The organism is Lactiplantibacillus nangangensis, assembly GCF_005405065.1.
Taxonomy (GTDB): domain Bacteria; phylum Bacillota; class Bacilli; order Lactobacillales; family Lactobacillaceae; genus Lactiplantibacillus; species Lactiplantibacillus nangangensis.
In genome coordinates this window covers 1-57671 of the sequence record NZ_BJDI01000016.1, presented here as the reverse complement: position 1 = coordinate 57671, position 57671 = coordinate 1, and the positions used below count along the sequence as shown (strand labels likewise).

Annotated in this window: 52 protein-coding genes, 7 tRNA genes and 1 riboswitch (1 of these 60 running past the window's edge); of the genes, 22 read left to right on the top strand and 37 right to left on the bottom strand. The window is 45.0% G+C overall.

Annotation, left to right across the window (positions count from 1 at the left end; genetic code table 11):
• From rpoC to FFM70_RS12010, 5 genes are all read right to left on the bottom strand, one after another.
• Window positions 1–1979: the 5' portion of a DNA-directed RNA polymerase subunit beta' gene (gene rpoC / locus FFM70_RS12030; RefSeq protein WP_137617097.1), read on the bottom strand. The gene continues 1663 nt to the left of window position 1, outside the view; the window shows 1979 of its 3642 coding nt (coding positions 1–1979); its start codon is at window positions 1977–1979; the stop codon falls past the left edge of the window.
• A gap of 17 nt (window positions 1980–1996) precedes the next feature.
• The gene (rpoB, locus tag FFM70_RS12025; protein WP_171002372.1) at window positions 1997–5611 is read right to left on the bottom strand and encodes a DNA-directed RNA polymerase subunit beta; all 3615 of its coding nucleotides are present in this window, start codon (window positions 5609–5611) and stop codon (window positions 1997–1999) included.
• A gap of 242 nt (window positions 5612–5853) precedes the next feature.
• The gene (locus FFM70_RS12020) at window positions 5854–6450 is read right to left on the bottom strand and encodes a TetR/AcrR family transcriptional regulator (RefSeq protein ID WP_137617095.1); all 597 of its coding nucleotides are present in this window, start codon (window positions 6448–6450) and stop codon (window positions 5854–5856) included.
• Window positions 6451–6645: 195 nt separating this feature from the next.
• Window positions 6646–9150, bottom strand: coding sequence for an ATP-dependent Clp protease ATP-binding subunit (locus FFM70_RS12015; RefSeq protein WP_137617094.1), 2505 nt, complete (start codon window positions 9148–9150; stop codon window positions 6646–6648).
• Window positions 9151–9168: 18 nt separating this feature from the next.
• The gene (locus FFM70_RS12010; protein WP_137617093.1) at window positions 9169–9636 is read right to left on the bottom strand and encodes a CtsR family transcriptional regulator; all 468 of its coding nucleotides are present in this window, start codon (window positions 9634–9636) and stop codon (window positions 9169–9171) included.
• A gap of 458 nt (window positions 9637–10094) precedes the next feature.
• Here FFM70_RS12010 and FFM70_RS12005 point away from each other — a divergent pair, with 458 nt between their 5' ends.
• Genes FFM70_RS12005 through phnW form a run of 6 tightly spaced genes read left to right on the top strand, consistent with a single transcriptional unit; the run spans window position 10095 to window position 15476 of the window.
• Complete coding sequence (locus tag FFM70_RS12005; protein ID WP_137617092.1) at window positions 10095–11129, top strand: phosphate/phosphite/phosphonate ABC transporter substrate-binding protein; 1035 nt, start codon at window positions 10095–10097, stop codon at window positions 11127–11129.
• Window positions 11130–11153: 24 nt separating this feature from the next.
• Window positions 11154–11921, top strand: a complete 768-nt coding sequence (gene phnC / locus FFM70_RS12000; protein WP_137617091.1) for a phosphonate ABC transporter ATP-binding protein — start codon at window positions 11154–11156, stop codon at window positions 11919–11921.
• Entirely contained in the window at window positions 11911–12711 is an 801-nt protein-coding gene (gene phnE / locus FFM70_RS11995) for a phosphonate ABC transporter, permease protein PhnE (protein ID WP_137617090.1), read from the top strand. The genes phnC and phnE overlap by 11 nt, the downstream gene beginning before the upstream one ends.
• Window positions 12708–13541 carry a PhnE/PtxC family ABC transporter permease gene (locus tag FFM70_RS11990; RefSeq protein ID WP_137617089.1) on the top strand — a complete coding sequence of 278 codons (834 nt, stop codon included), beginning with the start codon at window positions 12708–12710 and terminating at the stop codon, window positions 13539–13541. Before phnE ends, FFM70_RS11990 begins: the two co-directional genes overlap by 4 nt.
• A gap of 18 nt (window positions 13542–13559) precedes the next feature.
• Complete coding sequence (phnX, locus tag FFM70_RS13975) at window positions 13560–14357, top strand: phosphonoacetaldehyde hydrolase (RefSeq protein ID WP_223877495.1); 798 nt, start codon at window positions 13560–13562, stop codon at window positions 14355–14357.
• A gap of 12 nt (window positions 14358–14369) precedes the next feature.
• Window positions 14370–15476 carry a 2-aminoethylphosphonate--pyruvate transaminase gene (gene phnW, locus FFM70_RS13970; protein WP_223877494.1) on the top strand — a complete coding sequence of 369 codons (1107 nt, stop codon included), beginning with the start codon at window positions 14370–14372 and terminating at the stop codon, window positions 15474–15476.
• A gap of 57 nt (window positions 15477–15533) precedes the next feature.
• On the opposite strand, the gene FFM70_RS11980 is transcribed toward phnW, so the two are convergent.
• The 14 genes from FFM70_RS11980 to FFM70_RS11915 form a co-directional block, all read right to left on the bottom strand.
• A tRNA-Pro gene (locus FFM70_RS11980) sits at window positions 15534–15607 on the bottom strand.
• Between the two features lie 54 nt (window positions 15608–15661).
• Window positions 15662–15735 (bottom strand) — tRNA-Pro (locus tag FFM70_RS11975).
• Between the two features lie 8 nt (window positions 15736–15743).
• Window positions 15744–15817 (bottom strand) — tRNA-Arg (locus tag FFM70_RS11970).
• A 10-nt stretch (window positions 15818–15827) separates the two neighbouring features.
• Window positions 15828–15913, bottom strand: a tRNA-Leu gene (locus FFM70_RS11965).
• Between the two features lie 8 nt (window positions 15914–15921).
• Window positions 15922–15993 (bottom strand) — tRNA-Gly (locus tag FFM70_RS11960).
• A gap of 26 nt (window positions 15994–16019) precedes the next feature.
• Window positions 16020–16092: transfer RNA gene (locus FFM70_RS11955), tRNA-Thr, on the bottom strand.
• A 3-nt stretch (window positions 16093–16095) separates the two neighbouring features.
• Window positions 16096–16177: transfer RNA gene (locus tag FFM70_RS11950), tRNA-Leu, on the bottom strand.
• Between the two features lie 1108 nt (window positions 16178–17285).
• Entirely contained in the window at window positions 17286–18560 is a 1275-nt protein-coding gene (gene serS, locus FFM70_RS11945; protein ID WP_137617088.1) for a serine--tRNA ligase, read from the bottom strand.
• Window positions 18561–18821: 261 nt separating this feature from the next.
• Window positions 18822–19457, bottom strand: coding sequence for a deoxynucleoside kinase (locus FFM70_RS11940; protein WP_137617087.1), 636 nt, complete (start codon window positions 19455–19457; stop codon window positions 18822–18824).
• A gap of 103 nt (window positions 19458–19560) precedes the next feature.
• On the bottom strand, window positions 19561–20328 hold the full coding sequence (locus FFM70_RS11935) for a M15 family metallopeptidase (protein WP_223877493.1): 768 nt from the start codon (window positions 20326–20328) through the stop codon (window positions 19561–19563).
• A 181-nt stretch (window positions 20329–20509) separates the two neighbouring features.
• Window positions 20510–21958, bottom strand: a complete 1449-nt coding sequence (locus FFM70_RS11930) for an amino acid permease (protein WP_137617086.1) — start codon at window positions 21956–21958, stop codon at window positions 20510–20512.
• Between the two features lie 412 nt (window positions 21959–22370).
• Window positions 22371–22554, bottom strand: a riboswitch (Lysine riboswitch).
• A 58-nt stretch (window positions 22555–22612) separates the two neighbouring features.
• Window positions 22613–24295: an acetolactate synthase AlsS gene (gene alsS / locus FFM70_RS11925; RefSeq protein WP_137617085.1), complete on the bottom strand. Its 1683-nt coding sequence runs from the start codon at window positions 24293–24295 to the stop codon at window positions 22613–22615.
• 187 nt (window positions 24296–24482) lie between these two features.
• Entirely contained in the window at window positions 24483–25007 is a 525-nt protein-coding gene (locus FFM70_RS11920; RefSeq protein ID WP_137617084.1) for an Rrf2 family transcriptional regulator, read from the bottom strand.
• On the bottom strand, window positions 24994–25560 hold the full coding sequence (locus FFM70_RS11915; protein WP_137617083.1) for a GNAT family N-acetyltransferase: 567 nt from the start codon (window positions 25558–25560) through the stop codon (window positions 24994–24996). Before FFM70_RS11915 ends, FFM70_RS11920 begins: the two co-directional genes overlap by 14 nt.
• A 61-nt stretch (window positions 25561–25621) precedes the next feature.
• Between FFM70_RS11915 and FFM70_RS11910 the strand changes: the two genes are divergently transcribed.
• The gene (locus tag FFM70_RS11910; protein WP_137617082.1) at window positions 25622–26416 is read left to right on the top strand and encodes a lp_1002 family arylesterase; all 795 of its coding nucleotides are present in this window, start codon (window positions 25622–25624) and stop codon (window positions 26414–26416) included.
• Window positions 26417–26521: 105 nt separating this feature from the next.
• Here the strand turns inward: FFM70_RS11910 and FFM70_RS11905 are convergent, their stop codons facing one another.
• Window positions 26522–27184 carry a phosphatase PAP2 family protein gene (locus FFM70_RS11905; RefSeq protein ID WP_137617121.1) on the bottom strand — a complete coding sequence of 221 codons (663 nt, stop codon included), beginning with the start codon at window positions 27182–27184 and terminating at the stop codon, window positions 26522–26524.
• Window positions 27185–27453: 269 nt separating this feature from the next.
• Between FFM70_RS11905 and FFM70_RS11900 the strand changes: the two genes are divergently transcribed.
• Window positions 27454–28464, top strand: coding sequence for an LCP family glycopolymer transferase (locus FFM70_RS11900; RefSeq protein ID WP_137617081.1), 1011 nt, complete (start codon window positions 27454–27456; stop codon window positions 28462–28464).
• A gap of 66 nt (window positions 28465–28530) precedes the next feature.
• On the opposite strand, the gene FFM70_RS11895 is transcribed toward FFM70_RS11900, so the two are convergent.
• Window positions 28531–29511, bottom strand: coding sequence for a L,D-transpeptidase family protein (locus FFM70_RS11895; RefSeq protein WP_137617080.1), 981 nt, complete (start codon window positions 29509–29511; stop codon window positions 28531–28533).
• 146 nt (window positions 29512–29657) lie between these two features.
• On the opposite strand from FFM70_RS11895, the gene FFM70_RS11890 reads away from it, so the two are divergent.
• Both FFM70_RS11890 and FFM70_RS11885 read left to right on the top strand, forming a co-directional pair.
• Window positions 29658–29906: a hypothetical protein gene (locus FFM70_RS11890; protein WP_137617079.1), complete on the top strand. Its 249-nt coding sequence runs from the start codon at window positions 29658–29660 to the stop codon at window positions 29904–29906.
• A 104-nt stretch (window positions 29907–30010) separates the two neighbouring features.
• Window positions 30011–30715, top strand: coding sequence for a Tim44 domain-containing protein (locus FFM70_RS11885; protein WP_137617078.1), 705 nt, complete (start codon window positions 30011–30013; stop codon window positions 30713–30715).
• A 52-nt stretch (window positions 30716–30767) separates the two neighbouring features.
• Here the strand turns inward: FFM70_RS11885 and FFM70_RS11880 are convergent, their stop codons facing one another.
• The 5 genes from FFM70_RS11880 to FFM70_RS11860 all read right to left on the bottom strand — a co-directional run bounded on the left by FFM70_RS11880 (window position 30768) and on the right by FFM70_RS11860 (window position 34229).
• On the bottom strand, window positions 30768–31625 hold the full coding sequence (locus FFM70_RS11880) for an alpha/beta hydrolase (protein ID WP_137617077.1): 858 nt from the start codon (window positions 31623–31625) through the stop codon (window positions 30768–30770).
• A gap of 110 nt (window positions 31626–31735) precedes the next feature.
• Window positions 31736–32188: a threonine/serine exporter family protein gene (locus FFM70_RS11875; RefSeq protein ID WP_171002371.1), complete on the bottom strand. Its 453-nt coding sequence runs from the start codon at window positions 32186–32188 to the stop codon at window positions 31736–31738.
• Between the two features lie 13 nt (window positions 32189–32201).
• A complete protein-coding gene (locus FFM70_RS11870) occupies window positions 32202–32945 on the bottom strand; it encodes a threonine/serine exporter family protein (RefSeq protein WP_137617076.1) in 744 nt (247 codons plus the stop codon).
• A 179-nt stretch (window positions 32946–33124) separates the two neighbouring features.
• Complete coding sequence (locus FFM70_RS11865; protein ID WP_137617075.1) at window positions 33125–33325, bottom strand: cold-shock protein; 201 nt, start codon at window positions 33323–33325, stop codon at window positions 33125–33127.
• 256 nt (window positions 33326–33581) lie between these two features.
• Window positions 33582–34229 carry a metal-dependent transcriptional regulator gene (locus tag FFM70_RS11860; RefSeq protein WP_137617074.1) on the bottom strand — a complete coding sequence of 216 codons (648 nt, stop codon included), beginning with the start codon at window positions 34227–34229 and terminating at the stop codon, window positions 33582–33584.
• 234 nt (window positions 34230–34463) lie between these two features.
• Between FFM70_RS11860 and FFM70_RS11855 the strand changes: the two genes are divergently transcribed.
• Window positions 34464–34808 (top strand): hypothetical protein, encoded by a 345-nt coding sequence (locus FFM70_RS11855; RefSeq protein ID WP_137617073.1) that lies wholly within the window; start codon window positions 34464–34466, stop codon window positions 34806–34808.
• 49 nt (window positions 34809–34857) lie between these two features.
• Here the strand turns inward: FFM70_RS11855 and FFM70_RS11850 are convergent, their stop codons facing one another.
• Window positions 34858–35508 carry a Crp/Fnr family transcriptional regulator gene (locus FFM70_RS11850; protein ID WP_137617072.1) on the bottom strand — a complete coding sequence of 217 codons (651 nt, stop codon included), beginning with the start codon at window positions 35506–35508 and terminating at the stop codon, window positions 34858–34860.
• Between the two features lie 87 nt (window positions 35509–35595).
• On the opposite strand from FFM70_RS11850, the gene FFM70_RS11845 reads away from it, so the two are divergent.
• On the top strand, window positions 35596–36153 hold the full coding sequence (locus tag FFM70_RS11845; RefSeq protein WP_137617071.1) for a hypothetical protein: 558 nt from the start codon (window positions 35596–35598) through the stop codon (window positions 36151–36153).
• A 789-nt stretch (window positions 36154–36942) separates the two neighbouring features.
• Here the strand turns inward: FFM70_RS11845 and FFM70_RS11840 are convergent.
• A complete protein-coding gene (locus tag FFM70_RS11840) occupies window positions 36943–37395 on the bottom strand; it encodes a MerR family transcriptional regulator (RefSeq protein WP_137617070.1) in 453 nt (150 codons plus the stop codon).
• A gap of 130 nt (window positions 37396–37525) precedes the next feature.
• Between FFM70_RS11840 and FFM70_RS11835 the strand changes: the two genes are divergently transcribed.
• Together FFM70_RS11835 and FFM70_RS11830 are read left to right on the top strand one after the other, a co-directional pair.
• A complete protein-coding gene (locus tag FFM70_RS11835; protein ID WP_137617069.1) occupies window positions 37526–38998 on the top strand; it encodes an MDR family MFS transporter in 1473 nt (490 codons plus the stop codon).
• Window positions 38998–39717, top strand: a complete 720-nt coding sequence (locus FFM70_RS11830) for a DUF4811 domain-containing protein (RefSeq protein ID WP_137617068.1) — start codon at window positions 38998–39000, stop codon at window positions 39715–39717. Before FFM70_RS11835 ends, FFM70_RS11830 begins: the two co-directional genes overlap by 1 nt.
• Before the next feature lie 71 nt (window positions 39718–39788).
• Here FFM70_RS11830 and FFM70_RS11825 read toward each other — a convergent pair whose 3' ends face one another.
• Complete coding sequence (locus tag FFM70_RS11825) at window positions 39789–40505, bottom strand: MerR family transcriptional regulator (RefSeq protein ID WP_137617067.1); 717 nt, start codon at window positions 40503–40505, stop codon at window positions 39789–39791.
• A gap of 176 nt (window positions 40506–40681) precedes the next feature.
• A complete protein-coding gene (locus FFM70_RS11820) occupies window positions 40682–40900 on the bottom strand; it encodes a MerR family transcriptional regulator (protein WP_137617066.1) in 219 nt (72 codons plus the stop codon).
• 190 nt (window positions 40901–41090) lie between these two features.
• Here FFM70_RS11820 and FFM70_RS11815 point away from each other — a divergent pair, with 190 nt between their 5' ends.
• Both FFM70_RS11815 and FFM70_RS11810 read left to right on the top strand, forming a co-directional pair.
• Complete coding sequence (locus tag FFM70_RS11815; RefSeq protein WP_137617065.1) at window positions 41091–41795, top strand: AzlC family ABC transporter permease; 705 nt, start codon at window positions 41091–41093, stop codon at window positions 41793–41795.
• Window positions 41788–42114 carry an AzlD domain-containing protein gene (locus FFM70_RS11810; RefSeq protein WP_137617064.1) on the top strand — a complete coding sequence of 109 codons (327 nt, stop codon included), beginning with the start codon at window positions 41788–41790 and terminating at the stop codon, window positions 42112–42114. The genes FFM70_RS11815 and FFM70_RS11810 overlap by 8 nt, the downstream gene beginning before the upstream one ends.
• 44 nt (window positions 42115–42158) lie before the next feature.
• On the opposite strand, the gene FFM70_RS11805 is transcribed toward FFM70_RS11810, so the two are convergent.
• On the bottom strand, window positions 42159–43169 hold the full coding sequence (locus tag FFM70_RS11805) for an NAD-dependent epimerase/dehydratase family protein (protein WP_137617063.1): 1011 nt from the start codon (window positions 43167–43169) through the stop codon (window positions 42159–42161).
• A 104-nt stretch (window positions 43170–43273) separates the two neighbouring features.
• On the opposite strand from FFM70_RS11805, the gene FFM70_RS11800 reads away from it, so the two are divergent.
• Window positions 43274–43717 (top strand): MerR family transcriptional regulator, encoded by a 444-nt coding sequence (locus tag FFM70_RS11800; protein WP_137617062.1) that lies wholly within the window; start codon window positions 43274–43276, stop codon window positions 43715–43717.
• A gap of 73 nt (window positions 43718–43790) precedes the next feature.
• Here FFM70_RS11800 and apf read toward each other — a convergent pair whose 3' ends face one another.
• Window positions 43791–44450, bottom strand: a complete 660-nt coding sequence (apf, locus tag FFM70_RS11795; protein ID WP_137617061.1) for an aggregation-promoting factor — start codon at window positions 44448–44450, stop codon at window positions 43791–43793.
• A 526-nt stretch (window positions 44451–44976) separates the two neighbouring features.
• On the opposite strand from apf, the gene asnB reads away from it, so the two are divergent.
• From asnB to FFM70_RS11775, 4 genes are all read left to right on the top strand, one after another.
• Complete coding sequence (asnB, locus tag FFM70_RS11790) at window positions 44977–46878, top strand: asparagine synthase (glutamine-hydrolyzing) (protein WP_137617060.1); 1902 nt, start codon at window positions 44977–44979, stop codon at window positions 46876–46878.
• A 6-nt stretch (window positions 46879–46884) separates the two neighbouring features.
• A complete protein-coding gene (gene dapG, locus FFM70_RS11785) occupies window positions 46885–48090 on the top strand; it encodes an aspartate kinase (RefSeq protein WP_137617059.1) in 1206 nt (401 codons plus the stop codon).
• A 177-nt stretch (window positions 48091–48267) separates the two neighbouring features.
• Entirely contained in the window at window positions 48268–49746 is a 1479-nt protein-coding gene (locus FFM70_RS11780; RefSeq protein WP_137617058.1) for a UDP-N-acetylmuramoyl-L-alanyl-D-glutamate--2,6-diaminopimelate ligase, read from the top strand.
• Between the two features lie 837 nt (window positions 49747–50583).
• Complete coding sequence (locus FFM70_RS11775; RefSeq protein ID WP_223877492.1) at window positions 50584–51609, top strand: alpha/beta hydrolase; 1026 nt, start codon at window positions 50584–50586, stop codon at window positions 51607–51609.
• 439 nt (window positions 51610–52048) lie between these two features.
• Here the strand turns inward: FFM70_RS11775 and FFM70_RS11770 are convergent, their stop codons facing one another.
• The 5 genes from FFM70_RS11770 to FFM70_RS11750 all read right to left on the bottom strand — a co-directional run bounded on the left by FFM70_RS11770 (window position 52049) and on the right by FFM70_RS11750 (window position 56410).
• On the bottom strand, window positions 52049–52720 hold the full coding sequence (locus FFM70_RS11770) for a histidine phosphatase family protein (RefSeq protein WP_137617057.1): 672 nt from the start codon (window positions 52718–52720) through the stop codon (window positions 52049–52051).
• A 106-nt stretch (window positions 52721–52826) separates the two neighbouring features.
• A complete protein-coding gene (locus FFM70_RS11765; RefSeq protein ID WP_137617056.1) occupies window positions 52827–53390 on the bottom strand; it encodes a GNAT family N-acetyltransferase in 564 nt (187 codons plus the stop codon).
• 55 nt (window positions 53391–53445) lie between these two features.
• Complete coding sequence (locus tag FFM70_RS11760) at window positions 53446–54210, bottom strand: YibE/F family protein (protein ID WP_137617055.1); 765 nt, start codon at window positions 54208–54210, stop codon at window positions 53446–53448.
• On the bottom strand, window positions 54207–55337 hold the full coding sequence (locus tag FFM70_RS11755; protein ID WP_137617054.1) for a YibE/F family protein: 1131 nt from the start codon (window positions 55335–55337) through the stop codon (window positions 54207–54209). The genes FFM70_RS11760 and FFM70_RS11755 overlap by 4 nt, the downstream gene beginning before the upstream one ends.
• A 68-nt stretch (window positions 55338–55405) precedes the next feature.
• Complete coding sequence (locus tag FFM70_RS11750) at window positions 55406–56410, bottom strand: hypothetical protein (protein WP_137617053.1); 1005 nt, start codon at window positions 56408–56410, stop codon at window positions 55406–55408.
• Window positions 56411–56691: 281 nt separating this feature from the next.
• Here FFM70_RS11750 and FFM70_RS11745 point away from each other — a divergent pair, with 281 nt between their 5' ends.
• Window positions 56692–57306: a hypothetical protein gene (locus FFM70_RS11745; RefSeq protein ID WP_137617052.1), complete on the top strand. Its 615-nt coding sequence runs from the start codon at window positions 56692–56694 to the stop codon at window positions 57304–57306.
• Window positions 57307–57671: the final 365 nt, after the last annotated feature.

Below are 57671 nucleotides of genomic sequence, written 5' to 3'. Positions count from 1 at the left end.
ACCCCAACCGTCAACCCAGACTTAGTTGAAATGTTGTAACCTAAGTCCTTCATCCGGTCAAGCAAGAGTGACGTTGCCGTCACATGATATTGCTTGTAAACTTCAGCGATAATATCAGCTAAGAAGCCCTTCTTAAATGGCATGATCAATTCTTGGCCATCTAAGAAGTCATGGATATTTTCGCCAGGCTTCAAGAAGTAACGATCAGGAGTGCCATCAATCAAATTATCATTGGTTGGTTCGTTCAAGTAAGGGAACTTACCAGGCAAGATATTGTTGAAGATTGCTTTCCCAACAGTCGTTACTAAGACTTCTTGCTTTTCTTCGTCCGTGAATGGTTTGTCAGGCATTGATGAAACTTGAATCCCAACCCGGCTGTGCATGTGCACATAACCAGCTTGATAAGCTTTTTGAGCTTCATTCAAGTCTTTGAAGATCATGCCTTCGCCTTCACGACCAACTTCTTCAGTCGTCAAGTAGTAGTTACCGATAACCATATCTTGAGATGGCGTGACAACGGGTTTCCCGTCCTTAGGCGCCAAGATATGATGAGCAGCTAACATTAACAAACGTGCTTCAGCTTGGGCTTCATCTGACAAAGGCAAATGAATGGCCATTTGGTCACCATCGAAATCGGCATTGTAAGCTTCACAAGCCAATGGATGTAACCGCATCGCTTTACCACTAACCAAAACAGGTTCGAACGCTTGAATCCCTAAACGGTGAAGCGTAGGGGCCCGGTTTAATAACACGGGATGTTCTTTGATGACGTCTTCTAAGACGCCCCAAACATCATCATCAGCCCGTTCGATCTTACGTTTAGCATTCTTAATGTTAGAAGCTAATTCACGTTTAACCAATTCTTTCATGATGAATGGCTTGAAGAGTTCCAACGCCATTTGACGAGGTAACCCCATTTGGTTCATCTTCAAGAATGGGCCAACATCGATAACGGAACGACCAGAATAGTCAACCCGTTTACCAAGTAAGTTTTGACGGAACCGACCTTGCTTCCCTTTCAACATATGTGAAAGTGACTTCAAAGGACGGTTACCAGGACCGGCAACCGGACGGCCACGCCGACCATTATCGATCAAGGCATCAACAGCTTCTTGGAGCATCCGCTTTTCGTTTTGAACGATGATCCCAGGAGCGTTTAAGTCTAATAAACGCTTCAACCGGTTGTTACGGTTGATGACCCGACGATACAAATCATTCAAGTCAGAAGTGGCAAAACGCCCACCTTCCAATTGAACCATTGGTCGTAGATCCGGGGGAATGACCGGAATGGCATCCATGACCATCCAAGCCGGTTCGTTACCAGAAGTAACGAAGGCTTCAATGATGTCCAAACGACGAACAGCACGTGTCCGCTTTTGACCAGATGCATCTTTCAAAGCTTCTTTCAAATCCCGTGCTTCTTTTTCAAGATCCACGTTATTTAATAAGCGTTTGATGGCTTCGGCACCCATTTCGGCATCAAACTCATTGCCGTATTGGGCTTTCTTTTCACGGTATTCACGTTCTGAAAGCAATTGCTTCTTTTCAAGCGGGGTGTTACCAGGTTCGATAACAACGTATGAAGCGAAGTAAATGATTTCTTCAAGTGCCCGTGGGCTCATGTCTAAGACAAGGCCCATTCGGCTAGGAATACCCTTGAAATACCAGATGTGAGTAACTGGTGCGGCGAGTTCGATATGCCCCATCCGTTCACGACGGACTTTACTACGGGTAACTTCGACACCACAACGGTCACAGACAATACCCTTATAACGGATCCGTTTGTATTTACCACACGCACATTCCCAATCCTTAGTAGGACCGAAGATACGTTCATCAAACAGACCGTCTTTTTCAGGTTTCAATGTCCGGTAGTTAATGGTTTCAGGCTTTTTAACTTCGCCATATGACCAGCTGCGAATCTTGTCTGGGGATGCCAGACCGATTTGCATGCTTTCAAACTTGTTGACATCGATCAAAGGACCGACCTCCCTTTTTATTGATTATCCTGGTGAGCGTTTGTTGTTTCAGTAGCGGCTGGTTTGTCAGCTTTAGCTGGCTTATCAGCGGCCTTTTTTTCGTTTTCTTGCTGGATCTTGCTCAAGGCATCCACGTTAACGACATCGTCGTCATCGTCATCCATATCCCGCAATTCAATTTCTTTATCATCAGCATCCAAGACCTTCATATCCAGTCCTAATGCTTGTAATTCCTTGACCAACACGCGGAATGATTCCGGCACGCCTGGCTTAGGAATTGGTTCGCCCTTAACGATAGCTTCATAGGTCTTAACCCGACCAACCACGTCATCAGACTTGTAAGTCAAGATTTCTTGCAAGGTATAAGCAGCCCCATAAGCTTCCAAGGCCCAAACTTCCATTTCACCGAAACGTTGGCCCCCAAATTGCGCTTTCCCACCAAGTGGTTGTTGCGTAACTAAAGAGTAAGGTCCGATTGAACGAGCATGGATCTTGTCATCAACCATGTGACTAAGCTTCATATAATGCATAACCCCGACAGCGACACGCTTGTCGAATGGTTCACCAGTCCGACCATCATAGACGATTGACTTACCATCGGCGTCGATACCAGCTTCACGAACAGCCTTCCAAATATCAGAATCACGCGCCCCATCAAAGACAGGCGTTGCCATATGAATACCCAATTTACGAGCAGCCATCCCTAAATGCAATTCCAAAACTTGTCCGATGTTCATACGTGAAGGCACACCCATTGGGCTCAACATAATGTCAATTGGGGTCCCATCAGGCATGTACGGCATGTCTTCTTGAGGAACCACGATTGAAACAGTCCCTTTGTTACCATGTCGTCCGGCCATCTTGTCACCGACTTGAATCTTACGTTTTTGCGCAATGTAAACACGAACCATCATGTTCACACCGGGTGATAATTCGTCACCATTTTCACGGGTAAAGATCTTAACATCCTGGATAATCCCGCCACCACCATGTGGTACTCGGAGGGAAGTATCCCGAACTTCGCGGGCCTTTTCACCGAAGATGGCATGTAACAAACGTTCTTCAGCTGATAATTCGGTAACCCCTTTAGGCGTCACCTTACCAACTAAGATGTCACCATCTTTGACTTCAGCACCTACGCGGATAATCCCATCTTCATCAAGGTTACGCAAAGCGTCTTCCCCAACGTTAGGAATTTCACGAGTCATTTCTTCAGGTCCAAGTTTTGTATCACGCGCTTCTGATTCATATTCTTCAATATGGATTGACGTGTAAACATCTTCACGGACCAACCGTTCATTAATAATGATGGCATCTTCGAAGTTATAACCGTTCCAAGTCATGAAGGCAACTAATGGGTTTTGGCCTAAAGCTAATTCCCCGCCTTCCATCGCTGGACCATCGGCTAAGACTTCGTCGTTATCAACGTGATCGCCAGTTTTGACGATTGGACGTTGGTTGTAGTTCTTACCACCGTTAGAACGACGGAATTTCATTAATTTGTAGGTATCTAATGAACCATCATCACGCCGAACCCGAATTTCACGAGCATCAACGTATTCAACAGTTCCTTCATGCCGGTTAATTAAGGCAATCCCAGAGTCATGGGCCGCCTTGTATTCAATCCCAGTCCCGATTAATGGGGCATGTGGATCAACCAAAGGAACGGCTTGTCGTTGCATGTTGGCACCCATTAAGGCCCGGTTAGAGTCATCGTTTTCCAAGAAAGGAATACATGCGGTGGCAACGGCAACAACTTGCTTAGGCGAAACGTCCATGTAATCGACGTCTTCGATGGAGATTTCCAAGTTTTCTTCCTTTTTACGGGCTAAAACAGTATCTTCAACGAAAGCACCGTCATCAGTTAATGGCGAGTTCGCTTGGGCAATGACAAATTGGTCTTCTTCGTCAGCAGCTAAATAGTCAATCTTATCGGTAACCTTATGAGTCGTCCAATCGACACGACGATAAGGCGTTTCGATGAAGCCATAACGGTTGACCTTGGCATAAGAAGACAAACTGTTGATCAAACCAATGTTAGGACCTTCAGGAGTTTCAATTGGGCACATCCGACCGTAGTGGGTATAGTGCACGTCTCGAACTTCATAACCGGCCCGGTCACGAGTCAAACCACCAGGTCCTAAGGCAGATAAACGACGCTTATGCGTTAATTCACCTAAGGGGTTAGTTTGATCCATGAATTGAGACAATTGTGATGACCCAAAGAATTCTTTAATTGAAGCAACGACTGGTCGAATATTGATCAATTGTTGTGGCGTTACCGTAGCGGCGTCTTGAATAGACATCCGTTCACGAACAACCCGTTCCATCCGAGATAACCCGATTCGGAATTGGTTTTGTAACAATTCACCCACGGAACGAATCCGTCGGTTACCCAAGTGATCAATATCATCGGTCGTGCCTAAACCTTCTTGTAAGTTGAAGAAGTAGTTAATGGAAGCAATGATATCAGCAGGTAAGATATGTTTGAACTTAAGGTCAATGTTGCCATTGCCAATCACGTTAACAACCTTTTCTGGGTCATTTTGTGAGTAAACTTTAACAACCTGTAAAACCATTGGATTCGTCACAACAGCTTCGTCAGATGGCGTATAAGTGACGGTCTTGAAATCGTCACGTTCCAAATAAGTTGATAACTTAGCCATCACGTTTTTATCAATGACGTCACCCTTTTGGGCAATAACTTCACCGGTATCAGGATCAGCTAAGGTTTCAGCTAAGGTTTGACCCATTAAACGCGTCCTCATGCTTAACTTCTTGTTAACCTTGTAACGACCAACTGGTGCAAAGTCGTAACGTTTTGGATCAAAGAAACGCGCCGTCAAAAGACTCCGTGAACTATCAGCCGTCTTAGGTTCACCAGGACGTAGTCGTTCATAGATATCTTTCAAAGATTCTTCAACACGTGAATCATCAGTGTTCTTATGAACATCTTTTTCCAAGGTGTTAATCAAACTGTCAGTTTCACCCAACATATCGATGATATCGTCGTCAGAACCGTAACCTAAGGCCCGGACTAATTCCGTTAAAGGAATCTTCCGTGTCCGGTCGATCCGAACGTATGAAATATTCTTTGCATCGGTTTCAAGTTCTAGCCAAGCCCCACGGTTAGGAATCACTGTGGTGCCGTAGCTAGGACGACCATTTTTATCTAATTCTTCATTAAAGTAAACACCGGGTGAACGAACCAATTGTGAAACAATGACCCGTTCGGCACCATTAATAATAAATGTCCCTTGTTCAGTCATTAATGGGAAATCGCCAAAGAATACATCTTGCGACTTGATTTCGCCAGTTTCATGGTTAGTCAGTCGTAAAGTCACATGCAGTGGTGCTGAATAGTTCGCATCATGTTCACGTGCTTCATCGACGGTGTACTTTGGTTCTAATAGTTGATAGTCGACAAATTCAAGTGAAAGTTTTCCTGCAAAATCGTCGATTGGCAAAATATCTTCAAACATTTCCCGGAGACCTTCATCCAAGAACCACTGATATGAATCAGTTTGGATTTCGATCAAGTTAGGCAAATCAAGAACTTCCTTGATACGTGCATAACTTCTACGGGTACGGTGTTTACCGTATTTAACTAAATGTCCGGCCAAGTTGTTCACCCCTTCTTATTATTCCGTGACTCGGCCCAGCAGCAAATATTACATTTGTGTTACAAATGCACTAAAAGCCGAATTTTGGGCATAAAAAAACCAAAAATAGTCATTTAAGTTGGACTATTTTTGGGCTTATATTAACAAAACGCGCAGACAATAGATTGCGCTTTTGTTCAAGTTCACGGTTACAGACAAGTTATAATATACATCGAAACTGGCTGACTGTCAACCGAATGACTCGTTAAGTTTTAAGCGTCGGTGGCGACGCCATACATGATCATCTTAAGCAACGTTTGCACCTGAGTTCGTTCATCGGCTTCCGGATTTCCAATCTGATGGAATCGATTGAATAACGGGCTCAAACTGGTTAAATAAAAGTTAGCCGCCATTGCCGGCGTCACGCCGGCTTGCAAGTGTAAACTTGGTTGGCTAAAGAATGACTGTAATGGTTGGACATAATCATCTCGAAAGACTCCTGCTAACTGGCCAATGTGCTCGCGCGATAAATCTTTAAAACTAGTATGGATCAACGTAAAAATATCAGCAGGATGTTTATGCGTTAACAACAACGACACATCCGTCAGTTGTTCCAATGGCTCTTGACCTGGCTGTGATAAAATCTCTGTCAGTCCAGTTTTAATTTCGGCACCCACGGTCGTGATGACTGCGATAAAAATGACTTCTTTATCTTTAAAGTGGTGATACAAAGCCGGTTGGGTAATCCCAATGGCTGCCGCAATATCACGAGTGCTGGTCGCTGCATAGCCATGAGTCAAAAATAATTCTCGCGCAGCATCCAAAATTGCTTGATGGGTTTTGGCCAACTGTTCTGCACGCGTAACCATGCCAATCATCACCTTTCTTGTTAAATTTATTTTTTACCTAAAAATCACTTTTTCTCCCCTTATAACTTACACCATTTTTTTAGCGATTACTACCGAACCCAGTTCCAATTTAGCTGACCTTGGTGCCTCAATCAACTTGTAGCCATCAAAAAAGAGCTCAGAAAATGGCTCCTCAGCTCTTTTTGATTAACTTAGTTATTTTGAAGAAACCGTCGAACGACCGTCTGACTTCGGCTGACTCTTAACATTAATGGTGATGGTTCCTTTGCTGGCACCAATCGTGACTTGATCATTAACCTTAATTTCACCAGTCAATAAGGATTCGCTTAACCGATCTTCAACTTCTGTCTGTAAGGCTCGCCGAATTGGTCGTGCGCCGTACTCAGGATCGAACCCAGCTTTAGCAACCACATCGATTGCTGCTGGCGTGATTTTAATCTTGATACCTTGTTGGGCAACCCGATCCACAATTTCTTTAGCCATCAATTTAACGATTTCATGTAATTCATCACGGTTCAATGAATGGAAGACAATCGTTTCATCGATTCGGTTCAAGAATTCAGGACGGAAAGCCTTCCGTAAGGCTTCACGAATCGTTGCGGAAACCGCTTTGTAATCATTGGCCTTATCCGTAGCACCGAACCCAACCGATTTTTCATCGCGTAAGGTCGTAGCACCTAAGTTCGACGTCATGATCAAAATCGTGTTCCGGAAATCAACTTTGCGCCCTTTCGAATCCGTTAAGTAGCCATCATCTAAGACTTGCAACAAAATGTTGAAGACATCGGGATGTGCTTTTTCAACTTCATCAAAGAGGACGACTGAATATGGCTTCTGACGCACCTTTTCTGTTAATTGGCCACCTTCATCGTAACCAACATAACCGGGAGCAGAACCGATCAAGCGACTGGTCGAATAACGCTCCATATATTCGGACATATCGATCCGAATCATGTTATCTTCGGAACCGAACATTGCTTGAGCCAAGGCTTTGGCTAATTCGGTCTTCCCAACCCCAGTTGGTCCTAAGAACATGAAAGACCCAATTGGCCGACTCGGGTCTTTCAACCCACTACGAGCTCGGCGAATGGCACGCGCCACCGCTGAAACGGCTTCTGGCTGACCAACGACCCGTTCATGCAAAATCTTTTCCAAATTAACCAAGCGCTCACTTTCAGTCTTTTGCAACTGAGTCAATGGCACACCGGTCCATTCCGCAACAACTTGCGCAATATCTTCACCAGTCACATCCAATGCATACTTTGGTTGGTCACTATTTTCAGTGGCAGCTTCTTGGGCGGCTGCTAACTCATCCAAGTGATTTTTGAGTTTCATTTCCTTTTTACGGATATCGGCCGCTTCTTCGAAGTTTTGATCTTCAATGGCGGCTTCCTTTTGTTGCCGTAAATCGGCTAACTTATCTTGATTCTTCGACAATTTCGTTGGTTGATCCATTTGGTCGATGCGCACTTTAGCCGCCGCTTCATCCATTAAATCAATCGCCTTATCTGGTAAGAAACGATCACTGATATAACGACTAGAAAGCTTGACCGCTTGTTCAACGGCTTCATCCGTAATATTCACGTGATGATGTTCTTCGTAGCGTGGCCGTAAGCCGATCAAAATTTCGACCGCTTCATCAGGTGTTGGTTCATCCACCATGACTGTGGCAAAGCGCCGTTCTAAGGCAGCATCTGATTCAATGTACTTTTGATATTCATTCAAAGTCGTGGCCCCAATGGTTTGAAGTTCGCCACGTGCTAAGGCTGGCTTCAAAATATTGGAGGCATCAATGGCCCCTTCAGCGCCACCAGCACCGATCAAGGTATGCAATTCATCGATAAATAAGATGACATGCCCATCGTTATAAATTTCGTCGATCACTTTCTTCAAACGATCTTCGAATTCACCACGATACTTGGTGCCGGCAACTAATGACCCCATATCGAGCATCATTAGGCGCTTGTCGGCCATATCGCTTGGGACATCACCAGCAACGATCTTTTGGGCTAAACCTTCCGCAATCGCCGTCTTCCCAACACCGGGTTCCCCAATTAAGACTGGGTTATTTTTAGTCCGGCGTGACAGGATCTGAATGACCCGTTTAACTTCTTTAGACCGGCCAACCACGGGATCCATCTGTTGTTCACTAGCTAATTGTGTTAGATCACGTGCTAATGAGTCCAAAGTTGGCGTTCCTTCGGCTTTTTTGCCACCACGCGCTGGGCCGTTAGTCTTACGCTTGCCCATGGCATCACTGACACCGAGCTTGCGAAGCACAACTTTGCGGGTTTGACCTAAATCTAAGTTTAAGTTCATTAAAATACGCGAGGACAGGATACTTTCATCTGACAACATCGCTAAGAGTAAATGTTCCGTGCCAATCTTGTTAGCACCTAACCGTTTAGCTTCATCACCTGCTACTGACAAGATCTCCTTGGCTTTCGGTGAATAAGGTAAATAAGTGTCTTTGCCGACGTTACTTAAGGTGCCGTAACCGGTAAAGCGCTCGATTTCCTCACGAATGTCATCTTCAGTGACGGCATACTGTTGTAAAACTTTGTTAGCAATCCCATTTTTCTCGATGGCCAATGCTAATAATAAATGTTCCGTTCCTACTGCTTGATGTTTAAAATACTTAGCCTGCTCTTGCGCTAAAACTAAGACACTCTTGGCACTCGGGGTAAATAGGTTATCCATTGCGATTCCTCGCTTTCTTTAACTTTCATAACGCAGGTGGTTCAAAATTCCAATAATAATACGCGCCCGCAGACTGTTTTCCAAATCATGATCATCAACGGCAAGCGTATTCCGATCAGTCGCGACTAAAATTAATTGTGCCTCCCTGCGATTTAAGACATCATCTTCATAGAGGCTTTGGACGACCGCATAAGCATCCCGTTGCGTTATTGAATCCCCAATCACTTGAATTAGGGTGTCCAAAACGTCGGCGTCATCCAATAGGTTAACCTTCTCGATTCGAATATAACCACCACCGCCACGCTTACTTTCGACTAAGTAACCATTTTGAATCGTGAATCGGGTCTTGATCACATAATTGATCTGAGAAGGGACCACATTGAATAAGTCAGCAATTTCTGACCGCCGGATTTCAACATGCTCTGCGTCCGCCAAAATACTTTTCAAATATTTTTCGATGATATCGGAGATATTTTGACTTTGCATCTGCTTCACCCTTTACATTATCTTTGACTAATATTGACTTTTATTATACGAGGATAAAAACAAATTGCAAAGAATTTCACCTAAAGGGCGCTACCAATAGGGCTCTCACGGTTGTTAAAGCATATCACGCAGCGCGACTGCATTCAATTGTTTGACCTGAAAATCACAGTTGACCTTTAAAAATTTTTCAATAATTCTATCAGTTAACTATCGTGACCAACCAGCCCTGATCACGACTGCTTGCTCATGGTAGCTGAACCATTTACATTAATTTAACAAACCAACCTTAAACTAAAATAGCTATCAAAACAATGCTGACAACCCTTGTTAGGAGGCATATCTCCCAGCATCTTTACAAAACATATACTTTAAATTTACAACACAGACAACGAGTCTTTACACTCACTCCGTATGCTTGCCCCTGTTCCCAAAAAAAATTACGGAGGTAATCAAAAAATATGACTAAAATTAATAATCGCTTAGTGGGGCTAGGCGGTGTTGCGCTCTTGGCACTCAGTTTAGCCGGGTGTAGTACCAAGTCGACCACCTCAGCCAGCAACGCCTCAAAAACGATCAATGTTGTCTTCTACCCCAATGAATCGGCCAAAAGCTTTGCCGGATCCCGGACGGCGCTTCAAAAAACGATTGAAAAGGCAACCGGCAAAAAGGTCAACCTACAGACGACGACCGACTATAATGTTGCGATTCAAGCTATTGCGTCGGGCAAAGCTCAATTGGCCTACATGGGAGCAAACGGTTATATCCAAGCCAACCATATTAGCAAACAAGTTAAACCGTTCGCCACAGTTTCCGATGCCAATGGTGGCTTAAAAGATGCGACCTACCATGCCTATCTCATGGTGCAAAAGAAAAACGCGGCCAAATATCGTCAAAATGGCCAATACAGTATCAAAAATATCAAAGGTCAACGGATCTCATACGTTTCCAACAGTTCAACTTCTGGCTTTTTAGTTCCACTATCTGAAATTAGTCGTGAATTTAAAATCAAGAACACTGATAAGTTAACTCAGAGTGGCGGCTTCTTTAGCAAAGTCTTATATGGTGGCTCACACCAAGGGTCAGCAGTTAATTTGCTCAAAGGGGACGTCGACGTGGCGGCTTTCGATGATGAAGACTTGACACCATATTTGACCGCCACAAGTGGGACTTGGAATCAAGTCGGCACCACATTTACCGTCAAGCCAAACGCTGCCGCACCTTTCAACACGCTCAAAGGGCAGCAAGTGGTCGACATCGCTAAGATGACCGTTCAACAAGGACCATGGGTCTACAACGCGAAAACGTTAAGTACCAAAGATGAACAGAAATTAGCCACCGTCTTCACGTCTAAAGCTTTCGCCGACAATCCAAAGATTTTCTCGGCACCAAACGCCAAAGTCCCAATGATGTTCCAAAAGGCTTCCGCCAAGACAAAATTAGTCAAAGTGACTGATAAATGGTACAAACCAACCCACGAATTAGTTGGCTACTAAACCAGTCACAGAAAGGAACTCGCCATGTTAAAAGTCATTGATCTCGATAAATCTTACAATCGCCAGAAACAATCCTTGAAGGCTGTGAGCTTCACAGCCAAGCCTGGTGAGGTCACCGCCATTATTGGGCCATCCGGTGCCGGTAAGACCACGATTTTACGTAGTGTCAATCAACTGATCAAGGATGATGCCGGTCAGATTCTTCTAGATGATGAAGATATCCGCCAAGCGAACAAGTCCGACCTACGACGCATCCGTCATCATATTGGCATGATCTTCCAAAATTACAATTTAATTGGCCCCCTGACAGCCCTTGAAAATGTCTTGCACGGTCGGCTCGGTGCAAAATCAACTTTTGCCGGCATGCTTGGCCTGTACAGTGCCACTGAAAAAAATGAAGCCGCCAAATTGCTACAGGATGTCGGCTTAGCTGATTTTGCCTTGCAACGTTGCGACCAGCTCAGTGGTGGTCAACAGCAACGCGTCGGCATTGCCCGAGCTTTGATGCAGCATCCCAAAATGATCCTTTGTGACGAACCGATTGCGTCATTGGATCCCAAATCAACCAAGCTTGTCATGGATATCTTGCGCGAATTGGCCCAGAGTAAACAACTCATCATTCTCATCAACTTACATCAACTCGATATCGCTCAGACTTACGCAGACCATATCGTTGGAATCAACCAAGGGACCATTGTCTTCGAAGGCCCCGAACGTGCGCTTACCCCGGAGAAACTCCAAGCCATCTACCGTCAACCAGAAACTAAGGCGGTGACTGCCGATGCCAACTAAACCAACACCACAACAATTCTTCCGGCGTCGAAACCGCCAATTATTGATCATCCTCTTAATCCTAATCGGAATTTACTGGCTATCCATGGTTTTAGTTAATTTTCAAACCATGTCCTCGCTCGCCCAAGTACCTGCTGGACTGATTTGGTTAGCGAAAAACTTTATCCCCACACAACGCTCCCTATCTTATCTGGGGGCCATCTCGTTTCAATTGTGGCGAACGTTGCTAGTCTCAATTGCTTCGACCATCTGTGCCGGCTTATTCAGTCTCTTCTTTGCCGTCTTGGGTGCGAAGCCCACTGCCCCAGCCCCTTATTGGCGCGTCATCGTGCGTTTAGGGGCCTCGCTAGTCCGCAACATTCCCGTTGTCGCTTGGTCGATGATCTTACTGTTTTCATTTAAACAAAGTGATTTCACCGGTTTTCTAGCCTTATTTTTCATGACACTTGGTTATTTGACCCGGGCTTTCACGGAAACTATCGAGGACCTGGACCCCGAAAAACTGAATGCGTTACGCGCAGTTGGGGCGACTTATTTACAATGTGTTTTCTGTGGGGTCTTGCCAGAAGTCGCCACGACCTTGATGAGTTGGCTCCTCTATATGATTGAAAACAATTTACGGGATGCAACCTTGGTTGGCATTTTGACTGGGACTGGGATTGGCTTCTTATTTAACTACTACTTTAAAAGTTTCCGTTACGATGCAGCGGGTCTGATCGTGCTCCTGATTGCGGTACTCGTCATTGCACTCGAACTCACGTCAACCAGAATTAGGAAGGCGATCGCATGAAGACTGTCAAACAAGCCCCAATCTCACTCCCACCCAAATTGTCTCTACTGACCCGACCGCGTCGCATCTTGCGTACCGTGTTGGGCGGTTTAACACTCATCACCTTGTACGCGTTACTCACGTTGAACACTGCCGGCTTAAAAATCAGTTCTGCAATGAGCTCGCTAGGTAACAATCTCAACATCATGTTTTTGCATCCAGGTGTTGGTCAAGACACTTGGTCGCTGCTCTTACGTGCTTTGGTGACCAGTATCTCATTAGGACTACTAACGACCATTCTCGGCGCGCTCTTTGCTTTCTTCATTGCGATGGGGGCGGCGCGTAACTTAGCCCCAGCCTGGCTGGCAAATACGATCAAAGCCGCCATGGCCTTTATTCGGGCGATTCCGACCATCTTATGGGTTCTGATCTATTCCGTAGTGATGGGCTTAGGCGCCAGTGCCGCGGTCGTTGGATTAACTTTTCACAGTATCGCTTATCTCGTCAAAGCATACTCTGAAAGCATTGAAGCCACCCCGGCAGAAACGATTGAAGCGCTCAAAGCCAGTGGTGTCCGTTTTTGGCCGATCGTTTTCCAAGCGATTCTGCCTTCCATTATTCCCGCACTGCTGAGTTGGACTTTCATTCGATTTGAAATCAACTTTGCCAATGCCGTTGCGGTTGGTGCCGCAGCTGGCGCGAATGATATTGGGTATTACCTCTTCATGGCCAGTGGTTTCTACTTTAACTTTCATGAAGTTGGATTGATTGTTTACCTACTCTTAGCGGTCGCCGTTGTCCTAGAAATCATTTCAATTCAACTTCGGGGACACTATCTCAAACAAAACTAAAAAACGAGGTCTTTTAAGATGACAATACAAGCAGTAGTTTTCGATTGGGCGGGTACGACCATCGATTATGGGAGTCAAGCACCAATTTTTGCCTTTCAACAAGCGTTTAAAGCAACTGGCATCACCTTAACCGTCGCTGAAATCCGCCGTGATATGGGCCTAGATAAAGCGCAGCATATTCGCAAAATCATGGCGCTCCCTGACGTCCAAAAAACATGGCAACAGCTTTACCACCGTGACCCAACTGCCACTGACCGTGAACAGCTCTATCACGACTTTAAGCAGCGATTACTGAGCGAGCTACCAAACTTTGCCAAGCTCAAGCCCGGGATGGCAAGTGTCATAACCTATTTAACCGACCATCAGCTGCCTTTTGGCACCACTTCCGGCTACGACGCTGATATGCTCAACATCGTTTTGCCAGTGGCTGCTGAACAAGGCTATCGGCCCAGCGTCAACGTGACCTCTGAACAAACTAAAGGTGTCGGACGACCAGCCGCCGCAATGTTGGCCCGAGCTTGCGATCTGCTTGCCGTGACGGACCGCGCTCAAGTTTTAAAAGTCGGTGATTCGATCAACGATATTCTGGAAGCCAAGAATGCTGGTTGCCTAGGCGTTGGGCTCGTCGATGGTAGCAATTTAATGGGCCTGACCGAAGCTGAATTTTCCGCGTTGACTCCGGCAGAACAAACTACTGCCCGTCAACACGTCAGTGACCAATATCACGGCGTCCAGGCCGACTTCGTCTTAACTTCCATTGCGGAACTGCCTGATTTGATTACCACGCTGAATCAGTCAGACGCAACTCAATATTAGAGGAGTAAAATTATGAAACAACCTTATTTATTACTAACCCCTGGTCCACTCAGCACGACAGCCACGGTCAAAGCCGCTATGCAAATCGACTACTGTACTTGGGATCAAGACTACCGAGAGATTACTGAGAAAGTCCGCGCTCAACTGCTAACCGTCGCCCACGCCAACCCCGAGACCTATACTAGTGTGCTGTTACAAGGTAGTGGCAGTTATGGCGTTGAAGCCACAATTGGGACGGCGATTCCACGTCAAGGCGCCCTCTTAATGATTGCTATCAACGGCGCTTACGGCCAACGCATCAGCGAAATTGCCGCCTATTATCAAATCCCACATATTGATGTTTGTTTTGACGAAGACCAAGCTGTCGATCCTAACAAGATTGCCCAAGCCTTGGCTGAGCATCCAGAAGTGACTCACTTTGCCATGATTCACAGTGAGACTACCACCGGTATTTTGAATCCTATCGAAGAAATCATGCCGCTGCTAAAAGCCCGCCATATTGTCAGTATCATTGATGCGATGTCGAGCTTCGGCGGGGTCCCGCTGAACATTGATGAATTAGACTGTGACTACCTCATTAGTAGTTCCAACAAGTGCATCCAAGGCGTTCCTGGGTTTGCATTTATCATTGCTAAGCAGCAAGCACTCGCGAAAACAGCAGGGAATGCACGGTCACTCTGCCTCGATCTCTATGAGCAATGGCAAACAATGACCAAATTTCCAGGCAAATGGCGTTTCACGTCACCTACCCATGTCGTCCATGCCTTTGCACAGGCGTTGACCGAATTGACCGCTGAAGGTGGTGTCACCAAACGTTATCAGCGTTATTGTGAAAATCAACAACGTTTGAGTGCTGGGATGCAACGGCTCGGTTTTACGTTAATCATTCAGCCAGCCATTCAAGGGCCGATTATTACCTCATTTAATTACCCGACGCCAGCTTTCGACTTTCACCACTTCTATCAGTTTTTGAAAACTCGCGGCTTCGTCATCTATCCTGGCAAAGTCACGACGACCCCCAGTTTTCGAATCGGCTCGATTGGTGACGTTCAGCCGCAAGATATCGACCGTTTATTGACCGTCATCGCCGACTATCAACAACACAACCAATCTCATTAAAAAACGGCACAAAAAAATCCAGCCAATTGACTGGATTTTTTCGTGGTTTAGTCATAATCGGGAAAACAGGATTTGAACCTGCGACCCCTACGTCCCGAACGTAGTGCTCTACCAAGCTGAGCTACTTCCCGTTAAAACTTTAAATAAAAAGCCCTAGTTATAATAACTAAGACTGTTTTGATCGATCGGGAAGACAGGATTCGAACCTGCGACCCCCTGGTCCCAAACCAGGTGCTCTACCAAGCTGAGCTACTTCCCGATACTAAATGCACCCAGTAGGAGTCGAACCTACAACCTTCTGATTCGTAGTCAGACACTCTATCCAATTGCGCTATGGGTGCATATTTAAAATGCCGAGGACCGGGATCGAACCGGTACGGTTATCACTAACCGCAGGATTTTAAGTCCTGTGCGTCTGCCAATTCCGCCACCCCGGCAACATAAAAGCGGAAGACGAGATTCGAACTCGCGACCCCCACCATGGCAAGGTGATGTTCTACCACTGAACTACTTCCGCATAAAAACTATTTAATTGATGGAAAATGCCGACTAGAGGATTCGAACCTCCGACCTCCTCATTACTAGTGAGATGCTCTGCCAACTGAGCTAAGTCGGCATGTGCGGGTGAAGGGACTCGAACCCCCACGTCGTAAGACACTAGAACCTAAATCTAGCGCGTTTGCCAGTTCCGCCACACCCGCATGATTAATAATCAATCATGCCTTGTTGTCGTTCCAAGCAGTGCTTACTGTTAAGCCGTGACAACTATTTAACTTTACCATCATGTTGAATAACTGTCAACATCTTTTTTAAATCTTTTTGGATAAATATGCTTTTGAAACGCATATTTTTCCGACAAGAAATATTATAGCACTGGTCACAAAATCTGCAAACCCCTAAATGCAACTTTTTTGACTTGTTTGGTTATTTATCAATGGAATTACTATTATATCAACGTTTTAAGCCGTCCATTTTTTTGAAATAATTCATTGAAAATGATGATATTTTTTAGGAATCAGCCACTTACAGCATAATCAGACCACTTTAATGACCGAATTTCAGCTTCAACTTGTTGAATATATTCAGTAGTTAGGCTGTTCGAAATCCAGTCACTAAAGACTGACTGTTAAAATTTGCCGCTTCCGGTTGTCGCTGATAACATGTGGTCGCGGGACCGGGCCAAGCCAGAAACGTCTTGGTCCCCTGTCTGGAAGGGTTGCCCAAACCGCAAATCTCCCGGCCGGTCCGTGGCGTAAGACCGGAAAATCACCGGTCTTACGCCACCCACACGACCGATGCTATCAACAACAACCTACAGCTAATCAACTGTTCTGAGTGACTAGGCACTGAATCAATCAAAATTAGCAAGTTGTGACCCCCAAAAAATCTGGGGGTACTTGACTGATTCACCTTGCTGGACGGCTCAATGACACGACTTGTCGGCTGGAATTGACGTTCTTTAACTGATTTTCCCTACAACACTGCAATTCCGAGTGACGGCCCCATCACGATGACATTTTTTCATTCGCAACGGCTATATTACTAGATTCACGACAAAAAACACTTTCAACCTAGCTGCAAATAAGCAGCAATTACTCGTATAGTGCCTTCAAACCGGCTTCGGCACTGTCAAATTTTTGATAGTCCTCATCCTCACTATCCTAATAGTCACTGTGACGCTCTTTCTCACGATTCTAAGCCACTACGAGTTGATAAACAAGTCATTATACCAAAAAAGCAGCCCACCACAGCTTGGACATATACCAAGCCATACTGGACTGCTAGAATTGGACCTTATTTAAAAATAAACTAGTTCTTTGTGATCTTAGTCTTACCATGCATGTAAGGCACCAAAACGTCAGGGATCGTAATTGAACCATCCGCATTTTGATAGTTTTCCATGATGGCGGCAACCGTCCGACCAACAGCTAAACCACTCCCGTTCAACGTGTGGACAAATTGGAGTTTGCCATCGTCATCACGGTATTGGATGTGTGCACGACGAGCTTGGAAATCGGTACAGTTTGAACAACTCGAAATTTCACGATACTTGTTCTGTTCTGGGAACCAAACTTCCAAGTCATGGGTCATTGCGGCGGTGAAACTCATGTCACCAGACGTCAAGGTGATGACGTGGTATGGCAAACCGAGCTTCTTCAATAGTGATTCAGCATTGTTGGTTAATTTTTCAAGTTCATCCCATGAGTCTTCAGGCTTCGTGAACTTAACCATTTCAACCTTGTTGAATTGATGTAATCGAATCAACCCTTTGGTATCACGACCAGCACTCCCAGCTTCTTCACGGAAAGCTGGCGTCAACGCAGTAAAGTAAACCGGTAACTTTTCAGCTGGAATCACTTCATCGCGGTAATAGTTGACCAGTGGCACTTCAGCAGTTGGAATCAAGCTCAAATCTTGGGTCGTGATCCGGAAAGCATCATCCTTAAACTTAGGAAATTGACCGGTACCGTACATCGATTCATCGGTAACCATGTATGGTGGTAAGACTTCGGTATAGCCTTCCGCTTCATGTTGGTCCAAGAAGAAGTTGTAGACGGCCCGTTCCAACTTAGCGCCATCACCCATGTAATACAAGAAACGACTGCCAGAAACCTTGGCACCACGTTCAAAGTCCAAGATATTAAGGCTTTCACCAAGTTCCCAATGAGCTTTTGGTTCAAAGTCAAACTGACGTGGGGTGCCGATTCGACGTAATTCCACAGAATCGTCTTCGTTTAAGCTAACAGGAACATCTGGATGTGGCACGTTTGGTAAATGTGCGGCCATATCTTGTACTTGGGCATCCGCTTGACGACGATCTTCATCCAAGGTTTTGATTTCAGCACTAACTTTTTGCATTTCGGCAATTTGTGCACTGGCATCTTCCTTGTTCCGTTTCAATTGTGAAATTTCACCAGAGACTTGGTTCCGGGTCGACTTCAATTGTTCACTCTTGGCAATCAAGTCACGGCGATCTGCATCGGCTTTGATCAAAGCATCAATCTGTTCAGCTGGCACACCGCGGTGACCAAGCTGTTCTTTAAAGAAATCTGGTTTTTGACGAATTTGTTTGACATCTAACATCTAAAAATCCTCCTTAAAATTTGCGATAAAAAAACAGTCTCTCCTCCCAGATTGGGACGAAGAGACTGCGATTCGCGGTACCACCCAAGTTCAGGATTACAAAGAATCCCACCCTTAAACGGATAACGGCTCTGCCGTGCAGTATTACCTGCCCACATTGTCGCGTCGGAGTTTCGACACCCGGTTCACACCAACCACCGGTTCTCTGACTGTCTACTTAAAACGCGCCGTGTTTAATATTCTGCTATTACTATAAGGCAACTAAGCTAAACTAGCAACCTTATCATCAATTAATTTAATAACTTGGTCGCGCGCCGCTGGATCAGCGACGAAATCAAGCTTGTCCCCATCGATTTGCATCTTAGGACTGTGATCGTAATTGGCATACCATTGTGTGTAACGATCATTCAATGTTTCATAGTATTTATACAAATCTGGATCTTGATCGATCTGTTCGTATGAACGGCCCCGCTTTTGAATTCGTTTCAACATCGTATCGAACGAAATATTAATGTGAATCAATAAATCAGGATTTTTTTGGTGAGGTGCTTCTGGCAATTCTTGCATCATATTTTTTAGTAAAGAATCATAAATATCAACTTCCGTACTCGTGGCACGGCCTAAGTCGCTATTCAAATGAAACAATAATGAATCCTCAAAAATTGAACGATCTAAAACATCCAAATCGTTGGCAAATGCTGATTTGATACTACCAAGTCGTTTATTTAAAAAGTAGATTTGGAGTAAAAAAGCATATTTTTTAGGATCCTTATAAAATAATGGCAAAATAGGATTGTCATCGACGGATTCGTAAAACGCTTTTGAGCCGAAGTGATCGGCAACTAATTGCGTCAAACTGGTCTTGCCGGCACCGATTGTTCCTGACATTACAAGCATGGGGTTCTCTCCTTTATTCATAAGCAATATTTCGTCTGTTTATTAAAAGCAACACTACATATTGTACGCACACGGTCCGTAAAATGCAATATCTAGTTGCAAGTTACTTGGCGGCTTTTTCGCGTGCTTTCAGCAACGACACGTACTGTTCCAGCGTTAAATTGTGCTTGGTCATGAAGGCCGCACTCTTTTGACCAACATAACGGAAATGCCAGGATTCATACTCAATACCGGTCGATTTTTCACCAGTCTTAGTGAACCGTAAAACAAAGCCATAATCTGGTGCATGTTTGATCAACCATTTTTGCCCAGCAGCCTGGTCTGATTTCGAGAGCAACTGACTTCCGTTGGCGTTGAACCACTTCGTATTCATCACATCAGCGGCCAGCCCAGTTTGGTGCTCACTCCCGCGCGGTACCGCGACAAACTCCTGCGTTAATTTTAAGGCTTGTTTAGCCGTCTTACCTTGATTTTCGTACGATTGAATGGATTGGTCCCACACGGTCTTTTGATACTCAACGGACCGGTAACCGGAAACTAAGGTTGCTGGATAGCCAGCCGCTTTAGCACCATCCAAAAAGGCCGTCAATGGCTTCACAATTGAGCTACGAACTGGGATACCATTAATCGTCGATTTGCTAAAACGCAACTCATTATATTTATGCCATTTATTTACGACCAATAGCGCTGTATCCGTTGATTTGACGCCCTTAGGCAGCTCACTAATTAATTTTTGGCGTTTAGTCTGTGTTTTGACCGTCTTAGTGGAACTAGCTGTCGCCGCCTTTTTGGTGTTCGTGCCGGTTGCACAACCACCCAGCAGACCGGTTAATGCGATCAGTGCTAGTCCAGTAATCATCGTTTTTTTCAAATTCTCTCATTGCCTTTCTTGCTTGTGATCCGATTAATAAAACTCACTGTCATAAGAATAGTTATCACTCGCTGAAGCTTTCATCGCTCAGCGTAAAAACTATCTTGAACCATCCACTAGTCACTGTCAACCTTACCCTAAAAAAAGGGCCTGAGCGAACTCGCTCAGACACAATTTTCAACTAGTCATCCAAATGATGCTTGGTCAGATCAACTTTATCCAACGGAATCAATTTTGTATGATAACGAATTTTGTAATAGAAAAATAACACGACAAATAATGGAATACTCATATAAGTGACACCAATGGCTTGCCAATCTAAGGTCGCAAACGAGTGCAGGTCTTGCCCAATGATAACCACCAAACAGAGAAAGAACGCAAATAATGGCCCAAATGGGAACAACTTTGCATGATAGCGCAACTCACTGACATCGTGCCCCTGTTTAACAAAAGCTTGCCGGAAACGCAAATGTGAAATGGCTATGCCTAGCCAAGCGATAAAACCGGTCAACCCACTCGCTGAAACTAAGAAAATGTAAATACGATCGCCAAACATGCTGGATAAGAAAGTCAACAAACCGATGACTGTCGTCCCAAACAACGCCATGATTGGAATTCCCCGACCATTGACGCGGCCAAATGTCTTCGGGGCATAACCTTGCTTTGAAAGTGAGTACAGCATTCGCGTTGACGCATACATCCCAGAGTTAGCTGCCGATAATACAGACGTTAGGATGACCGCATTCATAATACTTGCTGCCGCGGCTAAACCGGCTTTTTTGAACACTAACGTAAACGGACTAATGGCGATGTCACTCGCAGACGACCCTAACAAATCTTTCGACGTGTAAGGAATGATTGCCGCAATGACAAAAATCGCCAAGATATAAAATAGTAGAATTCGCCAGAAAACTTGTTTAATGGCAGCGGGAATACTTTTTTCAGGCGTGGCGGATTCGCCAGCTGTAATCCCAATTAATTCAGTCCCCTGAAATGAGAAACCAGCGACCACGAACACACTCAAAATCGTCGGAATCCCACCAACAAATGGGGCTTTTTTATAGGTGAAGTTGCTGAGATCAGTGGCACTACTGCCCATAATTCCGAAAATTGTGAGTACCCCGACTACCAAGAAGATTAACACAGTAACCACTTTGATGAGGGATAACCAATATTCCGTTTCACCAAATGACCGGACTGATAAGGCATTGATCGTGAAAATCAAGATTAAAGCAATCAAGCTAAAAATCCATCCTGGAACGTGTGGCAACCAAAATTGCATGACGATTGCTGCCGTACTAATATCGACGGCCAAGGTAATCGCCCAGTTAAACCAATAATTCCAGCCCATTGCAAACCCTAGTGCGGGATCCACAAAGCGGGTGGAATAAGTTGAAAATGACCCTGAAACCGGCAAATAAGTCGCCATTTCACCTAAACTGGTCATTAAGAAATACACCATAATCCCAATCCCAACATAAGCTAACAAGGCCCCACCTGGACCAGCCGTTGAAATCGCGGAACCGGATGCCACAAACAAACCAGTCCCAATACTACCGCCTAATGCAATCATGGAGAGATGGCGCGTCTGTAACGAGCGCTTCACTTCATGCTGTTGTTCTTCTGCCATGCAGAAACCTCCAAAAAATGTTTGACTCTTTCATTAATCCTGATAGTGACTGACAACCTCTCGGCTAGATTCGTTCTTTCCTTTCCAAACAGGATTCAACGTCGGGCGGGCCAAAACTGGCTCAGTGGTGAAGTTTATCTTAGACGGTGATTTTCCGTCTTAGATAAAGCCCGGCTTGTGAGACCGCCCTTTGGCTCACAACCGTGGCCACCACGTTCCAGCCAATTTTGGCCCAACCAGAGTGGCAAGTCAGCACTGATTTTGTTGATTCGTCAATTAAGATTTAACTTAGAGTCGTTTATTTATATCTAAAAGTGTTTCCACCGATTCTGGCATCACAATCCAAAATAAAAAGTCCTTCTGCAAACTGCGCAAAAAGACTTAATCAGATATCATGTTAAATGCTGATTTCATCGTCGATAGCGCCCCGCAACTGAGTCCCAGTTGCGACAGTCCTTGATTTATTCAACCAAGGCCCAACAGCTTTGACGGTAACAGTCAAACCTATTTCGGCAGTTGCCCCTTTCACTGATGATCACCATCGGTTACCCGATTCCGACCAGCTACTCTTGTTAACCGCGTCCTCTTCTTTCGATATACTCAACCATTATACAAAAGCCATTTCAATTTGACAACCGTCAAAAATTTATCAGTCTAATAGAACTGATCAGGCAACATTGTTTTACCTAAGGCTTTGTTGTCGGAATAATCAATCGGAATATCCACAACAACGGGACCCTTAGTCTTGAACGCTTTATCGAGCACAGCCTCCAAATCACTCGGCTGATCAACTCTGAGGCCTTTAGCGCCAAAGCTTTCAGCGTACTTTACAAAGTCAACGGGGCCAAAGCTGACCGCCGCATCTTCACCATACTTCATTTCTTCTTGGAATTTCACCATATCGTAATTGCCGTCATTCCAAATCAAATGGACAATGTTTAAATTCAAGCGAACTGCCGTTTCCAATTCTTGACTTGAAAATAAGAAGCCACCGTCACCAGAAACTGACACGATTTGCGTATTTGGTCGAACTAACGCCGCCGCAATCGCCCATGGCAAAGCTACCCCAAGTGTCTGCATCCCATTACTGAACAAGAGATGCCGTGGTTCGTAGCTTCGAAAATGGCGCGCCATCCAAATGTAAAAGCTCCCTACATCGACTGTCACCGTCATTTCATCCGTCACGCGTTGTTGTAACGCGGCAATAACTGATAAGGGGTGACTGAGTGTCGAATCGGCATCAATATTAGGGACAAAATCGCGAGTCTTCAATTTTTCTTGTAGCTCACGTAAATAAGCTTTGGACGTTACACTAATATCGTAGCCGTTCATGTATGGCAACAAGAAGTCCAACGTCTGCGCAATGTCGCCGACCAATTCAGTCTCTGGTTGGAAGTTATGATCAATTTCGGCACGCATAGCGTCAATCACAACAATACGGGAGTTACCTTCAGCGTTCCAGTTACGTGGTTCATATTCGATTGGATCATAACCGACCGCAATCACTAAATCAGATTTCTTCAATAACATGTCGCCCGGTTGGTTCCGGAATAAGCCGACCCGTCCAAAGAAGTGATCTGCTTCCAAGTCGCGTGAAATGACCCCAGCCGCTTGGAATGTTTCAACAACAGGTAAGTTAGCTGCTTTCACTAAGTTCCGAATCGCTTGTGTGACTTCTGGTGAAGATGCCCGCATCCCAACAAGCAAAACTGGTAAGTTGGCCGCTTTGATTTTTTGTGCCAATAAGGTCGCTTCAACCGGACTGGCTGGCCCTAATTTTGGTGCTTGCAACGGATTAATGACCGGTGTCCGGACAATTGAATCGGTCACATCTTGGGGAATGCTGACAAAACTAGCCCCTTGTTTAGCAGCAACCGCTGATTGATAGGCGTTCGCAATCACTTCTGAGACGTTCTCAGGTTCTTGGACTTCGGCACTGTATTTCGTAATTGGTTCAAATAAGGCCGCGTTATCCATGCTTTGATGCGTCAACCGGAGTAAATCGGCCCGTTGTACTTGACCAGAAATGGCCAAAACTGGATCACCTTCGGCCGTGGCCGTCACTAAGCCGGTCGCTAAATTACTAGCACCAGGACCAGAAGTGGTCATAACGACCCCTGGTTTACCGGTGATTCGACCAATCCCTGCCGCAATAAAGGCGGCGTTTTGTTCATGGCGTGTCACGATCAACTTGGGGCTCTTAGGATTAACAGGGTGTTCTAAACGTTCGAAAACGCGGTCAATCTTAGCGCCGGGAATCCCAAAAACGTATTTAACGTCATGATTTGCCAGACTGTCAACGATTGCGTCGGCGCCATAATACTTTTTATCTGCCATTTTTTTGCTCGCTCCTATTTGTGAAAATTATTGTTAGAATACCATAGATAGCCTTGCAATAACAGTGATTGTTCACTTGTGAAAAAAGTTTCCTATTTCAACTTGACCAATAGTCCAGCTGAATCCTGTAGTAACCACAAAAGCCTCATCGAAACCGCATACATTTCTAATTTGTTTGTATGAGGGTTCACTTTTCAACCCGCATTCGGGCCAATAAACGATTCAATTGGGACATCTTGTCTTCAGTTTGATTGTTCCAATTTAATACTGGAATCTGACTAACGGCTAGCAAATCCTTAATTAACGCGGCAATTTTTTGTTGACTCAAAAACTCAAGCCAAAGTTCATCAGCTTGTGAAAAAATCGCATTGACGACTTTGGTCCCCTCATCTGCGACTGGTTGGACATCTTTAAAAACTTGGTCAAAATAGCCCCGGTCGGGAAAAGTATGCAGTGGCCCCTCAATCGCCACCACGACATCTTTAATTGAAATCGTTTCGGGTGATCTGGCTAACTGAACCCCACCATTATTGCCACTCGTTGACGCCACCAAGTCTGCGACGACCAATTTCCGAATAATTTTACGAATATACGAGGCTGAACCGCCGATTCGTTCATGAATCACATCCGACGTGAGCGGAATATCTGGTCGTTGTGTCGCCAATAAAACTAGCACACAGGCGGCTTGTTCAAATGATTTAGCGAGTTGCATGGCAATCATCTCCATTTGCGGGAACTAGCTCAAAAAACAACTCAGTTTGACCCGCACCAAACTGAGCATAGGCAGGATGTGTCACTTGATCGTATTGTCGAAACCCCGCGTGTTCCAAAATTAACTTGGAGGCAATATTAGGGGCTAAACAACTGGCGGTCAATCGTCGTAATTTTAAGTCTTGCAACGCATAATTGACAATCAAATGCACCGCCGCCGTCATGTAGCCATGCCCCCAGGCGCTTGCCGTTAACATATAGCCCAGATCCATTTGTTGTGCTGCGGGCTCGCCTTGTGCATTCATCCGCTCGTATAGCCCTACGCTCCCAATCACTTTGGCCGACTTGGTCAAGACGATTGCGTACACTTCCGGCATTTTTAACTGCCGACTTAGTAAGTATTCCGCCTCAACTAAACTGTTAGTCGGGGTGAAGCCAGCATTGACCGCCACATTAGGATCGCGTACCATTTCAAAATAGTCTGCCGCGTCGCCAATGACAAATGGTCGTAATTTTAATTGTTCATCCTGTAACTCAGACGTTGCCTCAAGCATCACTGAGCCCCCTCGCTTGCGTTATAATAGTTATGTTAACCATATCAATAGAGGTGATTGCATGCAAGTGATTCAGCAAAAATTAGGCACCGGACCAGCACAACTGACCGGTTTTCTACACACGCCGGATCAAAATACCGGTAAAACACACTATCCGGCGATTATTATCGTTCCTGGTGGAGGCTATACGCACATTCCAGTCGGCCAAGCTGAAACATTGGCCATGGCGTTTGCCGGGCACGGCTATCAAGCGTTCTATCTGGAATACACCTTATTAAGTGATCAGCAACCATTGGGATTGGCACCCGTCTTGGATCTCGCCCGCGCAATGCAACTGATTCGCCAACAAGCCACTAGTTGGCACATCGATTCCGAACAACTCACACCAGTTGGCTTTAGCGTCGGCGGCCATATCGTAGCCCTTTATAATGACTACTGGCAAACGAAACTGCCAGCCTTGCTTCAAACCACCGCAGCGGAGTTAAAGCCTCGCAACGTGATCTTGAGCTATCCCGTCATTAACCCCACGGACGGCTATCCAACTGATGCCGCAACTCTAGCAAAATGGACTAGTAACGTCAGTGAAATGGCGGCCGAGACCCAAGTTAATGTCCAAAATCGACCGACCTTTATTTGGGTGACAGCGGACGACCCGCTTGTCCCAGCGACTAACGCGTTAGCATATGCCAGTGCCTTAGCACAACAACAACTCCCATATGAGCTACATGTCTTTAATCATGGGCCACATGGGCTCGCACTAGCCAATGCGCAAACTGCTTGGAAAGCCGATGCTGATCAGCCTCACGCCGCTCATTGGCTTACTTTGGCCCTTGAATGGCTACAAAGCCAGGCCTAATTTCACAAAAAAGTACCATACTAAAATAGTCGTTCAGAAATCTTCAACTGATTTCTGAACGACTATTTTAGTGGCGCACAAACACATTTAGATTGTTCAGCCAACTTACAAATAAGACCGATAAAATAAGCGCCAATTTAATAATCTCGGTGCATAGGCAATATACAGCCATGACATCACTTCGACCCACAGCCAGCCCAACAAAACTGCACCAATCGTATCAGTCGGGTAATGCGCCTGTAAATAAACCCGCGCCACCATGACTAATAATAGCCAGATAATACTTGCCCATTTGATGATTTGCGCCAATCGATAATTATCTATTTCCGGCACGATAATAATGATAATCGTTGCCACTAACAAGAAAGTTCCCAAGGTGTGCCCGCTTGGATAACTGTAACCGTCATCCGACGCCAAATGGCCAATTGGCCGGTCACGCGCAATCAGATGCTTAAAAATAAAGTCCAGCACAACACCACCGGCCATTAAGGCCAACGACCACAATGCCTGAATTTTGTACTTAAATCCATACAGTAAAAATGCCAACAACACCATCCAAAGCACATCCCGGCCTGGAGAAGCAAGCCAACTGATTACGGTAAACAGGCCAGTGAAAAAGCCGTTCACTTTAATCGTTGCCAACGAACTCAAGCCAGCATCCAATAGATCGATACCAACTGCACCAGCGTGAATAAAATAGCTCAGGTACGCAAATAAGATGACTGCAATGACGAATTTGACCGGCCGAAGACGCGACTTATCGATCATCAAAACTAGAACCCCCATTAATATTAACAATTAAAAAAATTATACCATACGCCATTTACGGACAGAAATAACGCCAGCCTTATTTAGGGAACCTTAAAAAATCACAAAGAAAACTTAAATCCATCACTTTGCCGGCTAAAAACAGGTATGATTGTAGTCGAGTTATAGGGTGCTTAAGATTCTTAGGGGTTAATTGGAATTTGTTTCCGATAACGCAAAAAAATGCTAAACTATGTATAGTTTTTACATAACCATTGGAGGAAAAATTCATGGAAGAAATGCCAAGTCGTTCACAGATGCATCAGGATAATTCAGGGGGCGAAGGTCCAAAGAAAAAACATCCAGTTCGAAATACCATTTTAATCATTATTGCGGTATTGCTAGTTGGTGTTGGCGCTTTTGCCGCTCGAACTTATTTTAATGCCAAGAATGCGGCTAAGATTGTGTATCAAAGCAGTGGCATCAAAAAGTCACGGGATACTTCGGCTGTCTTAAATGGTAAAAAGCCAGTCTCAATTCTGTTACTTGGGACCGATACTGGGGCATTGGGTCGTGATTACAAAGGCCGAACGGATACGATTATCTTAGCAACCATCAACCCGTCGACTAAAACAACGACGTTAATGAGTTTGCCACGAGATTCTGAAGTTTCGATTTCAGGTTTCGAGCAAGACTTCCCTGCTAAGCTCAATGCAGCTTATGCTTACGGTAGTGCTGGGACAACGATTAAAACTGTTCAAAAATGGTTGAATGTTCCAATTGACTACTATGCTTTGATCAACATGGGTGGCATGAAGAAAGTCGTTGATGAAGTTGGCGGTGTTGACATCACCCCAATTCGGTCCTTTACCTATGAAGGATATACCTACACTAAAGGTGTTAAGACGCATATGAATGGTGCCAAAGCGCTTGGCTACTCACGGATGCGTTACGATGATCCATTGGGTGACTATGGACGGCAACAACGTCAACGTCAGTTAATTACCGCCATCATCAGTGAAAGTACTAATGCAACGAACTTAATGAAACAAGACTTCTTAAAGTCCTTAGCTAAGGAAACGCGGACCGATTTAACGTTCAGTAACTTGACTAGCATCGTCTCCAACTATCGTTCTTCAACCAAGAACATTGTTTCAGACCACGCCCAAGGGAATGGTAAAATGATCAACGGTCAATCCTTCGAAGTTGTGCCTCAAACTGAAAAGCAACGCGTCACTAATGTTATTCGAAAGTCCCTAGATCTTAAAGCAGCCACAACTGGTTCCATGTACGGTAAATAATCACAATAGTACAAAAAAATTCCTGTCAATCAACTTTGACAGGAATTTTTTACGCTAACAACTGTATTAATAATTTTGTAACTGAGCAACCTTTTGCACGTCAATGACATAGGCTTGTTGGCCTAATTGACTAACTAGGTTGCGTAACTCTGGTAAACTGATCGAGACACAGCCCGCTGTTGCCCATTGATTTTTGACATGAATAAAGAAGCCCGAACCATTATTTTGACCACGATTATCCATGACAACTGCTAACTCGTACTGATTATGTGGCGCCGCACGTGTGTAATCGATCAGGTGTTCATTCTGATTATTCGCCCACCCGCGCGTCTGCCAAGTATTATATTGACGGTCATTGGGATCTTCAATCCAGTAACTGTTAGCCTTAATTTGACGATAGCTCATGCCCGCCGTGCGAGCCGTCGTTGCCTTACCAAAGGCAGTACTCAAATGATACGCTCCAATCGGTGTCGTACTGCTACCTTCTCTCGAATGACCAATGCCATTCGCACCAATTCGACTGCTGGCAGTTAACTCATTTTGCCAAGTTGCATTCCGCTGCTTCTGCCATAATTTCAACGTTGCCGTGGATGGCCCATTCTGAACCACGGTCACGATCTGTTGCGCTTTTTTGGCGACTTTCGTTTGGGCTACTAACTGTGCCTCCGTTTTAGGTACACTGGCAGTAGCTTTCGATTTTAGATAACCACTCCAAATCCAGCCGGTCGCATTATTCTTACTGTTGTGCACCCAGTAATACAAAACGCGTTTCCCGTTCATCATGATATAAGTTTTCTGTGTCGTCACCCAAGTCGTATTTCGATAATTTTTTAAATCATGATTAGCTTTAAAAGTCCAACGACTGTAATTGCCATTCGCTCTAAAAGTATGTGACTTAGTATCCGTCGTATAGTAGGCCTTTTTTGCAACCGGTGTCGTGCGTGTGCGCCGATAAGTCCGGCTAGCCATGACCCCCTGTGGTGTTGCAAGCAGCACTACTACCAGCATCATGGCCCCACCGATGACCCGTTTTAACCTTTTTTTCATGTGCGCCCTCCTAATTAAAATCACAAACAATTAACACAATTAATATAATACTCAGTGAACCGATAAAACGCAATAATTATTATGCGGTAATCGTAAACAACCCCATGATATAATGAAACATCAGCTTAATAGGAAGAGGTAATCTCATGTCACAAGCAAAATTTGAACTAGCCAGTCAGTATCCAGACGGTCCCGCCTTAGGGGCGGCGGTTGAAAAAATCAAAGATAACCCTAGCAATGGTTTGAGCGTTCGCTACGCTACTCGGAACAACGATGAAATCAAATTCATCTTCACCGATATGAAAACCGGTAAAATCACCGAAATGGCCTATCAGAAAACCGACACTGGTAGCTGGGTCTTTAACGCTGCTGAATCGACCCGCCTGTCTGACTAGCAACGAACTGAACTTTACTCATTAATTACACGAACTTAACAATCAGTGATCACTCATTATGTTAAACTTAATGCACTTAATCCTTGAACGGAAGTGCACTAACTTTGAGAAAATGGGGTCTAACACTAACCGTCGCAATTTTGCTATTACTCACCCCATTACCTGCAATGGCACGGGCCGGTGGGAGTACTGGCGGTAACGCAGGTGGTGGTACTAGCAACGGCGGCACGACTAGTACTTATAACAACAATGATTACGACAACGGTGGTTATTACGGTGGTGGCTATTATCACCGGACAAATATTTTTGATGTGATTATTTTTGCTGGTTTTGGGTTATTGTTTATTGTTCCTGGCGTGCGTCAAATTCGACAACGACGGCAAAAGCAACACCTAGCGCCTCAAAATACCATGCCATTATCAGCTGAGCAACGCAGTGAATTTGAGCCATTCTTTTACAAGGTTGAAACTGCCTGGACCAAGAATGATTTAAACACACTCAGTACCTTAATGGGATCACGCTATTTTGCCAAGCAGCGCCGAATTCTAAAAAAATACCAGCAACAACATAAAACGGATCAATTAGAGGGACTCGTGATTATAGATTTGGCTCAAGAAATCACGACTACGCCAGCCAAGTTAAACGTAGTCGTGACCGCGCAAGCTCGCGACTACTTCCAGTATGACAATCAGTCAGCGGCTTATAACCAAAACAGCCATGACAAAACTTATATTGAACGTTTCACCGAAGTTTGGGAAATGACACGTAACGCCAATCATCAACTCGTTCTTAATCGAATCCGACAATAGTTAACCAAAATGAAAGCACCAGCCCAATTTGTGAGCCGGTGCTTTCATTTTGCTATTTTCCCCATAGAAAATGGATCAGACTACGATCCACTTGGGGATTCTCATGTAATTTCGAATGTCTTGCGAGTTTACCGGTGAATTCTTTTTCTTGGTAACTTTTCGCTCGCGGCGCAACCAAATATTTTAAGGAGAGTGTCGCCACATTCGGGACCGTCCCATCCGTATGACCACCAATATTGCCATACAGATTCAACACTTTAACTTGCTGTTTAGGCAAAACCTGTCGCAACTTGGTCATTTCACGATAAGTGGCGTTCATTTTATTCGGTTTACCAGCCGCATTCAAGGTCAATCCCGCTGGTTGGGTGACACTTGCTGGCATCCCTTTGAAATCCAACCCAGCAAAATGCCCGGCAATATCGACTTGCTTTGACAACTTTGGTAACTGCCGATTGCCAGCATTGTTCAATGAATAATAGATCAACGAAATATTTCCCAGCGAATGTCCGACCATGTTAATGCGCTTAAAATGATACTGTTTCTGTAACGCGACAACCACGTTTGCTGCCCACTGGCCGTGTTTGCGATAATTGAGTTCTTTATTATTGGCATAATTCACTTCAACAATCGGATTGATCGCACCCGGGCGAATTTTGCCAACTAATTTCACCTGACCATTTTTAGCAACCATCGCGCGAATAATCGTCTTGGTGACACCGGCTTGCTTAGCCGCATCCGCCATGTGTTCCTCTGCATGATAGCTACTCCCACCGCCATGAAAAAACAAGGTTGGCGTGGTACTTTGCACATATTTTGTCGTCTTTAACTGGCGACCACAACCCACTAGGCTAATCGTTAACACAAGGGCTAAAATCAAACCCGATACGTGTCTAAACTTTTGACTGTTCATTAATAACTCCCCCATCTTCAAGCTAAACTCATCATACTAGCTTCGAGTAGGTCTAATGCAAGTCATCCGACAAAAAAAGTCACCACTATCTTGTGATGACCATCCCCGATTTAGGATCGCAACTGTTGCCAATGTTGACGACAAAACGCGATCAATTGATTTAATAACTCTGCAACCAAAAATCCCAACGCAATTGCGCCAGTAATGACGACCACCTGTAACATAAACCCAACCGCTTGATCATAGTTGCCTAACGCAAAATTACGCACCATTTGATAAGCTTGGCTCCCAGGGACAAACGAAACTAAGCTGGGAATATTGAAAATAATTGAGGGCATCTTTTTATAACGTGCCGCGAGACTGCTTAAAACCCCGATTCCGACCGAACCAATGAAACTGCCGAGTACGACACCACCATCAAATACTTGGACGAGCAAGTAGCCACCCCAAGTCACAGTCCCAATCCAGCCAGCGAGATTTAACGCTTGATGTGGGATATTGATAATCAAGCCGAATCCCAGAACGGCCAAATAAGCTAATATTAATTGTCCAATGACACCCATCAGCACGTCCTCCTCAAAAAATCGTAATCACGACAGCAATGCCAAAGCCCAATGCTGCCGCCGAAATGAGTGCTTCAACTGCGCGCGCCGGACCACTGACAAAATTTCCTGCTAAAATATCGCGGACCGCATTTGTCAGCGGGACCCCCGGAACTAGCGGCATCAACGCCCCAATAATGATATCGTTGATGTTTGTCCCCCAACCAATCTGATAGGTCCATTCAGCCGCAAACCCAATAAACAATGCGGCGGCTAATTCGCTCAAAAATTTAATTTTCAAATAACGGTTCAATAAATAAAAGACTAAGTAACCCAGGGTCCCAATCAACACCGTTGGCCAAGTATTGATCGTTTCTTGACGGAACATGATCATCAGCGGGCCACTAACTAGGGCCGCTCCTACCAGCTGTAACCATAACGGAAATGAACGTGACGCCTGATCCAACTGATTCAACCGGGCATGTAGCGTTGGTAGATCAATTCGTTGGTCCGCGAACTCACGAGAATACTGATTCACCTGCGCGACTTTTTCCAAATCAATTGTCCGTTTCGTGATTGAAGCAATCTGCGTGGCATTCCGACCTTGAATCGACATCATAACCCCAGTAATCGTCACATAGGTGTTCGCCTGCACGACGCCGGCGTTTTGCGCAATTCGCGTCATGGTATCGTCGACCCGTGAGATCTCCGACCCATTCTCAACCATGATTTTGCCCGCTTTTAAGCAGGTCGCAATTATTAATTCATCCGTCGTCATTTCAGCAGCCCCTTCATCGTCGTCTCAATTTCTCAATAGCCTAACTTTAAGCTAAATTCAGCGCCACGGCCACCTTTATCTTCAAAAACGACGAAAAAAACCGGCCATGGAAGTTTCCCTCCATAACCGGTCTTTGAAGTTTCTCTAACAAGTTAGAGAAAAGCCTTTTAAGCCGTTAATTAGTCTTTAGTAACGTTAACTGCTTGTGGGCCACGATCGCTTTCTTCAACGTCGAATGATACAGCTTGGCCTTCTTCAAGAGTCTTGAAGCCGTCTTCTTGGATAGCTGAGAAATGTACGAATACATCGCTACCGTTTTCGCGAGTGATAAAACCAAAACCTTTATCGGCGTTAAACCATTTAACTGTTCCATGTTCCATAATAAAAAATCCTCCTAGTGCTTTTTTGCACATATAAATTAATGTAAATCATGATTCGGTGCAAATGGGGATAGTTTATTGAAACGATCTGACCAAAATTACCTAACCAAGCTACAAGAGTAATTGTAGCATATTGTCTTTGAAAAGGATAGCGAATCACGTGGATTTCCAAAATTCTTTTATCAAACGATTAAGAATTCCGAAAAATCAGTGAGCCATCGCCACATTTCGTTAATCGATTTTCAAACATAACGGTCTATTTAACAAAGATGTTATGAGCCGCTTTGTAGCTAACCGGAATTTGTTGGCCGGTCGTTTGAACCTCGATCGTCACCGGACCCTCAAACGGATCATGTTTGATGACTTTAACTGATTGCCCAATTTTCAAAGCAATATCATGTAAGTAAAGTAATAAATCATGATTATCAATAAACCGTTCGATTGAAACCACCGTACCATCTTCGGTATCGGCTAGCGCAGTATGGCTGTCTTCCGTATAGTGACCATCCTTATCCGGAATCGCGCCACCATGTGGACAATGCGTTGGGTGACCTAAGTAAGACTCCAGTGAATCCACCAAGCGTTCACTCGTCACATGTTCCAAAACTTCTGCTTCGGAATGCACATCTGGCAAATCATAATTTAACTTATCAACCAAAAAGTCTTCCCAGATACGATGCTTCCGGACCAATGTCTCCGCATACCGAATCCCTTCAGCAGTTAATGAGATGCCAGCGTAAGGCGTGTGTTTAGCCAAACCATCTTGCACTAATTTACCAACCATTTCCGTCACGGAGCCGGCTGCGATGTCTAAGCTAAGTGCAATTTGCTTATTCGACACCTTTTTCTTCGTACCACCAAGTTCGAAAATAATTTTCAAGTAATCTTCCTTCATGGGGGTCATGAATTTACTTCACCTCAACTAAATTTTTCTGTCTGCTTAATTAATGTATCGTACACCATTTACAATTTTTTTACCACTCGTTAATTAAGTGGCGCTAATTTTGACAATTCTTTGAAAAGCCACGGTAATCGTGCCATAATTAAATTGTAGCGCAAAACTGTGACTTACGGGTCATAGCCGTTTTAAAATTTATTTTTTTCGGACCGTGCTTCAAACCTAAGGAGGAACCGCATCGTGAATGATGATGCTCAATTATCCATTACCCAACTTAATGATAGCTTGCAACATAAAGCTGTTGAAAGCTTTGCCAAATTTTATCAACAGCTTTTTGATGCCAACAATCTTGAGCTAATGTCCAATTATGATGTCGTCAACTATATGACTGACATTAATGAACATTTAAACCTGTCACGTTTCATGACTAAGGATCAACGTCTCACCGATAGTGTTGACTTTTCCTATCAAGACTACCTAACCTTAATTGACCGCTTGGATCAAAAGTACTTTGAGAGCGGCAATCCAGCCGTCAATTGGGACGAATGGTATGCTGGACACTTCGCGCAAGTTGCGAAATCATAAACAACCACTATTAAACTCAGACGATGAGGTCGGTGCAACTGCACTGGCCTCATTTTTCGATTAACGTGATTTGACGGCCGTCAATTTTGAGTACCCCCTCTTGTCCCAACTGCGCTAGTTGCCGACTCAACGTTTCTGGCGTAATGCCTAAATAACTCGCCAATTCTTTCTTCTTTTCCGGTAATGTGAACGGATTTTGTTGTTGTTGTTCACAGAGCTGTTGTAAATAAACTAAAATTCGATTCTTCGATTTTAAATTACCAGTCAAAGCACTCACGGACTCTAACGCAGTCAACCGATCACCTAACACATTGAGCAAGTTAATGGCGACTTGGGGCACTCGGTGAATCAACGCCTGAAAGTCATCCCGACTAATTGAACAAACTAAGCTATCCTCAGCAGCTTCGGCATAATTATAATGTTGATGCTGTGTAAAGAGGGCCGCTTCACTATCGATTGCCCCCGCCCGTAACATGTACAATACTTTTTCCTTACCATTTTCATCCAACTGATAAACTTTCACCCGACCTTGATCCACGATCATCATCCGTTTTAACGGGGTCAGTGGCTGATATAAAAGCTGACCGCGTTTAACTAATTCCTGATGGACCGAGATTTGAGCTAGCTCAGCAATATCTGCTGCGGCTAAGCCTTTAAAGATTGGTGCGCCTTGCACACATTTAATTGCAGAATGTGTCATTTTCCACTCTTTTCTTGATAATTATCAATTTTTCGGCTGCAACTATAGTATACACTAACGATATCAACTTAACGGAGGCAATGACTTATGAAAATCTATCGTGCAAAGATCGTACCACTAAATGCTGAAAAAATTGGGACTGCAGCACATGGCAGTGCTTTATTAGTAATCAACGGAGAAAGCTTAACGATTAACTTGGAACTATTCGACACACCCGCTAATGCCCAACATTGGGAACATTTCCACGGCTTTCCGGATGGTCGGCCAGCTGCCATTGCCACGATGGCACAAGATGTTAATCAAGATGGCTTCGTTGATTTGCCCGAAACCGGAGCTGTTTCGGGTACGACGATGGTTCCTTTGGACGCTGCACCACACAAAATGAACATTCCTAACGACGACTATCCAGTGGCGAATGCTAACGGCTACTTTGCTTACACTAAGGTCGTGCCACTAAAAGAATTGACAGCAAATTTCAAAGCCACCTTTAACGACAGCGAACTTGAATTAGATAAGCGCGTCATTTACGTCCATGGTGTCACCGACGATGTTTCCCTGCCAGATACAGTTGCTGGTGCAGTTGGACATTACTCCACACACGTCACCTTGCCGATTGCCGTTGGTAAAATCGAACGTGTTGACTAACTTGATTGCCTTGTAGGCTTCAATCAGACTAGACAGTTAACCCGCCTTCACAGCTTGAAGGTGGGCTTTTTTGGTTAAGTACGACATCTTAAAGTAATGATGGTTATGGTCATGAATGACCAATTTGGCCCATAAGTTGCGACTATTGCAATTATAGCCGGTCGGCGAAAGAGGGCTACTTTGATAGTCAAAACATACTCAGCCAACGGGCGTCGGCCGCTTAGCTACGCCAGTTAACCACTCTTTCTACCTAAATAGTCGAAACGTGTAAAATTCGACTGCGGGCTCCGCTTATCCCGGTTAAGCAACCACTCGGACCTAGATAGCCGAAACGTGTTCGGTCAACCTGCGTCCTTCGCTTAGCTACGCCACCAGCACCATGCAAAATCCGCATGATACTGATGGCTAGGCTATGCTCGGAAGCAACCCGGTTGACCTCACACTCTTGCAATAAAAAAAGACCCAAGCTTTCCCACAGCACTTGGGCCCTACTAGTAAGTATCATCACCGGACAATTGAAAACTACTTCTAGATTCAATTACACGTTGTTTTATGCACGATCACTACCTGGACTAATCCAGGCATCTCTCAGCGCTAGTTTCGCGCTCTGTTGTAAATCTCTTTGCAAAGTTAAACTTCAAAACACGACCAACATGACAACGGTCAATCCAGCCATAAGATCGATTGACGAGTGGGAAACTTGTTGTCCGCATGACTTACCGATACTTACCGACTTAAATCTACCATTAATTAACCGGTTTCACAAGCTAGAAGCCAGCAACGGTTCAGTTATTTTTTCGGATAGACCCGATAATGAGGTTCATTTCCAATAATATAAACATATAAATTCTGCGTATGGGCTTCATCAAAATAGCCCAGATTGATCATATGATGACCATCCCGCTCCTCAACACCTTGAAACGCGTTGGTGGCAAAAATTCGCATCATTTCCATCTGCGTGCTTTGCTCCGTCGCTCGTTGTGCGGCCGCAGCTAAGGTGAATCCCTCATCTAACATTGCTTTAATGAAATGAACCCGCATTAACGTGCCATAAGAAAAACGATGAACGGTATTTTTTTCGGTAACTTTTTGACTATGAATGTACCCTTTTTGTTCCCAATAACGTAATTGGGTCTGTGAAACGCCAGTCGTCTTAGCAAGATCACTAATACCAACTGTGAATTGATGCTTATTCACTTGCGCTTTTAAATTTTTAAAAAATGCTGCATTCTGATTGTTCACTTGGCGGCCTCTTTTCTTCAATTTACAATATTCAGTATATATTCTTTGATATTAATGTCAAGTTTGTTGACAAAAGTATAAAATCCGATTATATTAGACAGCGTAGTTTTTTTAGAGAGAAGGGGTTCACTTGTCAACTGCTTTAGATACCAATGGTAAACCATACAAACGTGGCTTACTAATTGCCATTTTACTCATTGGGACGTTCTGTACCGTCCTGAATCAAACGATTTTAACGACCGCCTTTCCAACTTTGATGAAGGCCTTCACGATTACAACTTCAACTGTACAATGGTTAACGACCGGCTTTTTGTTGGTCAATGGGATCATGATTCCAGTAAGTGCTTGGTTAAGTACCCGTTTTAGTACCAAGTGGTTATACCTATCTGCCATGACTATTTTTGAAATTGGGACCATTATTTGTTTTACAGCGCCTAATTTTCAATTATTACTGACAGGCCGCCTGATTCAAGCGGTCGGCGTCGGGGTCACGATGCCACTGTTACAAACGATTATGTTAACAATTTTTCCCGCTGATAAACGTGGGGCTGCCATGGGGATGGCCGGAATCGTTATCGGCCTAGCGCCGGCAATTGGCCCGACCCTTTCCGGCTGGGTCATCGATAACATGAGCTGGCGTGATTTGTTTGGGATGATCATTCCAATCGTCGCCGTCGTGTTAATTGCAGGTTTCTTCTTTATGGCGGACGTTTTGGAAACGTCGAAGCCTAAACTCGACTTTCTTTCCTTGGCCTTATCAACTTTAGGCTTTGGGAGCTTACTTTATGGCTTCTCATCTGTCGGTGATGATGGCTGGACATCAACCAAAGTCTTAGTCATGTTAGCCATTGGGGTCATCGGGATCATTTTATTCGTTTGGCGTCAATTAACCATGGAAAAACCTTTCTTGGATTTCCGCGTCTTCAAGCATGTTCGCTTTACCATCGCCGCCGTACTGAGCTCCGTGACTAACATGGCCATGGTCGGCGCCGAAATGGTTATTCCGCTCTACTTACAAATTATTCATGGCTTCTCAGCCTTTAATTCTGGCTTAACATTGTTAGCTGGAGCTTTGATGATGGGGATCATGAGCCCAATTACCGGACAAGCCTTTGACCGCTTTGGGGCAAAGCGTTTAGCAATTTTAGGTATGTTTCTCCTAACTGCCGGGACCGTGCCGTTCATGTTCATCACTCGTACTACACCAACCATCTACATCGTCGTCTTATACGCCATCCGGATGTTCGGGATTTCGATGGTTATGATGCCAGCAACAACCGCTGGGATGAATGCTTTACCACTAGATATGATGGGTCATGGGACCGCGGTCAACAATACGGTTCGTCAAATTGCCAGTTCAATTGGAACTGCGATTTTGACCTCTGTGTTATCAAACGTCACTACTTCGCAAGCTCCTGCTAAGTCATTACTCAAGAGCAATCCTTTAGCCTATCAAGATAAGTATTTTAATGCCACGTTGAACGGCTACCATGCCGCATTTTACGTCGCTGTCGCCTTCTGTGTCGTTGGATTAATCGTCGCCTTCTTCATGCAAGACAAGACGCACTCAACGAAATTACCCAAAAAGGAGGTTGACGCCTAATGACTATCGTTTTACTAATAATTAGTGCCATCGCCTTGTTTTTAACCGCTGTTTACATGTCAGGGTCATGGGTCAAATATAGCTTAACTGGCTTGTTTGGCATTGCTTTAATCGCGTCATTAGCGCTCATTGTCATGAATGACAGCCAACACTTTGGCATGCAAAAAGTAACCACAACTAAAACTGTCGCGTTGAAGTCGGCGGGGTCCTCGCAACTCGACATGCTCTTGTATCAATCCGTTGGGACCGCTGACCAGCATCGCGTCTACATTTATAAGACCACCGCTGATCAAAAGAAGCCTAGTACCACAACTGCCAGCGTCAAAACGGCTAACCAAGTCAAAACGACGACTGGTTCAACCAAGCTGGTCACGAAGACTACCCGCTGGACGTATCAGAGTGGGACAGCCAAGTTCTGGTTTGGTATCGCCAACAATGACAAGCAATTGATTAAACGGACCAATACATTCTATGTTAAGAAGACTTGGGTCGTGCTCAGCACGGCGCAAGCCAAACAACTTAACAAGCTTGCTAAGCAACAGTCGGCAACTTTAAAGGCTCGTGCCAAGGCTTATGTTCAAAATACGGTCAAGGCCGCTATGATGAAGAATCCAAGCATGACTCAAGCCCAGTTAGCCCAACTCGAAAAACAAGCTGCAGCGCAATATCAAGCTAGCGCCATGCAAAGCATGATCAAAACCGTTAAACAAGCTAAATAAGTCTTCACTTGAAGGACTCAAAAATGCCACCACGTTAGTTCATCAACGACTAATGCGGTGGCATTTTTTAATTAGCGACCATAATGTTCGACACAGAAATAGCGACCGTGACACTGTGGACAAGTTAGCTTGCGCGTTTTAGGCGTATGTCGCGCAAACACAGCCTGCCAATAGTGTGGGACAAAGCTGGTTTGACAGTTTGGACAAACATAATTGACCGTTTGAAAATAGTGATGGGTTAACCAAGCCACACCAAGCACAACGATAGCCAGACCGATGATAAATGGCCACCATTGACCGTTCACGATTCCCCAAGTAAGCGTTCCAATCTCAATCACATCGATGCCGATGCTCCAAAGTAGCAATTGTCGATGAATCCGCGATAACCCTTGTTGATTTGTCATTAATTGATCTATGTCGGTAATTGAATTTATCGGTAAGTTCGTTAAATCAGTCAAGCCCCGTTGCAACTGTTCAATTTGACTTAATTGTTGTTGCGTCGTATCAACTTGCTTCTGTAGGACATTGGCTTGCTCAACTAATAAGAGTCTTAAGACTTTCGGCGCTTCTGGACTAGCCAACACCGCTTGAATCGACTTCAAAGAAAGCCCTAACTGCTTCAGCAATAAAATCAACTTCAAGCGATTCAAATCGGCCACACTATACAAGCGTCGCCCACCCTCAGACTTGGCACTGGGCATTAATAACTGACGTTGATCATAATATTGGATCGTCCGTACTGAAACTTGCGCTAATTTAGCTAACTCACCGGTCGTGTATTGTGACATAGATCTCACCTCCAACACTAGTTATACGGGATGACGTGGCGTCATAAGCAACCCTTTTGTTTAATTATCGCAAAAAAAGTTTTTCATTGGTAGCGGCAATTATTTCCCGGGTGAACAAAAAACGAGCTTGATTTTCATCAAACTCGTTTGCACGATTGCAGTATCCTGATTTAGGGCTAATTGGTGGCACACTGTTCACATAGTGGCATCAAATCTTTTAAGTCCTCAACGGATGAGCCATTTTCTAAGAAGCAATTGACCATATCTAGCCAATATTGATCGTCGGCACTAAACGTTGCATGTGCATCCTTACATGGCAATAAACCAGCTTGCGTGTAAGCGGCGATTTTATCAGCAGCGACCCCGCTACGGGCTGCTAATTGTTCCAGAGTCATTTTCTCTCACCATTTGTCCTTTCAAAAAATCAATGTGCTTATGTTACGCCCAGCCACCAGCAAATGCAAGTAATAATTTCGTGACCAGCACATTAAAATGGCATGATAAAATTCTTCATTATTTTCACCAAAAAGTGTAAACTAGAATCACGTCATTTTTTTGACTAGTCAAGGAGGCTTCCAAATACATATGAATGCAGAGTTAACCTTTAAAAGTGGGTTTAAAGACGTTGTCCCAACGTTATTTGGCTACATTGGTGTTGGCCTAGCCATGGGCATTGTCGCCAATACGAGTCACTTATCAGTTCTGGCCGTTTTACTCATGTCATTGATTGTTTATGCAGGTTCAGCGCAGTTTATTATCATCAGCATGCTACTCGCGGGTAGCCCAATTTCTGCCATCGTCCTCTCAACTTTTCTCATTAACTCACGGATGATCTTGATGAGTATGTCAATCGCACAGTACTTCAAAAAAGATTCCCTTTTACAAAATATTGCATTAGGGTCCCTACTGACCGATGAAACGTTTGCGCTCAGCATGAACAAAATCAATCGAACTGATCACCAATTACGACCACGCTGGTTGCATGCCGCCAATATTCTGGCGTATTTAGTTTGGGCAGCCGCAACAGTAGTTGGCTGTTTATTAGGCAACTTAATTGCCGATCCCAACCAATTTGGCTTAGACTTTGCGGTCGTTGGCATGTTTATTGGCTTGCTCTACTTACAAATTATCACGGATCGCAGTAAAACCTTAAAAACACAATTATTAGTGGTCTTATTTGTAGCCATCGCCATGTTTTTCTTAATGCGGTTCTTCCCCGGTAATATTGCGTTATTGATTGCCACGTTGCTGGGCTGTGGCTTTGGAATGGCGGTGAGTCCCCATGACTAAATACGTGCTCGTCACCATTTTACTGTGCGGGCTAGTCACTTGGCTTTCCCGGGTCGTCCCTTTCGCGGTCATTAAAAACTTGACTGTGCCTAAATGGCTGATCAACTTTCTATCATTTGTACCGGTCGCCATTATGACCGCCATCTTCGTCGAAAGTTTACTCACTTATCACGCTGGGCAATGGCCCGGTTTTAATCTCGAAAACATCACCGCTTCAATCCCAGCAATTCTTGCCGGCGTATTAACCAAAAGCTTGCTGGCCGTCGTCATCACGGGTGTCATTGCCATGGCACTGCTCCGTTTAGTCGGTTGGGGCTAAAATCAGCAAAAGGACTGTGACAATTGCCACAGTCCTTTTTGCTGTTATTTGGTCGTCAACGAATCCACCGCCGCTAAAACGGCTTGCTCGGCTGAGCTCATCGGTTGCCAGCCCAGAATTGTCCGGGCCTTGCGATTACTAACTTGGTGGTTCACCCGCATCATCAAATTGACTTCTTTCACCGGTTGGATAAATGGGGCTAATCCCCGCACTAACCAAGTTGGGAGTAATGCTTTGGGCAATTTCGTCGCTTGAGCCGGTCGTTGTGTCTTAATTAACGTCCGAATCTCTTTAGCAGTTATTGGGCCATCCGCCACTGCCAGAAACCGTTGACCAGCTGCGTTAGGCGTGGTCATTGCTAACACGTGCATGGCTGCGACATCACGCACATCGACCACGTTGACCTTAAAATTAGGTGTTGGCTGTCCAGTCAACAAACGTTTGACTAACCCAAAACTACCGGAGACATGTTGATCTAGTGCTGACCCTAACATCGCACCAGCATTGATTGTGACTAACTCAGGCGCGGCCGATGTCGCTTTAACGTAGGCCCAAGCAGCTTGCTCTGCCAATAACTTCGACTTTTCATACAACGATAACCCTGGTTGATCAGGATCTGTCCAATCTTGTTCGGTGACCTTGCCATGCTGATCCAAACGGCTGAAACCGACCGCGCCCAAATTGGCCGTCATGATTACGCGCTTGACACCGGCTCGCGTTGCGGCCTTCAACACGCGCAGTGTGCCAGTTTTAGCTGTTTGGACGACTTGTGTTGGAACAGCCTCACTATTAACAAAAACTGGCGCTGCCACGCTCATCACCGTTTCAATATCTGCCATCGCCGCATCCCAACCGTCATCACGAGTCAAATCCGCCGCAATAAAGCTCAAATTGGCTACCGAAACACCTTGTTGCCGAAGCGCAGTCTTAACCTGAGTCACCTTAGCTAATGACCGTAACGTTGCTCGAACCGCGTAACCAGCTGCTAATAAATCCTTGATCACCCATAGCGCTAAAAAACCATTTCCACCTGTAACTAAGACCTTTTGCTTCATTTTAATTAACTCCCGTTTGCTTGTATTTTTGACTGATGTCTTTTAAACTGGACTCATCATAAGCCCTAGACAATACTCTAGGGCAAGCGTAGGAGGAGACATTTTTGACTTATACGATTAAAGCCGTCGCTGAAAAGACACATTTATCCATCTATACCTTACGTTTTTACGACAAACAAGGACTATTACCCTTCGTCAGTCGGAATCACGCCGGCTACCGTGAATTTACCGATGCCGACTTACAACTCTTGCATACCATCACTTGTTTAAAAAATACCGGGATGAAAATCGCTGACATCCGTCACTATATCGACGCTGTCATGGCGGGTCCAAGTACTATTCCCGCACGACAAGCTTTATTAAGCGCCCATCGTGAGGCCATCTTGGCAGCACAACAAAAAATCATGGCGAATTTAAAAGAAATTGACTTCAAGCTCAATATTTACAATGCCCCCAACGCCCAACAAGTCATCACCGCCGAAAGACGATACGCGAAAGCTGAAAAGATCGCCAATGGCTTGCCGGATCCCTATCCAGCGCTAACCTAAAAAAAAGGAGCACCATCAGCCCACAAAATGGGTGATGGTGCTCCTTTTGATTTAATCTAAATTTAAGCTGAGTTTAGTACCAGCCGTTTGCTTGCCAGAATGATTGTGCTGCTGCCCATGAACCATAACGTGATGAAACATAGTTGTTGGCAACTCGTTCTTGGTTAGCCGCTGAATAGTCACCATTTAAATATGATGAGTCTAATTGATACTTACCAATATAACGACCATTGGTAGCTGAGTATGAACCGCCTGATTCCTTGTTGGCGATCCAAGCTTTAGCTGAACTGTCAGAATCATTGGTCGTGGCTGCTGGCGCTTGTGATTGAACTGGCGCACTAGCCGTCGTTGCTGCTGGGGCTGCTGAAGCAGCTTGTGATTGAGCAGGTGCTTGAGATTGAACTGGGGTCTGTGATTGTACAGGGGCTTGAGACTGAGCTGGGGCTTGTGAAGCAGGCGCCTGTGATTGGGCCGGTGCTTGTGAAGCTGGTGTTGCGACAGCTTGAGTCGTCGTGCCATTTACTTCCAACTGTTGGCCAACGATAATTAAGTTAACGTCAGCTAATGAGTTAGCTTTTTCAATTGCTGAAATCGTGGTGTTATAAGTGTCTGCCAATGCACTAACGGTGTCGCCAGCCTTGACCGTAACGGTGTCGGCGTTGGCAGCAGTTGTGCCGAGGACAAACAAACTAGCCGCGGCTGCAGTTGATAATAGTAAACTCTTGATCTTCATATAAATAGTTTCACTCCTGTGTTTTTTGGGTAGTTTCTTAAAGTTCAGTACCACGTGGTTACCGGACTTAACAACAGGAGCTAAGTATACGGACTGGATGTAACAAACCAATAGCAAGCAGATTACTAATTCACCCATTTTCTGTAATAAATGGCTCTTTTTGTAATATTTTGTAATATTAGGACGGTTACTAGCACGTTTCAGTGACAGCAAAAAGTCAATTATATTAAATTTATTTTACTTTGTAACCGCTACGAAACGCTTAATCATCTTTATCTTAGCGCTTAAAGCAAGTATAATAGTTCAAGTGTACTCATTAGTTATATGTATAAACCGAATATTACTTTTTAAATATCGAAATCAGGCCAAAACCTGTCAAGAATATGATGGCAATTCGGTAAGAATCCGTTACAATGCCTATGATTGCTTTACTTAAGCGGTAAAATCAGGTAAATTAACAACAAAACATTGAGTACCATTCAGTGCCTTAAAAAACTTAAACTTACAGATTGAGAGATGAACACACATGTGCGGTTTTGTTGGTTGCTTAACTGATCGGAAAAAAGCAGATAATGAAGCTTACGATCAAACCATCCACGAAATGACAAAGATGATTGTCCATCGGGGTCCCGATGATGATGGTTACTTTGCCGATGACAACATTACAATGGGATTCCGTCGCCTAAGTATTATTGACTTGGCGGGTGGTCATCAACCACTATCCTATGATAATGAACGCTATTGGATGACTTTCAACGGTGAAATTTATAACTATATTGAATTACGTGAACAACTTAAAGCGGAAGGTTATGAATTCAAAACGAGTTCTGACTCTGAAGTGATTTTAGGCATGTATGCTAAATATCATGAAGATTGCACCAAATACTTCCGTGGGATGTTCGCATTTGTCATTTGGGATAAACAAGAAAAAACGTTATTTGCCGCTCGTGATCAATTTGGTATCAAGCCATTTTACTATGCGGTTCAAGGTAGTGATTTCTACTACGCTTCTGAAAGCAAAGCCATTTACAAGATTTTGAAGGACAAAACTTTCGATCAAAATGCCTTGCAAGACTACATGACGTTCCAATTCGTCCCAGAACCAGAAACGTTAACTAAAGAAATCAAAATGCTCGCTCCTGGTTGTTCCTTAACTAAGAAACTGGGCTCGGCACCACAAATCACGCGCTACTATCACCGTGAATTCCATCCAGTCAAGCGCTCCGAGGATGAATATGCGCAAAAAATCAAGGATGCCTTGATCGATTCCGTTAAAATCCACATGCGTTCTGATGTGCCAGTTGGGTCATTCTTATCTGGTGGGATCGATTCTTCTATTATAGTAGCAATTGCCAAAAACTATAATCCACATCTTGAAACGATCTCGGTCGGTTTCGAACGTGAAGGCTACAGTGAATTAGATGTTGCCCAAGAAACCGCTCAAATTCTCGACGTGAAAAACTACAGCAACATCATCACGCCAGAAGCCTTCATGAAGGCCTTCCCACACTTCGTTTGGAGTATGGATGATCCGTTGGCTGATCCGGCCGCTGTGCCGCAGTACTTCTTAGCCAAAGAAGCCGTTAAGCACGTCAAGGTTGCTTTGACTGGTGAAGGTGCCGACGAATTATTTGGTGGTTATACGATCTATCACGAACCAGAATCTTTGAAACCATTCCGTTACACGAAACCAATTAACGGCGCTTTGAAGAAGATTGCGCTCATGATGCCTGAAGGGATGCGCGGTCGCTCATTCTTAATGCGTGGGACCACCCCACTCGAAAACCGTTATGTCGGCAATGCTTTCATTTTCGGCGAAGATGAGAAAAAGAAATTCATCAAGAACTATAATGCCAATCATCCGTTCCAATCAATCACACAACCATTTTACGATGAATCCGTCGACTATGATCCAATCAGTCGGATGCAATTCATCGATATGCACACTTGGTTGAACGGCGACTTGTTGCACAACGCCGACCGGACTACGATGGCGTCAAGCCTCGAACTACGGACACCATTCGTTGACCGTGAAGTTTACAACTTGGCCGCTGAAATTCCGGCTGATTTACGGATCAGTCATGGCACGACTAAGTATATCTTGCGGAAAGCCGTGGAAGACATCGTACCAGAACACGTCTTGCATCGTAAAAAGCTCGGTTTCCCAGTGCCAATTCGATTCTGGTTAAAAGACGAAATGTATGATTGGGCTAAACGAATCATCAATGACTCTCAAACCGATGAATACTTTAATAAAAACTATTTCTTGAAGCTATTGGATGACCATAAAGCTGGCGTGCGTGACAACTCACGGAAGCTCTGGACTGTCTTGACCTTTATGATGTGGCATAAGATCTACGTCGAAAGCGACAACTTAATGGATAGTCCAACGGCAAACGCCCATGCGAGTCAAATCGAGGAGTCGTAAACTTTCATGGAAATTATTGTACAAAAGTTCGGTGGCACGTCAGTCAAAGACGACACCGCCCGTAAGCAAGCCTTGCGCCACGTGCAATACGCGGTTGACCAAGGCGATAAAGTCATTGTCGTCGTTTCCGCAATTGGTCGTAAAGGCGCGCCCTACGCCACCGATTCATTACTCGGTCTGGTACACGGTGAGTCTTCCCGCTTAACCAATCGCGAACTCGACATGTTAGTCTCCGTTGGTGAAACCATCTCGACCGCCGTTTTCACCGAATTAGCCCGTGAACAAGGGTTAAACGTGATTGCGATGACTGGTCACGATGCTGGCATCGTGACTAACGACGATTTCCAAAACGCTAAAATTTTGCGCGTCGACCCTAAGCCAATCCAAGAAGCATTTGTTGATGCCGACGTCGTAGTGGTCACTGGTTTTCAGGGTGCCACTAAAGACGGTCACATTACGACGATTGGCCGGGGTGGCTCTGATACGTCCGCTGCCATTTTGGGGGCGGCTTTGAAAGCCAAACGCGTCGATATTTTCACAGACGTCAACGGGATGATGACAGCTGATCCCCGTTTAGTCACCCACGCACGCTTTATTAAGGCTATCAGCTACGAAGAGTTAGCGAACATGGCTCATGAAGGCGCTAAAGTGATTCACCCGCGCGCCGTTGAAATTGCGGAACAAGCGCACGTTCCGATGCGGATTCGCTCGACTTATCAAGCCCCCGATGAACTCGGCACGTTGGTCACCGACCGCACAACAACACAAATCGAACATTATCGCACCGTCACTGGAGTTGCGCATCAAACCAATTTGACGCAATTCACAGTACCAACCGATAAAATGAGTTCCAGTGAAATTTTCCAATTAATGGCACAACATAACTTGAGTGTTGATTTTATCAACATCACCCAACACCAAGTGGTCTTTAATTTGGTCAATGGCGATGCTAAAGTTGCGCAAGAACTCTTCGCTAAAGCTCAAGTGCATTGCCAGGCGATTGGCAACTGTGCCAAGGTTTCAGTTGTTGGCGCTGGGATCACCGGGACGCCCGGTGTGACAGCTCGCATCGTCACCGCTTTAAGCGCGCAACATATCGACATTTTACAATCAACCGATAGCTACACCACCATTTGGGTCCTAGTTAAAGAAGCTGATTTGAAAGTCGCAATGAACGCGTTACATGATGAATTTTTAGGCATCGAAGCTTAAGTTCACGAAAACGCTAGACCTGAACTCGGGTCTAGCGTTTTTTCGTCGCAGAATCCCATCAGATTCAGCTCGTTCAACTAACGATGCGGCTGGTGCACCTCGACTTTTTAGCCTGCCGCATGGTATTCTAGTAACCGATAAGTAGTCTATTTTAATTAAAAAAGGACGTCTAAATTAATGAAAGCAAGCAAATTAATTAATAGTTTAAAATTCAAACAAGTCCAACCAGCTTTGGACAGTGATTTTGACGTGACCATGCTGACGCAGGATACTCGCGAAATCAAATCCGGCGCCATGTTTGTAGCCGTCGATGGCTACCACGTGGATGGTCATACTTTGGTCGACCAAGCTGTCGCGGCTGGTGCCAAAATCATCGTGGCCCAGAAACCAATCAACGTCGCGGTTCCCGTGATTTACGTTCAAAATACGGAACGCGCAATGGCGATCTTGGCCGACGTTTTCTATGGTGCACCGAGCCAAAAGATGCGGATGATCGGCGTTACTGGGACCAATGGTAAAACGACCGTGACTCATTTGATCGAACAAATCTATCGTGACCAACAACAAGCCACCGGTTTGATTGGGACGATGTATCGTAAAATTAAAGACAAGAAGCTCCCCACCGCTAACACGACGCCTGACGCCATCACGACACAACGGACACTCGCGGCCATGCGGGATGCTGGTGTGGACACAGTTGCCATGGAAGTCTCTTCTATCGCCCTCGTACTCGGCCGTGTTTGGGGCATCGATTATGATATTGCCGTCTTCACTAATCTGACGCAAGATCACTTGGATTTCCACAAAACGATGGCGAAATACGCCGAAGCCAAAGCGATGTTATTCGCCCAACTTGGGAATAAATATGGTGCAGATGGCACTGAAAAAGTTGCCGTTTTGAACACTGACGATCCGGTTGGCAAAGAATTTGAACAATATACAGCGGCACATGTGTTGACCTTTGGGTTGAAACCCGACGCCATGATCAACGCGCAAAATGTCCAAATTCAAAGCCACGGCACCGAATTCGATTTGTCCGTCTTTGGTCACGTGACCCATGTCACTATGAAACTGATTGGCCAATTCAACGTCTACAATATGTTGGCCGCCTTTGCCGCCGCTTACGCAAGTGGGATTCCAGAAGACCAAATCATTGCCTCGCTCGAAAAAGTTCCCGGTGTTAAGGGTCGTTTCCAAGCAGTCCCATCCCATACCGGTGTCAGCGTGATTGTGGACTATTCCCACACTCCCGATGGCTTACTCAATGCCTTGGAAACCATTCAAGACTTCGCCAAAAAGGACATCTATTGTGTCGTTGGCTGTGGTGGTGACCGTGATAAAGGTAAGCGGCCAAAGATGGCCAAGATTGCCGTTCAACGGAGTACGAAGCCAATCTTCACTTCTGACAATCCGCGGACCGAAGACCCTGAAGCCATCTTGCAAGACATGGTCGCCGGCGTTCCCGACGCTAACGTCCCAGTTTACGTTGACCGCCATGAAGCCATTGCTAAAGCGATTGCCCAAGCACAGCCCGGTGACGTCGTCTTGATTGCCGGCAAAGGTCACGAGGACTATCAGATTTTAGGTCGGACCAAGCATCACTTTGACGACAGTGAAGAAGCTGCTAAAGCCTTAGCCCTCAAACCAACCATTTAAGAACTAAATTCAATTTTTGGTTAAAAATTGCTGAGCCGCGTTATGCAAGCTAGTCGCATAGTGCCACTTCCGGTTGTTATTGAGTACATGTGGCCGTGGGACCGGGCCAAGCCTGACAACCGTCTTGACCCTCGCCCGGAAGCTTTGCCCAAACCGCAAATCTCCCGACCGGTCCGTGGTGTAAGACCGGACAATCACCGGTCAAACGCCACCCACACGGCCGATGCACTCAACAACAGCCTACAGCTAAATAACTGCTTTTAGTGATTAGTTTGTTGTTCAGACTGACAGCGTGATGAGCGGTGCAAGGCAGTTTTGGACATAACCAACACCAGTATTATTAAATTCTCAACAGGCTTAATATTTTCAACTCTTAGTAAAAAATCTGTAAAGCATCATAGTTAAATCTATGACACTTTACAGATTTTTATTTTCTTGAGGATGCACTTGTAGTCAACAACAGCAATTTATTTCAGTATCAAAAACATTGCCAGATACACGTTAGCTATCTAGAACAGCATCCTATTTAGCCGAGAGGTCGGGGCCTAAAACGCTCAGCCATGAAATTTTCCTTAGTGCGGGTGGGCTTCCCGGACTTAGGAAAAGGCCAGTTTTAAAGACCGCCCTTTGGCTTTAAAATGGCCCATGGCGTTCCAGCGTTTTAGGTCCCGACCGGCAGGCGGCAACCGAGGCACCCTCAAATAAGCAGCCACCAATATGATTATTCACTAAAGTTACTATTCAGTATTTTATTAATTCATATCCCCCCTACTTATAATAAGACTTAAGAACTAACTGTACGCGTCAGTTAACACTTTAAGAAAGTAGGTCCTAATTATGATGCCCATGACTAATCTAAAGCCCGTAAAAATCAACGGTGTTAATAAAGTTACTAAACCTTTTAATGACGAAGTCTCTGGCGGTCAACTTGATCCCGCCGTCTTGAAAAATATGACTAATTTGGACGAACCAGTCCACTTAGAAAATAATCTGGCCGCGCTACGGGACGGTAGCCTCACCCCACCGATTAAAGATCCTATTGGGGATCGCGTAACTGTTGAACAAACCTTACTAAATTGTCAGAACCGCGCCGTCCCAATCGAATGGCTGACCCCAGCAATCGTCCTAAAGCACCAAATGCTAGTTTATTTCCATGGAGGTGCCTTTTACGGTGGTGAGCCTCAAAACAATACCGTACTCCTGAAAATGATTGCCGACCAAAGTCATTGTGAAATCATCAACGTTGATTATGGTCTCGCCCCAGAACATAAAGCCCCTGCTGGTATGCTAGATGGCTTAGCCGTTATCCAGTACTTGCACGAAACTCGGCCAGACACTAAAATCGCGATTGCCGGGGATTCGGCGGGCGCCAATATTGCTTTGGCCGTGGCAAGTTTAAACCGTCAACTAGGTGGCAATCAAATTAATCAACAATTATTGTTATACCCAGTCACCGCACCAGGTGCTGACCACCAAGGCCCGCTTTGGGATGTCAGCCAATTTCCAATTATTCCAAGTCAGCGAAACCGTTTTGCACATTACCACGACTTGTTCCGGCAAATTGATACGATCATGACTGATTATTATCTGCCAGCCAACGTTGAGGCTGCCTCGGCATTAGTTTCGCCAATCAATCAACTCGACCTGGCACACTCACCAGCGACAATGATCATGATGGGTGAATTCGATCCGTTCCGTCTGCAAGCTTGGGAATACGCCGAACGCTTAGCCAATGCTGGCGTTGAAACGACCTTTGTTCAATATCAAGGTCAGAATCACGCCTTTGCACCACTGATTGACCGCTTCTGGCAAGCACGAGATGTCGCTGATTTAATGACCGAAAGTCTCGTCAGCCTACTTTAAACTGTAACAAACTTAGACAATCAAAGAGGGTTTCAGAAATCTTAAAACTGATTTCTGAAACCCTCTTGTGTTATTTTTTACTTTATAACTGGTAACTAAAGACCAAAAGTGTCAAAACTGCCGTGAAATCCAGTAACGCCAGCGTTGGTTATACCCAGAATTGCCTCGTACGGCTCATTGCTCCGTCCAATTAACTAATCACTCAAAGCAGTTAACTAGCTGGAGGTTGTTGTTGATAGCATCGGCCGTGTGGGTGGCGTTTGACCGGCGAATTTCCGGTCTTACACCACGGACCGGCCGAGAGATTTGCGGGTTTTGCAAAGCTTTCGGGCGAGGGGCAAGACGTTCCTCAGGCTTGCCCCGGTCCCACGGCCGCATGTTATCAACAACAACCGGAAGCGGCAATTATCAACTATTAACTGGTTAAAATTACCAGCCTTTAATTAGCCAAATAACTCGTCTCGTTCCAAGTCTTCAACTTAAAGTTTTGATTGTCAGTCGTTTCAACGATCGTTAAACTATCGTTATCCACAATTCCGTGCCCAATTGTGTGTAACGTCTTCCCGTCGATGACAAATGGATCGCGCAACCCAGAAATTGGCACACCCATTAACGTTTTGATCGTCATGGTCGTCACTAGGCCATGTGACACAATCAAAACAGGAAGTGGATTGTCCACACCAGCCTTAGCAACCGCCGCATGCACCGCCGCCGTGGTTCGCGCCATAAATTCAGGATACGTTTCCCCGCCATTAGCCAACTCTGGTTGATAAGCTGCTGGTTGATTAATCACCTTTTCAAGCTGGTCCTTGGGCTCAACATCCTTTTCCAATTGACCATCCCAGCTGCCAAAGTCAAACTCACTAAAGCGCGGCTCGACAGTGATTGCCGGTTGCCAACGATTTTCAGCGGTGATCAGCTTCGCCGTATCTAACGCACGCCCCTGTGGACTGCTGTAGACTTTGGCAAATTGAATCTGGCTCAAATAGTTGCCAGCCGCTTTCGCTCCGTTGATGCCGGCCTCAACTAACGGTGAATCCGCTGACCCACCTTGAAACCGTTGCTCCACATTAAACTGCGTCTGACCATGCCGGACAAAATATAGTTGCATCCCAAAATTCCTCCCTAACATCTTAGTCTTAAGGTCTAGTTTACCCGTCTCATCACCATAAAAAAAGCCTGAGAACTGACTAACGGTCCCAGACTGATTAACTAACTTATATTTTTTTGATCATATGTTCATAAGGGTGAACGCCAATCATCAATTTACCATCGACCGTGAAACCTTGGCGATGATACAACTTTGCGGCCCGTGGATTACCATCATCCACGTTTAAGCTTAACTTGGTTTCACCCAAATCAGCGACTAGCTTTGGTAACGCCGTCAATAACTGACTGCCGACACCGTGACCTTGGGTTTGCGGGTCGACCGCTAGCATGCTCAGGTACCATTCACCTGGTCGAGCTTCCCCACCAAGTTCCAGCGGGCCATCAAACCCAGACTGTGCGGCTGAGACGCGCGCCAAAATCTGGTTCACAGCGACTTCATTTTCCGCCGGGTGACCGAACGCCACACCGAGTACGTGCTGACCATCGGCAGCGACAAACGTCTGCGCAAGCCCGTCAATATTTTCAGGCATGGCGTACAACTTGGTCAGCATCGCCAATAAATCAGCCTCGCTGACATTTTTCAACACTGGCATTTCCATATCACGATAAATCATCGCAATCAATGGCGCAATTTGCGCACTATCTTGTGGTTGCGCTTTTCTAATTTGCATAGTTTCCTCCTACAACAACGTTTCACTTCACCCTACCAGATTGACCGACCTGACGTCAATCTTTCAGCTTAGCCGCGCGGCGGTGTTCAAGTGTCATGACCCAAGTTGTAATTGGAACCGCTAAAATAACCCCAATCAAGGCAAACAAAATCATTAATACTTCACCAACGAATATTTTATTATTGATGACGCTCCCAAATGAATAGTGTAGGCCCGAAAACCAAATAAATAACGCCAAGAAGCCACCAAAAAAACCAAAGAATAACGTGTTGAACGTAGTCCCAATAATCTGCTTGCCAATACTGATGCCGTCAATGTAAAGTCGTTTGGTCGCGACGTGCGGATGTTGCTCAATAATCTCACTAAGTCCCGCCGCAATCGCAATGCTAGCTTCAGCAATCGCACCCAACGTGCTCAAAATCGCTTCAGTCACGGCCACCCCCACAAACGAGACGCCAATTGTGAGCGACATGCCTTCCAAGTCTTCACTGTCTTCCAAGCTGAAACCTTGCGCCATGACCCAATGCTCCACCGGAAAAATCAGTAAAATCAACGCGACCATAATGATCAACGACGCAATATACGCCGTTTTCGCGGCTAATTCATTGTCTTCACCAAAGAAAATCGTGAAGGCCAGAATCACCGTCCCAACGACTAACGAGACACCCATGGCTGGGAATCCCCACGAAATCAGCACAATCGCCAAAAATAACAAGCCAAAATTAAAAATCAAGCTCAAAAAGGCAGTCGCACCGGTTTTGCCACCAATCAGCGTCATCAACGCAAATAAAACTAAGCCTAAAACGGTAATCGTACTCATGCGTGACGCGCCCCCTTCGGCATTAACTGACTCGCTAACCAACTGGCAACCGGAATCGCCAAGACAATGCCAATCCCAGAAATCAAGCTTTGCACCATCCCTAATGACATGTTCATCGTAAAGGTATAACCCCAATTATTGCCATTTCTCAAATAAAGCAAGGTCATCGAGAAGGTGTCGGCCATAAAAATAAGGAATAAGACATTAATCAGCGGTCCCATGATGGAATGTCCAATTTGCAGACCCGACTTAAAGACTTGACTCGCCGTAATATCCGGCCGTTCTTCTTGTAACTGGAAGAGTGACGCCACAATATCGGTTGACTCGTCCATGACCGCGCCGAGTGAACCTAAAATCGTCTCGACTAAGAATAATGGCTTAGGAACTTGCGTGACATACTGCATGGCTTCATACGTGACGCCGCGTTCATGGGTGACCGCAAAGACAATCAAACTAATAATGACCGCAATCCCAGTTCCGGCAATCGTTGCGCCTAACGTGACTAACATTTTTCGCGAGAATCCCAGCACTAGCCACAGCGTCAGTACTGCGAAAATAACGGCTAGTACGCCAAAAAGGGTGTAGAGATGGCCCCCATTGGTCGCGAGATCAATCTGAATCGCCGCATAGAAGAGCACCGCGTTGAGGGTCACACTCAGCAACGCCATCAAGCCACTGAACCGCATGATCAGCAGTAGCAAAGCTAGCGTCAGCCAAGCTACGAAAGCTAGTGTCGTATCCCGCTTCAAGCCTTGAATCGTGATAGCCGCCTTTTTTTGACTTGGAATCCGTAAAAAGACCTGATTGCCGACACGATAATCTTGATCCATCGCCTGCGACTTGGTGTACGTATTTTTTAGGCGATAGGTACGTCCCTTGTGTTGCTTATTTAAGACTTTCACCGTGACCCACTGGGTATTAGTCACATCTTTGTTATTAAATTCATCCGTCGTGGCATTGTGATCGATAGCCTGAACTTTAGTCACCTGAGCCACGGTCTGCCGATAAAGCCCAGCATTGACCCGCGTTAAACCGACCCCCACTAGACCGATGACAATCACGATGAGCGTCAGCCACAAACCCCAATGTTGTTGTATCCGCTGCTTCACTTTTTTCACCCTTCTCAATTAAGCTACTTTCAGCTTAGCACGACCACTTTGTCATAAACGCCTTACCGACCAATCTTTACCAGAACCTAAGCAGTTTCAATCATGACTTTGAGCGCTTGGAGCCACTCAACTTCGGTCACGTCACGACTCCGTTTCGCCAACTTCAAGCCGCGGGAAATTTGCGTTAAAGCTAATGCTGGTTGCTGCGCCACGCGCCAATTATAGACAGCTTGGAGTTTATAGTTAGCCAACGGTTCGTAGCGTTGCAACACTTGTTGAACGCCCGTATCTTGATACCAACCGATGATCTGTGGCTCAGTTCGATTCGCTAATAAGTTCCAATAGAGCGTGGCGTCTAGATAGGTTGCCAAATCAGCTGGGGGTAACGTATTAAAGCTGGGTTCCAACCGAGCCAACCCCGCCAGTAAATCCGGTGTACCGAAGCCGTGTTGCAACCCCCAAGCCAATGTCAGGTAAGCTTGGCGAACCACAAAATAATTCTGATTACCGCCACCCCGAGGCATGACGATCATCGCCGCGTCTAATGCGCCCACACTGCCAGTTTGAGCTTTCAGGGCCGTGGCGACAGCCGTGACATATGCCGCCGTCATGGCCGCATCCGATTCACGGGCCGTCTGGAAATCTTTCGCTGCCGTTGGTCGACCATGCAGGTTCATCGGCAACAATTGCCCAATTTTCAACGTATTCGCCCAGATCCAAATAATGAACGCCAACAGCCAGAGGTTGAAGCTGAGCGTAAATTGGCCCAACGTCACCAAACTCAGCACGACCGTAATCAAGCTGAAAAGCCCACCACCGAAACAATAGACCGCATGATTAAACTTGTGTGCATCCGCCGGCGGCATCGCCACGAGATGTGGATAACTGGTCAACGGATGGCTAAAACGCCAATGGCCATCGCGTTTCGTCAGCTGATATCGAAAGCCGGCCCACTGGACCACCCGGGCACTAATCAAGCGGAAGCTGACCCACTGTCCGAGCTCATAAATTAAGGTGGCACCTAGCTCGCTGACAATGAGTGCTAAGCCTAGCCAGCCCACTGTGGCAATAAATTGTCCCACTACCTGCATTAAAACTGCCTCCTGTATAAATCTTATTATGGCTTAAATTATACGTTACTTTGGGGTACGCTGAAACCTCATAAGCTTAACCGATGCAATACGCATCTGAAAAGACAAATTCAGCCTTTTGTAAACATTAGTTTCACATAAGTAATAATGACTCATTGTCTGACTCAACACTTAACGTTTACAACATTTTTACCAAAAATGGATAGTTAACCAACCAACTGCATGTTAGATTTAACTAATTGTTCCGGCCGGGCAAAATTAGTTATTTGGAGGAATTATTTATGAAAAAAGCTGCCATTCTGGGAATGACAGTAGCACTGGGACTATTATTGACAGCCTGTGATACCGCCAGTTTACTCTCAACAAGATCTGATACTGAACAAAAACAGGCTTTAAAGGTCACGGAGACAACCAGCCTAGAAAAAACCACGCAATATTTAAAACAGGTCATGCCCCAAAAGAACCATTTTAAGAAAGTAACAACAACTAAGGATATCTTGAACATCGAATTAAAGGACTATCAGCTAAAGGGCTCCAATAATGATAATGAAGTAAGTTTAATCAAAATACTAAAAACTACCGCAAAATCACCAATGGCTCATAAAGGCATAACACTATTACAAACTGATAAGTACGTTCGAAACGGCAAAAGTAAGGAATTGCTATCCTATGCTATCTATTACTCTAAAGAAAATCTAGACAAGTTAAACTTTGAAGAACTGCAAAAAAAAGGGAAAAACGATCCCAAATCACTATTTACTAGTGCCACTGAATACTATCTTGATAGCTCCTATCAACGAACAAATGAACATATTCGTACGCTAACACCAGCTAAATTAACCGATACACCAATCATACCAATCTATATGGGCACGTACCACGTTCTCTCTGACTGATACCAACAAAATTAACTCATCTATCATAATTCAAAGTTGGGAGTATTTTCTTGATAACACTATTAGTCATCTTATTATTACTGTGGTTAGGTTATAAATTCTTTACCAAGTGGCTATGGCTGCTACTCGGGTTCATGGTCATAATTTATGTCATTGATTGGATTTTTAGCCGCTGGTGGCTTATATTACTAGCCATATGTCTTGGCAGTGCCACTTGGATCTCAATAACTCTAATTAAACGTAAACAAAGCGATAACAATTAGTAAAAACCCCAAATATCGGATGAAAATCGGTTCTAAAATATCTGTTGTTGGTAATCAAAAACTTGATTACTGGCAGCGGATTTTTTCGTATACTGTGAAGAG

Excerpts from the sequence above, each read along its gene's own strand:
- FFM70_RS12020 (WP_137617095.1), bottom strand. The coding sequence starts at position 6,450 with ATGGTTACGCGTGCAGAACAGTTGGCCAAAACCCATCAAGCAATTTTG.
- FFM70_RS12015 (WP_137617094.1), bottom strand. The coding sequence starts at position 9,150 with ATGGATAACCTATTTACCCCGAGTGCCAAGAGTGTCTTAGTTTTAGCG.
- FFM70_RS12010 (WP_137617093.1), bottom strand. The coding sequence starts at position 9,636 with ATGCAAAGTCAAAATATCTCCGATATCATCGAAAAATATTTGAAAAGT.
- FFM70_RS12005 (WP_137617092.1), top strand. The coding sequence starts at position 10,095 with ATGACTAAAATTAATAATCGCTTAGTGGGGCTAGGCGGTGTTGCGCTC.
- phnC (WP_137617091.1), top strand. The coding sequence starts at position 11,154 with ATGTTAAAAGTCATTGATCTCGATAAATCTTACAATCGCCAGAAACAA.
- phnE (WP_137617090.1), top strand. The coding sequence starts at position 11,911 with ATGCCAACTAAACCAACACCACAACAATTCTTCCGGCGTCGAAACCGC.
- FFM70_RS11990 (WP_137617089.1), top strand. The coding sequence starts at position 12,708 with ATGAAGACTGTCAAACAAGCCCCAATCTCACTCCCACCCAAATTGTCT.
- phnX (WP_223877495.1), top strand. The coding sequence starts at position 13,560 with ATGACAATACAAGCAGTAGTTTTCGATTGGGCGGGTACGACCATCGAT.
- phnW (WP_223877494.1), top strand. The coding sequence starts at position 14,370 with ATGAAACAACCTTATTTATTACTAACCCCTGGTCCACTCAGCACGACA.
- serS (WP_137617088.1), bottom strand. The coding sequence starts at position 18,560 with ATGTTAGATGTCAAACAAATTCGTCAAAAACCAGATTTCTTTAAAGAA.
- FFM70_RS11940 (WP_137617087.1), bottom strand. The coding sequence starts at position 19,457 with ATGCTTGTAATGTCAGGAACAATCGGTGCCGGCAAGACCAGTTTGACG.
- FFM70_RS11930 (WP_137617086.1), bottom strand. The coding sequence starts at position 21,958 with ATGGCAGAAGAACAACAGCATGAAGTGAAGCGCTCGTTACAGACGCGC.
- alsS (WP_137617085.1), bottom strand. The coding sequence starts at position 24,295 with ATGGCAGATAAAAAGTATTATGGCGCCGACGCAATCGTTGACAGTCTG.
- FFM70_RS11920 (WP_137617084.1), bottom strand. The coding sequence starts at position 25,007 with ATGCAACTCGCTAAATCATTTGAACAAGCCGCCTGTGTGCTAGTTTTA.
- FFM70_RS11915 (WP_137617083.1), bottom strand. The coding sequence starts at position 25,560 with ATGCTTGAGGCAACGTCTGAGTTACAGGATGAACAATTAAAATTACGA.
- FFM70_RS11910 (WP_137617082.1), top strand. The coding sequence starts at position 25,622 with ATGCAAGTGATTCAGCAAAAATTAGGCACCGGACCAGCACAACTGACC.
- FFM70_RS11905 (WP_137617121.1), bottom strand. The coding sequence starts at position 27,184 with ATGATCGATAAGTCGCGTCTTCGGCCGGTCAAATTCGTCATTGCAGTC.
- FFM70_RS11900 (WP_137617081.1), top strand. The coding sequence starts at position 27,454 with ATGGAAGAAATGCCAAGTCGTTCACAGATGCATCAGGATAATTCAGGG.
- FFM70_RS11895 (WP_137617080.1), bottom strand. The coding sequence starts at position 29,511 with ATGAAAAAAAGGTTAAAACGGGTCATCGGTGGGGCCATGATGCTGGTA.
- FFM70_RS11890 (WP_137617079.1), top strand. The coding sequence starts at position 29,658 with ATGTCACAAGCAAAATTTGAACTAGCCAGTCAGTATCCAGACGGTCCC.
- FFM70_RS11880 (WP_137617077.1), bottom strand. The coding sequence starts at position 31,625 with ATGAACAGTCAAAAGTTTAGACACGTATCGGGTTTGATTTTAGCCCTT.
- FFM70_RS11875 (WP_171002371.1), bottom strand. The coding sequence starts at position 32,188 with ATGGGTGTCATTGGACAATTAATATTAGCTTATTTGGCCGTTCTGGGA.
- FFM70_RS11870 (WP_137617076.1), bottom strand. The coding sequence starts at position 32,945 with ATGACGACGGATGAATTAATAATTGCGACCTGCTTAAAAGCGGGCAAA.
- FFM70_RS11865 (WP_137617075.1), bottom strand. The coding sequence starts at position 33,325 with ATGGAACATGGAACAGTTAAATGGTTTAACGCCGATAAAGGTTTTGGT.
- FFM70_RS11860 (WP_137617074.1), bottom strand. The coding sequence starts at position 34,229 with ATGACCCCCATGAAGGAAGATTACTTGAAAATTATTTTCGAACTTGGT.
- FFM70_RS11850 (WP_137617072.1), bottom strand. The coding sequence starts at position 35,508 with ATGACACATTCTGCAATTAAATGTGTGCAAGGCGCACCAATCTTTAAA.
- FFM70_RS11845 (WP_137617071.1), top strand. The coding sequence starts at position 35,596 with ATGAAAATCTATCGTGCAAAGATCGTACCACTAAATGCTGAAAAAATT.
- FFM70_RS11830 (WP_137617068.1), top strand. The coding sequence starts at position 38,998 with ATGACTATCGTTTTACTAATAATTAGTGCCATCGCCTTGTTTTTAACC.
- FFM70_RS11825 (WP_137617067.1), bottom strand. The coding sequence starts at position 40,505 with ATGTCACAATACACGACCGGTGAGTTAGCTAAATTAGCGCAAGTTTCA.
- FFM70_RS11820 (WP_137617066.1), bottom strand. The coding sequence starts at position 40,900 with ATGACTCTGGAACAATTAGCAGCCCGTAGCGGGGTCGCTGCTGATAAA.
- FFM70_RS11815 (WP_137617065.1), top strand. The coding sequence starts at position 41,091 with ATGAATGCAGAGTTAACCTTTAAAAGTGGGTTTAAAGACGTTGTCCCA.
- FFM70_RS11810 (WP_137617064.1), top strand. The coding sequence starts at position 41,788 with ATGACTAAATACGTGCTCGTCACCATTTTACTGTGCGGGCTAGTCACT.
- FFM70_RS11805 (WP_137617063.1), bottom strand. The coding sequence starts at position 43,169 with ATGAAGCAAAAGGTCTTAGTTACAGGTGGAAATGGTTTTTTAGCGCTA.
- apf (WP_137617061.1), bottom strand. The coding sequence starts at position 44,450 with ATGAAGATCAAGAGTTTACTATTATCAACTGCAGCCGCGGCTAGTTTG.
- asnB (WP_137617060.1), top strand. The coding sequence starts at position 44,977 with ATGTGCGGTTTTGTTGGTTGCTTAACTGATCGGAAAAAAGCAGATAAT.
- dapG (WP_137617059.1), top strand. The coding sequence starts at position 46,885 with ATGGAAATTATTGTACAAAAGTTCGGTGGCACGTCAGTCAAAGACGAC.
- FFM70_RS11780 (WP_137617058.1), top strand. The coding sequence starts at position 48,268 with ATGAAAGCAAGCAAATTAATTAATAGTTTAAAATTCAAACAAGTCCAA.
- FFM70_RS11775 (WP_223877492.1), top strand. The coding sequence starts at position 50,584 with ATGATGCCCATGACTAATCTAAAGCCCGTAAAAATCAACGGTGTTAAT.
- FFM70_RS11770 (WP_137617057.1), bottom strand. The coding sequence starts at position 52,720 with ATGCAACTATATTTTGTCCGGCATGGTCAGACGCAGTTTAATGTGGAG.
- FFM70_RS11765 (WP_137617056.1), bottom strand. The coding sequence starts at position 53,390 with ATGCAAATTAGAAAAGCGCAACCACAAGATAGTGCGCAAATTGCGCCA.
- FFM70_RS11760 (WP_137617055.1), bottom strand. The coding sequence starts at position 54,210 with ATGAGTACGATTACCGTTTTAGGCTTAGTTTTATTTGCGTTGATGACG.
- FFM70_RS11750 (WP_137617053.1), bottom strand. The coding sequence starts at position 56,410 with ATGCAGGTAGTGGGACAATTTATTGCCACAGTGGGCTGGCTAGGCTTA.
- FFM70_RS11745 (WP_137617052.1), top strand. The coding sequence starts at position 56,692 with ATGAAAAAAGCTGCCATTCTGGGAATGACAGTAGCACTGGGACTATTA.